Genomic DNA, 54754 nt, shown 5'->3' on the forward strand with positions numbered 1-54754 from the left:
GCTTTCTTCGATCGGGCCGCAGGACGACGAATATCGCGCGCTGAAGCGCCTGCTCGCCGAGTACCGCGCCATTGCGGCGGCCGGCGGCTGGCCCATGGTCGAAGTCGGCGGTCCCAAGATCACCCCCGGTGCCGTGGATTCGCGGATCGTCGCCATTCGCGCCCGTCTTGCCGTGACCGACGGGGCCGCGGCCGAAGCCTCGCGCCCGACCCATTACGATCCCGCCCTGCTCGATGCGGTGAAGCACTTCCAGCTCCGTCATGGCCTGAAGCCGGACGGCGTCATCGGTAAGGAGACCCTGGCCGACATGGCGACCTCGGTGGAAACCCGGATCGGCCAGATCCTGGTCAACATGGAACGCCGGCGCCAGCAGCTCGACGACCTGGGCCCGACCCGGATCGTCGTCAACATCCCGGAATTCACGCTTCGCTATTTCGAGGACGGCACGCTCGCCTTCACGACGCCGGTGGTGATCGGCCGGCTCGAGCGCAAGACGCCCCTGCTGCAGAGCAGGGTCTCCAACGTCGTGCTCAATCCGCCCTGGTCGGTGCCTGCGCGGAATGCCGGCGAAGACATCGTGCGCAAGCAGATCAACGACCCGAATTACCTGACCGGGCACGGCTATACCGTCTATGCCAACGGCCAGCCGGTAGATCCCACGACCATCGACTGGTCGCAGATGCCGCGCAGCAGGGCCTTCCCCTACCGCCTGCGGCAGAGTCCGGGGGCCGGCAACTCGCTGGGCCGCCTGAAGATCAATTTCCAGAACGACTACGCCGTCTATATGCACGACACGCCGGAGAAGGAACTCTTCGCGCGCGACATCCGGGCCTATAGCTCGGGCTGCGTCCGCGTGAAGGATCCCTTCACCCTGGGCGCCCATCTGCTGCGCGACGTGCCAGGCTGGGACCGCACCCGGATGGACGCCACGGTGGCCAGCACGACTTCGACCATCTTCATCAACGTCGTGCATTCGATCGGGGTCCGCATCACCTATGTCACCGCCTGGGTCGACGCCGACGGCAATGCCCAGTTCCGCGACGACCTCTATGGCATCGACGCCCGCATCCAGAAGGGGCTGGGCCGCCCGGTGATGCTGGCCGACGGGATCTGATCCTTTCGCTGAAACAGGATTCGCCCGGCAGGTAGTCGCCTGCCGGGCGAATTCTTTTTCGCAATGCAGCGATGGGTGTGACAATTTAGTCCCAGTTGTGAAGGAAATAATCGGCCATTTCGACGCCATCTTGACCGTACCGGGGTTGCAACACCGTCAGCTCTGAGTAATCTCAACCCGTCGCCGGCCAAGCCGGTGATTCGACAGGAAAATCAGGGCATCGCGCGAGATGCCGCAGGGTTTCTGACTGACGCCGTGTTCGGGCAAGGGACACGGTAGGGGCAAGAGGGGTGCAGAGATGGCGTTCGAGCGTCTGTTCAGTCGCGTGAATTCGGTTGCCGTTTCGGATGGCGCCGACCCCCGGCCCTCCGCCGATACTCCCGCTCACAGCCGTCGCCAGCTGCTCGGTTTCGGCGCTGCAGCAGTCGCAGCGGTCGGTCTGGCCAAGCCGGGTTCGGCCCTGGCGGCCACCGGCGGCACCCGCCGCCTCCACCTCGTGAACATGAACACGCAGGAGAGCTTCGACACCGTCTACTGGCGGGACGGCTACTATGTGCCGGAAGCCCTGCAGAAGCTGAACATCGTGCTGCGCGACCACCGCGCCAACGAAGTCCACCGCATCGACCCGCAGCTCTTCGACCTGCTGGTGGCCATGGGCCAGCGCCTCGGCATCGGCGCCCAGGCGGTGCAGATCGTCTCGGCCTATCGCGCCCCCCGCACCAATGCGATCCGCGCCGCCGAAAGCCGGAGCGTGGCCCAGCACTCCTTCCACATCCAGGGCATGGCCCTCGACATCCGCCTGCCGGGCTACGACCTGCGCGGCATCTACAAGACCGCGCTCGACCTCGGTGAAGGCGGCGTCGGTTTCTACCGCCGTTCCGGCTTCGTCCATGTCGACACCGGCCCGGTCCGCACCTGGGGCTGAGGTCATGGGAGGCTGAACTCCCGAACGATCGGTGCTAGCGTGAAACGGGGCTTCGGCCCCGTTTTTCATGGCATCGGGGGATGCTGGGGGGGGCTCATGCGCGTCTTCGGAGGGGCGGCGGCGGTGTTGGCGGCCGTGCTGGCTTGCGGCCCGGCGCGGGCCAATGATTCCAGTGCCGCGATCGGGGCCGGCGGCCTCGAACTGGTCCAGGACCACGACATCACCATGGTCTCGGAGGATCTCCGCATCGCCGCCGACCGGATCGATGTGCATTATCGCTTCCTGAACCAGGGCATGGCCGACGCCGACCGCGTGGTCGCCTTTCCTTTGCCGCCGCTCGATTTCGCCGAACTGGAAAACACCGGCTGGGACATCCCGAACCGGCAGAGCACGAATTTCGTCGATTTCCAGGTCAGCGTCGACGGCAAGCCGGTGACGCCCTCGCTCGAAGCCCGGGCCTTCGTCGGCCAGCGGGACGTTTCCGACCTGCTGCGCCCCTTGGGCCTGCTCGAACCATCAAAGCTGCTGCTCTGGGCCGAGGATGATCCCTTCGCCAAGGCGACGCCCGCGGCGATGGACGAGCTGGAGAAACAGGGCCTGATCACCCGCGACCCGCCGGAGCCGGACGGCACCCGCTACACCCATCCGAAGTGGACGCTGAAGGTCAGCTACTACTGGCACCAGACTTTCCCGGCCGGCAAGCCGGTCGAGGTCGACCACCATTACCGCCCGGTCACCGGCTCCTTCATGCTCTATCCCGAAGTGATCCGCGAGGCGGCAATGGTGCAGCGCTTCTGCATCGACTCCGGCGTCCGAAAGGCGATCGCCCAGCGCTTTGACCTCGAGAACGAGGAGGCGGGCGTCTTCGTGGTCGACTATATCCTGACCACCGGGGCCAATTGGGCGGGGCCGATCGGCCGCTTTCACCTGACCGTGGACAAGGGCGCGCCGGACAATGTCGTCGCCTTCTGCGCCGACGGCGTGAAAAAGACGGGCCCGACCACCTTCGAGGTCGAGAAAAAGGATTTCGTCCCGACCCGCGACCTCTCGATCATGATCGTGCAGAAGGGCGACTGAGGGCGGCGACCGGCGTCTCGCCCAGCACGAAGTCGAGGGCGGTGGCGAAAGTGTCCGGCGGGGCGCGCACATGTTCGCCCGGCACTTCCCGGAACAGGGCCGGGATCCCGTTGGCGTCGAGCAGGCGGCGGGCGGCCGCCATGCCGTCGGCCCGGGCGGAGGCTTCGGAATCGCCCCGGAGCAGGGCGAAGCGATAGCCCCTGAAGGCCAGCACGCCGAGCCCGTCGTCGCTGCGCCAGCCGCAGCGGCTGCCCATCACCACGGCGCCGCAGAAGGCCTGGGGGCTGATCAGCGAAAGCGCCCAAGAGAGGTCGCCGCCCATCGAGAAGCCGGCCAGGGCGACTTGGCTCCTGTCGATCGCGAAACGCTCGCCATTGGCATCCAGGGTCGCCAGCACGCGCGCGTCCCAGGTCTCGACCAGGTCGGCGAAACGCTCGCCCGTGGCATAGTCCGAGGCGGAGTTGGAGCCCGGCGGCAGCACGGCGACATAGGTGCCGCGCCGTGCGTGTTCGGCGGCATAGGAACGGTAGAGATCGGCGGAGGTGCCGCCGGTCGCCGGCAGGAAGACCACGGCGGGCCAGCGCAGGCCGGTATCATGGCCGGGCGGCGGCACGATCCGCGTGCCGTCGGCCATCAGGATGCCGTAGTCCTGGCGCCGGCCGACCGGGCCTGGGGGTGGCTGTGTCCCGCTGCAGGCGGAAGCCAGCAGGGCGAGTGTGCCGGTGATCAGCAGGCGGCGGTCGACGGATGGCATTCTGTCCCCCCAATTCGCCTCCGATTCGCCCGCCGATTCTGCGCCTGTCCGGCGCAAATTTCATCAGCGGGCGGAAAGCACGGTGGTACAGGCGGCGGGCAGGGGTTTCGGCTTGGCCGGCGCCGGTTTCGGCGCGTTGGGATCGGGCGGCGGGGCGGGGCGGAACCAGGCGGCCAGCGTATCGTCGCAGCCGTCGCCGGTCGGCACCGGGTCCTGTTCCTCGCATTTCGGGCTGTCGGTCGGGCAGCGCAGGCGGACGTGGAAATGCTCGTCGTGGCCGAGCCAGGGGCGGAGCTTGCCGATCCAGGCGCGTTCGCCCGGGGCCAGCGTGCCGCAGAGATATTTCTTGATGTGGAAGTTGACGAAGATGCGCGCCACCTGCGGGTCGGCGGCGGCGAGCTTCAGCATGGCGAGCTGGGTCCGGCCGAAGCGCGCGGGATCGACCGCGCCGCCGTCCGCCGTCAGCATCGAGGGCGGATCCTCGAAGGTTTCGCGCGCCTGGGGCGAGAGCGGGCCCGGCGTGAACATGATGTCGGCGTCGATGCCGATCTGGTGGCTGCGGTGGCCGGTCGCCATCGGGCCACCGCGCGGCTGCGACATGTCGCCGATCAGCATGGGCTTCATGCCGGCGGCGATCAGCTTCTTGCCGAGCCGGGTCAGATAGTCGATCAGTTCGGTATGGCCCCAGAAGCGGTTCCGCCAGCGCCGCAGCACTTCGAAGCCGGTGCCGTCCGGTGCCAGCGAATGGGCGCCCAGGATGCAGCCTCGCGCCGGCCCGCCGATCGCCTGCACCGTGCCGGGCGCCGGGGCCGAAATCTTGGCCCAGGGCGTGTCGTAGCGCGTCTCGGCCGCGGCCGATCCGCCGGCCAGCAGCAGGGTGGCGAGCAGCAGGCCGCGCAGCATCAGCGCGCCTGGCGGCGCTGGTCGATGCGGCGCTGGAACGAGCGCAGCACGATCCGGTAGAGCTCGTCCTTCAAGACATTGTCCTCCACACCGAGGTCGATGTTGGGATTGTCGTTGATTTCGATGACGAAGACACCGTGTTCGTTCTGCTTGAGATCGACGCCGTAAAGCCCGTCGCCGATCAGATTGGCGGCCTTGAGCGCGGTCTCGACCACTTCGCGCGGCGCCTCGTCGACCGCCCAGGTACGCCCGGCGCCTTCGGTATAGGTGCCGCCCTGCTCGTGCTTCACGATCTGCCAATGGCCCTTGGACATGAAATATTGGCAGACGAAGAGAGGTTTCCTGTCCAGGATGCCGACCCGCCAGTCGAAATCGGTCGGCATATATTCCTGGGCCAGGACCATCTGGCTCTCCTTGAACATCTCCTTCAGGATCGCGTCCAACTCGTCCCGGTTGGCGGCCTTCTTCACGCCCCGGCTGAAGGAACCGTCGGGGATCTTGAGCACGACGGGCCAGCGGAATTCCTTCTCGATCTCGCCGATCCGGTTCTTGGCGAAGATCATGGTGCGCGGTGCCGGCACGCCGTTGCCGGCCAGCAATTCGGCCAGATAGACCTTGTTGCCGCAGCGAAGGATCGAGGCCGGATCGTCGATCACCGGCATGCCTTCCTCTTCCGCCCGCTTGGCGAAGCGGAAGGTGTAATGCGGCACCGAGGTGGTATCGCGGATGAACAGCGCGTCGAACTGCGGCAGTTTGGCGAAATCCTTCCGCGTGATCAGCTCGACGTCCATGCCGAGTTCGGAGCCGACGCGGACGAAGCGGTGCAGGGCGCGGGCGTCGCTCGGCGGCAGCTTGTCGTCGGGATCGTGCAGGATGGCGATGTCGTAGCGCGGCACCGATTTCATGCGCGGCTTCACCCAGCGCTTCTGGGTGTAGGACTCGAGCGCCGAGAGGAAGAGCGCGTCCAGCTCGGCCGGCACTTCCTTGGGGGCGAGGGCATGCAGCGCGGCGATGTGCCAGGTGCCGTCCTCGCACTCGATGTCGAGTTTCAGGAGGGGGGTGCGGAAGCGGTCGAACACCGCCTCCGCCAAGTTCTCGAAATCGGCATCGTCGGTCTTGCCGAAGAAGACGAAGAGCTCGGCCGGCGCCTTGCCGGCGGCGCAGGATTTGAGGCAGCGCTTCAATTCGCCGTCGAGGTCGGGTAGGGCGCCCTTGTAGAGCGCGCGCTGGTCGAGTTCCAGGATGGTCGAGACCGAGGGGATCACGCGGTCACGCCGGGCTTCCGCCAGCAGCGAGCAATAATAACCGACCGAGAGATAGGCGAAGTCGCGGCAGAGATTCACGACCTTGACGTTGCGCAGCTTCAGCTCTTCGGCATGGTCGAGATAGTCGAGGACGGTGATCACCCGTTGACCCGGGTCGTCCCAGCGGAAGTCGTGGCGTTTCTCGACGACGATGGCATGGGCGGGCATCTGATCTCCAATCAGGACTGGTGACGGCGGCCCTTGATCACCACCGCCGCTTTCTGCTGGCCGCGGCCGAAGCGGGCCATGCGTTCGAATTCGGGGCGCGCGATCGGCATGCGGATCGAATCGCCCTCTGTCCGGTCGTCGTAAACGGTCGGATCATTGACGTAGACGAAGTGCTCGTCCACGTCGGAAACGGCAATCCAATGGGGCTGTTTCTCGCCCGCCATGCGCCAGGTCGAGACGAGAACGAGGGGCACTTCGCCCGCCGTCACCCGCTCGACCAGGGCGGAGAGGCCGAGCACGCCGCGGGTCACCGGAATGCCTGCCGCCTCGACCTGTTCCACCATGTCCTCGTGGACCAGTTGCACGACTTCCTTCTTCTCGGTGCCGCGCACGCTGTTGAGGAGAAGGGCGTTGTCGTCGTTGACGAAGATCTCGACCTCGAAGCCGCGGCGCCAGGCGGCCAGTGCCAGGCCGTGGGCGGAACAGCCACCGTGGCCGGCGGTCATGAAGATCGTGGTCGCCTCGCGCCACAGCCGCAGTTCCTCGCGCCGGTCCAGCGGCGAGGCGGGGTCGAGGGCGCGCATTGCCATCATCAGGGCCGAGGGGCCGCAGGTGAAATCCAGCGTCTGGGCGTAATAGGGCAGGGTGCGGACGGTCGGCCGCGGTGCCTCGGCCAGGGATTTCTCCAGGCGGAGCGCCCGCTCGCCGTCCTCGTAATAGCTCTCGTGCACGCCGAAGCGGCGGAACCCGGCCTTTTCGTAGAGGTGCCGGGCGGCGAGATTGTCTTCCCGGACCTCGAGGCGGAGCACGGCGCAGTCTTCCCCGCGTGCGGCCTCGATCGCGGCGTCGAGCAGGGGGCGGGACAGGCCCTTGCCCCGTGCCTCCGGCGCCACCGCCAGGGAATAGAGCCGGGCGATCCAGGTGCCCTGGTGGAACAGCAGGCTGGTGTAGCCGAGGATCGTCCCCGCGTCGTCTTCGGCGATCAGGGTGCGGGCGTGGGCCTTGGTGAGCAGGTGGCGGAAACTGCGCGAGGACAGGCGGTCGCCGGAAAAGGCGCGCGCCTCGATGTCGAGCAGGGCCGGCAGGTCGGCCTTGGTTGCCGGGCGGATCATCACCTTGTTGGAGCACGGAACCGGGGCCGGCTTCAAGGGTTCGCATGGGATGGCTTGCATGCCGGAAGCGGTGGACGGGGCGGCTTGATGCACGGCCGGCATCGACCCATTATCTCCACCCCGGGGAGGTGGAAATGGTCCGAACGCTGTTGACGGTCGCCGCCGTATTGGTCGGCATCGCCTTTGTTTCGAGCGGTACGGGCCTGCTGGCCACCACCGTCGGCATCCGCCTGGCGCAGCACGACACGGCTTCGGTCATCGTTTCGCTGGTGCTGACCGGCTACCCGCTGGGCTTCCTGCTCGGCTGCCTGCTGGGGCGCCAGGCGATCGCCGCCGTCGGCCCGGTGCGGGCCTTCGCCGCCTTCGGCGGGCTCGCCACCGCTTCGGCCCTGGGGCTCGGCCTGACCGACGATCCTTACGTCTGGACCGCACTGCGCGCCGGCGCCGGCTTCTGCTCCGCCGGGCTCTACATGGTGACGGAGAGCTGGCTCAACGCCCGCGCTACCGCAGGCACGCGGGGCGCCGTGCTCGCCACCTATATGATCTCCGACAAGCTCTCCTATGCCGGCGGCCAGGCCCTGGTCGCGGTGGCCGATCCGGGCGGGGTGGTGCAATTCATGGTCGCCGCCATGCTGTTCGGCCTCTGCCTGGTGCCGGTCTCGCTCTCCCGGGCCGAGGCGCCCTTCGTCGGCGGCGCCAAGAGCTATGGCCTGCTCCGCCTGTTCCGGGTCTCGCCGGTCGCGGTCGCCGCCACGCTCGGCTGCGGGGCGGCCAATAGCGCGGTTTCCATGGCGGGGCCGACCTATGCCTCGGCGATCGGGCTCGACACCGGGCAGATCGCCCTGTTCATGTCGCTGATCTTCATGGGCGGCCTCACCCTGCAATGGCCGATCGGCTGGCTCTCCGACCGTTTCGACCGGCGCAGCGTGCTGTTCGGCGCCTTGTTGGCGACGGCGACCGTGGCTATCGTCACCGCCCTCATGGGCAAGTCGGCGGAAGCGCTCTATGTCGTCGGCTTCCTGTTCGGCGGTGTCGCCTTCGTGATCTATCCGCTCGCGGTCGGCCACGCCAACGACTTCATCGCGCCGGGCGAAGTGGTCGGCGTCTCTGCCGGCCTGCTCATGTCCTGGGCGATCGGCTCGGTCGCCGGGCCGCCGGTGGCCGGCCTCATGATGGGCTGGATCGGGCCTGCCGGCCTGTTCGCCTTCGTTGCCGGGATCTATGTCGTGATCGCCGGCTTCACGCTCTACCGGATGCGCGTGCGTCAGGCCACGCCGACGGCGCAGCAGGGCCGCTTCGTCGCCATGCCGACGGCGCCCGTGGTCTCCTCCCTCAACCCGCGTTCCGACCAGGACGGGGCGCGGCGATTCGGCGATTGAACGAAGGGCCGAAGCCCGCTACCACCATGGGCAGTCAAGCGCCGGCAAGGCGTGAGGGGAGACCATGGAACGATTGAGCGGCCTCGACGCCTCCTTCCTCTATCTGGAGACGTCGACCAACCACATGCATGTGGGCGGGCTTCTGATCCTCGAATTGCCCGAGATGCTGCGCGCCGGCTTCTTCGACCGGGTGAAGGCCCTGGTCGCCAGCCGCCTGCATCTCGCCCGCGCCTATCGCCGCCGGCTCCAGATGGTGCCGCTCGACATCGATCATCCGCTCTGGGTCGAGGACAAGGATTTCGACCTCGACTTCCACATGCGCCATATCGCCGTGCCGCCGCCCGGCACCATGGCGGACCTGATGGAACTGGTCGCCCGCCTGCATTCCCGCCCGCTCGACCGTTCCCGCCCGCTGTGGGAATTCTATGTGATCGAAGGCCTCTCCGAAGGGCGGGCGGCGGTCTATACCAAGATCCACCATTGCTGCATCGACGGGGTGGCGGGTACCGAGCTCATGGTCTCGCTGCTCGATTTCGACGTCGTGCCACGGGAGGTGCCGCCGCCCGAGACGCCCTGGGTGCCGGACCGCGCGCCGAACGAGATCGAGGTCCTGGCCCGCGCCGCCGTGCATGGCGTCGTTCAGCCGCTCTCCATGTTGCGCCGGGTGCCCAAGCTGCTCGGCACTGCGTTCAATGTCGGCCGGCGCGCGCTGGAGCCGGGCGCCCATCTGCCGCCGGCCCCCTTCCAGGCGCCGCGCACCCTGTTCAACCGGGCGCTCACGCCGCACCGGCGCTTCGCCGTGAAGACGATCTCGCTGGCCGAGGTCAAGGCGGCGAAGAACCTGCTCGGCTGCACTGTGAACGACATCGTGTTGGCGATCTGTTCTGGTGCGCTGCGTGCCTATCTCGCCGAAAAGAACGACCTGCCGGACAAGCCGCTGATCGCCATGTGCCCGATCTCGGTGCGCAGCGAGGCGCAGAAGGGCGAGCTGAACAACCGCGTCTCGGCCATGCTGGTCTCGCTCGCGACCGAGGTCGAGGATGTGATCGCGCGCGTGGCGGCGATCAAGGAATCGACCCGCGAAGCCAAGGATTCCTACAAGGCCCTGCCGGCCGACATGCTGCGCGACTGGTCGCTCTTCGCTGCCCCGGCGGTCGCGGCGCGGGCGGCCCGGCTCTATTCCCGCTACAAGATCGCGGATTATCACCGCCCGCCCTTCAACGTGGTGATCTCCAACGTGCCGGGGCCGGGCTTCCCGCTCTATCTCGCCGGCGCCAAGGTGCAGCACATCTTCCCGGTCTCGATCCCGGCCGATACGATCGGCATCAACATCACCGTGCAGTCCTACATGGACCACGTCGAATTCGGCGTCATCGTCGACCGCGAGACGGTGCCCGACGTCGACCATTTCGTCGACCTGCTGCAACCCGCGCTGGACGAACTCCGCCAGGCGGCGGAAGGCCGGGTGGCGGCGGCCGAAGAGGTCGCGGCCAAGGTCGCCGAACGGGCGAGGCCCACCCTGGGTGCGGGCCGGATCAAGGGCACGGTCGAGGAAATCGCGGGGAAGCGGCGCGGCCCCGCGGCCTGAAGCCCAGGCGGCCGCGACGTCTTCCGCGCGGGGCTTGAGTGCAGCCCGGCGGAACAGGCAGACTGGCGTCGAAGACCGCGGCAAGCGCGGCGAGGGGAGGACGGTATGGAGCTTCGCTTCAGCGATGCGGACGAGAAATTCCGCGCCGAAGTGCGTGACTTTCTGACCAAGGATCTGACCGAGGAACTGCGCCAGGCCGGCAAGGCCTCGACCAGCGCCTTTTCCGAGCGGGAATGGAACCTGGGCTGGCTGAAGATCCTGAACGCCCGCGGCTGGGCGGCGCCGGACTGGCCGGTCGAATATGGCGGCACCGGCTGGACGGTGAGCCAGAAATATATCTTCGACACCGAATGTGCCCTGGCCGAGACGCCGCCCCTGAGCCCCATGGGGCTCCGTATGGTGGCGCCCGTGATCATGGCCTTCGGCCGGCCCGACCAGAAGGAATTCTACCTGCCGCGCATCCTGGCCGGCGAGGATTACTGGTGCCAGGGCTATTCCGAGCCGGGCTCGGGCTCCGACCTCGCCTCGCTCAAATGCAGGGCGACCAGCGACGGCGACGATTACATCATCGACGGCACCAAGATCTGGACCACCCAGGCTCATTACGCCAACCGCATGTTCGCCCTGGTGCGCACCGATTTCACCGTGAAGGCGCAGGAGGGCATCACCTTTCTGTTGCTGGACATGAATACGCCCGGCATCACCATCCAGCCGATCATCACGCTGGCCGGCGACCACGAGGTGAATCAGGTCTTCTTCGACGGCGTCCGCGTGCCCAAGGCGAACCGGATCGGGGCGGAGGGCCAGGGTTGGACCATCGCCAAATATCTCCTGGTGCACGAACGCGGCAATTCCTTCGCCGCGCGGATCCGCGTCGGCCTCGAGAAGGTGAAGGCGATCGCGCAGGAGACCGGGGCGGCCGAGGACGGCGATTTCACCCGCCGCCTGGCCGAGGCGGGCGTCGCCCTCGAAGCGCTCACCATGACCGAGCACCGGGTGATGGCGGCGATCAGCCAGGGCGCCATGATGGCGGCCGAATCCTCCATGCTGAAGACGCTCGGCACCGAACTCCTGCAGCGGGTGAACGAACTCGGCATCGAGGCGCTGGGCAATGCCGCGATCCCCTATGCCCACGACTGGACCAGGCCGGGTGCCAACGCAACACCCCTCGGCCCCGCGGCGGCGCCCGTCTTGATGGCGCAATATCTGAACAACCGGGCCGCCTCGATCTATGCCGGCGCCAACGAGATCCAGCGCAACATCATGTCGAAACTCGTGCTCGGACTCTGACGCCATGACCGAAGCCCCGGATCCTCTGCCCCGCGCCTATACGCCCACCAAGGCGACCGAGCTCGGCGTCGCGGCACGCCTGGGGTTTCGAAACCTGCGCCGTCGCCTTACCGGCGGGGCGGCGCCGGCGCCCGATCTCGCCGGCTTCCGGCGCCATTTCCAGACGGTCCTGAAGCGACTGCCGGCCGGCACATTGGTCGACGCCCGGCTGGTGGAACTGCCCTCGACCCAGAAGCCCTGGACCGGCAGCGGCATCAGGCTCGATCCCGGCGACAAGGTCACGGTCTTCTCGATCGGGCGGACCGACCTCGCCAAGCCGCTCGACATCTGGGTGGCGCCGCCCTTCCAGCTCTGGTTCAAGCTCGGTGCCGGGCCGGTCTTCCGGGGCACGAGGGCGAGCCATTCCTTCGTCGCCGACAAGTCGGGCGATTTCTCCCTCGCGTCCTATTTCCCGGGCGAATGGGCGACGCCGGACGGCCGCCTGGGTACCGATCCGGCCGATTACGAGAAGGTTTCCGGCACCATGCTGGCGGCCGTGCTGGTCTGGGCCGTGCCGATCGAGGACGGGCTTCGCGCGCTCGCCGCCCTCGGTGATTTCGAGGGGCTGGTGGCGGGCGAGCTGGATCGCCTGTTCGCCGGGCGGGAGCCGCCGGACGGCTGGAAACACCTGTGGCTCCTGGGCAATTCCGAGACTTTCTTCCGCTGCGAGGTCCCGGGGCACGAACGGGCGATCGGCTGCGATACCAAGCGCGACGTGGCGATCCTGCAATATGACGCCGATATGCCGCTGGAGCCCGGGCTGCGCCTGGAATGGCAATGGCGGGTCGACCGCCTACCGGGCGACCTGCGGGAGGATTCGCTGCCTTCCCACGACTATCTGTCGATCGCGGTCGAATATGACAACGGCCAGGACCTGACCTATTACTGGAGTGCGGCACTGCCGATCGGCACCGTCTACCGCTGCCCCCTGCCGACCTGGAAGACGCGCGAGACCCATGTGGTGCTGCGCAGCGGCACGGCCGAACTCGGCCATTGGCTGGGCGAGACGCGCGACATCCATGCCGATTATGGGGCCGCGATCGGCGGTGCCATCCCTGCGCGCGTGAAACGGGTCTGGCTGATCGCCAACAGCCTGTTCGGCCGCGGCCGGGGCGAAGCCACTTTCGCCGATATCGCCCTGGTCAAGGGCGAGCAGCGCATCCCGGTCGGCTGAAACGAAATGGGGCGGCCGAAGCCGCCCCCGAAACGTCACGACGACTGACGATCAGCCGGTATAGGGGCGGATCAGGATTTCGACGCGGCGGTTCTGCTGGCGGCCGAAATCGGTCGAATTGTCGGCCACCGGCTGGTTCTCGCCCATGCCATAGGCGTTGATGCGCTGGGCGACCACGCCGCGCGACAGCATGTAGGACGCGACCGAGGACGCCCGGCGTTCCGAGAGCTGCTGGTTCATCTGCTGCGAGCCGACATTGTCGGTATGGCCGACGACATCGACCAGCGACTGCGGATATTGCTGCAGCACGCCGGCGATCTGGTCCAGCGGCTGATAGAACTGCGGCTGGATCTCGGACGAGCCGGTGCGGAAGGTGATGCCGCCGGGCAGGATCAACTTGATGTTGTCGCCGACGCGCTGCACCTCGACGCCGGTGCCGGCCATCTTCTGGCGCAGCTGGCGTTCCTGTTCGTCCATGTAATAGCCGACGGCACCGCCCGCCAGCGCACCGATGCCGGCGCCGATCAGGGCGCCCTGGCCGCGGTTGCCGGCCACCGCGGCGCCGACCCCGGCGCCGAGCAGCGCACCGATGCCGGCACCGGCTCCGGTGTTGGAGATGCGGCCGTCCTGGGTGCAGGCGCCCGCGAGGCCGCCGACCAGGGCGAATACCACCACCTTCTTGAACATCGTTGCTTCCTCTTGCTTCCGTTCCGCCCAGCGCCCCGTGAACGCCGCATATTATGCGCGCGGCGGCCATGGTGCCAGCCCGCACCTGTGATCCGGATCACAGACCCCCGCCTTTGATTGCTGAACCCCGCCGCATGGCCTGCGGTTCCGCGCTTCCCGGCGGCTATTTCCGCCCGAGAATGGGGCCGAGCTTCATCGCGACGGCCATGTTGCCCTCGACCTTCAGCTTGCCCATCATGAAGGCGGTGGTGCCGTCCAGCTTGCCGTCCGCCATGGCTTTGAAGTCGGCCAGGCTCACCTTGATGGTGCAATCGGCCGGCAGGTCGTCGTTGGTGACCGTGTTGGGTGTCGCCTTGCCGTCGACCAGCACCACGCCCCGGTCGCCGAAGACGAATTTGAGGCTGGCACCCAGCCCGCAGTTCTCGCCGACCCGAGTTCTGATGTCCTCGGTGATCTGGTGAATCGCTTCCCCGTCCATGCCGCATTCCCCCCGTCTTGCTGCCGCCCCAGGATAGGGAATCGGGCGGCGCCGGCCAATCCTCCATTGCTTGCGGCGCTCCGTCGCCCCCGATAGGGTGCCAAAAAAACATGTGAGGAGAGCCGAGCGTGACGATCGAATTGACCGCCGAAGGGCCGGGGCCGGAACGGCTGTGGCGTGATGCCCTGGCGGCGGGGCGTTTCACCCTGCCCCATTGCGCCGCCTGCGGGCGCCATCACTTCTTCCCCCGCGTGCTGTGCCCGCATTGCGGCGCGCGGACCACGTCGCTCCGCCCCGCCAGCGGCCGCGGCACCGTGCATTCGACCACCGTGCTGCGCCGCCGGCCGGAAGAGGGGGGCGATCTCAACATCGCCCTGATCGATCTCGCCGAAGGGGCGCGCATGATGTCCCGGGTCGACGGCATGGCGCCCACGGCCGTGACTATCGGCCTCGCGGTCGAAGCCCGCATCGTGACCGAGGACGGTGCCCCCGTGGTGGTCTTCGTGGCCGGGGAGGGGGCGTGATGGCACATACCCTTCGCGGTTCCGCCGCCATCGTGGGCGCAGGCCAAGCCGGCATCGGCGAGGCGCCGGGCCGCAGCCATTTCGACCTGATCGCCGACGCGACCCATGCCGCCCTGGCCGAGGCCGGGTTGAAACTCTCCGACGTCGACGGCGTCTTTTCCGCGACCATGGTGAATTCCATGCCGGCGGTCTCGGTCGCCGAATATCTGGGCCTCCGCCCCAAGGTGACCGAGGGCACCAATACCGGCGGCTCGTCCTTCCTCGCCCATATGCAATGGGCGGCGCTGGCGCTCCAGGCCGGGCTCTGCGAGGTCGCCCTGATCACCTATGGCTCCAACCAGAAGACCGGCGCCGGCAAATTCGTCACGACCAGCGAGGTGGTTCCCTTCGAGGCGCCTTACAAGCCGCGCTATCCCGTTTCCGCCTATGCCCTGGCGGCGGCCCGCCACATGCACGAATTCGGCACCACGCGGGAACAGCTCGCCGAAGTCGCGGTCGCGGCCCGGACCTGGGCCAATCTCAACCCCGAAGCCTATGCCCGGGGGCCGCTCACCATCGAGGACGTGCTGAAGTCACGCATGCTGTCCGACCCGCTCACGGTGCGCGACTGCTGCCTGGTGACCGACGGCGCCGGTGCCATCGTCATGGTGCGGGCCGAACGGGCCAAGGATTTCCCCAAGGCGCCGGTCTATCTGCTCGGGGTCGCGGCGGAGAATTGGCACCGCTGGGTTTCCTCCATGCCGGACCTGACCACCTCCTCGGCCAGCCGATCCGGCCCGCGGGCGATGGAAATGGCCGGCGTCGGCCACGCCGACCTCGACCTCGTCATGCTCTATGACGCCTTCACCATCACGCCGATCATGTTCCTCGAAGACCTGGGCTTCTGTCCCAAGGGCGAGGGCGGGCGTTTCGTCGGCGACGGCAAGCTCCGCCACGGCGGCGGTTTCCCGCTCAACACCAATGGCGGCGGGCTCTCCTGCGTGCATCCCGGAATGTACGGGCTGTTCCTGCTGATCGAGGCGGTGCGCCAGCTCCGCGGCGAATGCGGGGCGCGCCAGCTGGATGCGCCGAAACTCGCCCTCTGTCACGGCAACGGCGGCCACTGGTCGTCCCAGGTGACCGCGGTTCTCGGCCTCGAAGAGACGCTCTGACGAAGCCGTCCAGCCTTGGCCGTCATCGCCGGGCTCGACCCGGCGATCGACGTCTCTCGGTCCGGCGCGCTGTTCTCGTGGATGCCCGGGACGAGCCCGGGCATGACGATTGGAGGGATTTGACCGATTACAGCCCGTCGAACAGCGCGGTCGAGAGATAGCGTTCGGCGAAGCTCGGGATGATGGCGACGACCGTCTTGCCTTCCATCCCGGGCCGGGCCGCCACTTCGAGGGCGGCGGAAATCGCCGCACCCGAAGAGATGCCGCAGGCGATGCCCTCGAGGCGGGCCGCCTTGCGGGCGGTTTCGAAGGCGGTCTCGTTGCCGATCGTGATGATTTCGTCGATCAGGCTGCGGTCGAGCACGGGGGGCACGAAGCCGGCGCCGATGCCCTGGATCTTGTGCGGGCCGGGCTGGCCGCCGGAGAGCACCGGGCTGTCCTCGGGCTCGACCGCGACCATCCTGACACTCGGCTTCAGCGACTTCAGGACCGAGCCGATGCCGGTGATGGTGCCGCCGGTGCCGACGCCGGAAATCACCACGTCGACCGCACCCGCGGTGTCGTTCCAGATCTCCAGCGCGGTGGTGGCGCGGTGGATCGCCGGATTGGCCGGATTGGCGAATTGCTGCGGGATGACCGCGCCGGGGATGTCCTTCACCAGTTCCTCGGCCCGGTTGATCGCGCCGCGCATGCCCTTTTCGGGCGGCGTCAGTTCGAGCTGGGCGCCCAGGATCAGCAGCATCTTGCGCCGTTCCATCGACATCGATTCCGGCATGCACAGGATCAGCTTGTAACCCTTGGCGGCCGCGACGAAGGCGAGCGCGATACCGGTGTTGCCCGAGGTCGGCTCGACCAGGGTGGCGCCCGGCTTGATCTTGCCCTCGGCTTCGAGGGCTTCGATCATGGCGACGCCGATGCGGTCCTTGACGCTGGAGAGCGGGTTGAAGAATTCGAGCTTGGCGAGCACGTCGGCCTTGGCGCCCGCCTGTTCGGCCAGGCGGTGCAGGCGGACGAGGGGGGTGTCGCCGATCGTCTCGGTGATGCTGTCGTAGACGCGGCCGCGACCCGGCTTCTTGTCCGTGGTGGTCATCTTGGTCTCCCTGGGAATGCCGTCAGATCGAGAAATCCATGCGTTCGCGGCCCTCGGAATGGACACCGGCCGTTTCCGCCCGGCGGCACAGGTCCTCGACCGTGATCGAGTCGAGCTTGGCCATGATCGTCTCGTGCAGCTCGTTCCAGAGCGGCTGGACGACCTTGCGGCCGAGGTCTGAAGTCATCACGCCGCCCTCGCCGTCTTCCTCCTCCTCGCCGGCCTCGACCGCGCCGACCACGCGGATGATCTCGCCGACCGTGATGCGGCGCCTCTCCCGGGCCAGGCGGTAGCCGCCCTTGGGGCCGCGCACGCCCTTCAGCACGCCGGCATGGACGAGCTGCTGCATCACCTGCTCGAGGTAACGCTGGGGGATCCCCTGGCGCCGGGTGATCTCCTTCGACTGTACCGGTTCGGGCCGGGCGTTATAGGCGATGTCGACCACGGCCTCGAGGGCGAAGAGCATCTTGCGCGATAGGCGTAGCATCAGATGTTCCGTTCCTTCACGGTCTCGGCGATCCGCGCGGCGAGGCGCGCGGCCACTTCTGTCTTGGGCAGGCGGGGCCAGCTCTCGACCCCGTCCGCCGTCACGATGTGCACGGCATTGTCCCGTGCCCCCATCACGCCACCCTCGGGACCGCTGCCGACATCGTTGGCGACGATCCAGTCACAGCCCTTGCGGGCGAGCTTGGCCTTGGCGTGATCGATTACATGCTCGGTCTCGGCGGCGAAGCCGACGACCAGCGGCGGACGCTTCTCGCCCGCCTTGGAAAGGCTGGCGAGAATGTCCGGGTTCTCGACGAAGGAGAGCGCCGGCACCTGGCCCGAGCCGTCCTTCTTGATCTTCTGATCGGCTTCGCCGGCGACCCGCCAGTCGGCCACTGCGGCCGCGCAGACTGCGACATCGGCGGGCAGTGCCGCCTCGACCGCCGCCGCCATCTGGCGCGCGGTCTCGACATGGAGGGTCTCGACGCCGGCAGGATCAGGCAGGGTGACCGGGCCGGAGACCAGGGTGACCTTGGCGCCGAGCGCCGCCAGGGCGCCCGCGATGGCATGGCCCTGCTGGCCGGAGGAGCGGTTGGCGATGTAACGGACCGGATCGATCGGCTCGTGGGTCGGGCCAGAGGTGACCACGATCCGCTTGCCGGCGAGGGGCTTCGGCGCCGCCTGTTCGGCATAGAATGCCTCGATCCGGGCCAGGATCTCGTGGGGTTCCGCCAGGCGGCCGGGGCCATATTCGCCGCAGGCCATGTCGCCGTCGTTCGGCCCGACCACCAGGACGCCGTCGGCCCGGAGACGGGCCAGGTTCCGCCGCGTCGCCGGATGGTTCCACATGCGGACATTCATGGCAGGCGCGATCAGCACCGGCTTGTCGGTGGCGAGCAGGGCGGTCGAGGCGAGATCGTCGGCATGGCCGTTGGCCATCTTGGCCATCAGATCGGCGGTGGCCGGACAGACCACGAGAAGATCGGCCGCGCGGCTGAGCTGGATATGCCCCATTTCCGCTTCGTCCGTGAGCGAGAACAGCTCGCCGTAGACCTTGTCGCCAGTCAGCGCCGAGACGGACAGGGGGGTGACGAATTCGCGCGCCGCCGCGGTCATGATGGCGCGCACAGCGATGCCGCGTTCACGCAGGCGGCGAATCAGCTCCAGCGCCTTATAGGCGGCGATGCCGCCGCCGATGACCAGAAGAACACGCTTTTCGGCCATTCCGCTTGCCCCGCGCAATGGAGGTGAGGAATCAAGTTTTATACGTAATGTTGGTGGAATTCAATGGAAATGCCGTTTCACGTTCGGGATAGGGGCCGTTGACGGCGCCGTGCCGCCGTGACCTTCTCTCCGCTGGAGAATTCGGGGGACTATATGCGTGCCGCCATGATCGTTGCCGCCCTGGGCGCGGCGGGGCTTCTTCTCGCCGGCTGCGAGACCGCGCCGCCGACCTCGGCCTCGGCCGAGCAGCCGGGGGCGGTGGCCGTGCTGGCCGGCGGCTGGCAGGTCGGTGCCGGCAAGCTGCATGATTCGAGCGGGCGGGATTATGCCGTCTGTACCCTGCAACAGACCGGCGAGGGGACGCGGCGCTTCTGGCTGGCGGCGACACCGCCCGCGGTCTCGAAGGATGTTTTCATCGGGCTCCGCTCACCCGACCTGCCCGCGGTCGAGGGCAAGGTCGAACGCAAGGCGGCGCTCAGCATCGACGGCAAGGATTTCGCACCGGCGCGGGTCCAGCAGGCGGGGGACGCGCTGTCGATGGCGATCCCGGGTGACGCCGCGGCCGCCTTCCTGGATGCCTTCGCCAAGGGCGCCGATCTTCGTGTGAGCGCGGTCGACCTGCCGGGCTTCGCCTATCCGGTCTCGCTCAAGGGCAGTGCCGCCGGCCGCAAGGCCTGGGCCGAGTGTATCGCGACCAGGCTCAGCGAGTGAGGGCGAGGACGACCACGGCGGCGGCCAGCGCGATCACTGCCCACCACAGCCGGCGCTGCGTCTTGGCCTGACCTTCTGCGATGGCGCGTGCCGTCTCCGGATGGAGGCGGAGGCCGCTCTCGGTCACCTGGGAGCCGAAGCGTTCCAGCTTGTCGAGCAGGGAGGGCAGGCGCCGCGCCAGGCCGGCCGCCCCTTCGGCCGCGTCGAGCAGGCGATGCTCGGGCGAGAAGGTCGAGACCAGCCATTTCTCCACGACGGGACGCGATACTTCCCAGATGTTCATGTCGGGATCGAGGCTGCCGCACACGCCCTCGACCACCACCATGGTCTTCTGCAGCATGAGCAGATTGGGCTGGGTCTCCATGGCGAAAGTCTCGGTCACCATGAAGAGCTGCTGCAGCAGGCGGGCGATCGAAATCTCCCGCGTCGGCCGGCCCAGGATCGGCTCGCCGATCGAGCGGAGCGCCTGGGCGAAGAGTTCGACCGATTTCGAAGCGGGCAGGATCCCCGCCTCGGCGTGGACGCGGGCGACCCGCTTGTAATCCGCCGTGATGAAGCCGATCAGGGTCTCCGCCATGAAGCGGCGCATCGCCCGGTCGAGCCGGCCCATGATGCCGAAATCGATCACCACGATGGTGCCGTCGTCGGCGACGAAGAGATTGCCCTGGTGCAGGTCGGCATGGAAGAAGCCGTGGCCGAGCGCCTGGTCCAGGAAACTCTGCATCAGCCGCTTGGCGAGGTCGCGCGGGTCGTGGCCGGCGGCGACCAGGCGGTTCCGGTCGCCGATCGGGATGCCGCGCACCCGGTCGACGGTCAGCACGCGCCGCGCCGTCCGGCTCCAGTCGACAGCAGGCGCCTTCACCCGCCCGTCGGGGCTGAGCGAGAGCGCCAGTTCCGAGGCGGCGGCGGCTTCGAGGCGGAGGTCCATCTCGAGGAAAGAGACTTCGGCCAGCGTCCGCACCACTTCGCGCGGGCGGAGCCGTTTCAGGGGCAGCATCCAGCGTTCGGCGATTTCCGCCGCCCAGGCGAGCGCTTCGAGGTCGAGGCGGAAGGCGGCCTCAATGCCGGGACGCAGGACCTTGACCGCGACCTCGCGCCCTTCGCGCGTCGTCGCGAAATGGACCTGGGCGATCGAGGCGGCGGCCACCGGCTGCTCGTCGAGCGCGCTGAAGATCTGGTCGAGCGGATGCATCAGCTCGTGCTCGATGATCCGCTTCGCCTCCGCCGTCGGGAAGGGCGGCACCCGGTCCTGGAGCTGCGAGAGCGCGCGGGCGACCTGCTCGCCGACGAGGTCCGGGCGGGCCGCCAGGCTCTGCCCCAGCTTGATATAGGTGGGGCCCAGGCTGCCCAGGGCGACGGCCAGGCGCTCGCCCGCCGACTTGCCTTCGAGGTGCAGCCGCCGCGGCATGAGCTGGATCGACAGCAGGCGCCGGGCCAGCCGCGCCGAGAGCGGCAATTCCTCGACCAGTTCGGCCGGGAACAGGGCGTCGTGCACGGCGAGCCGCCGGGCCACCCGGAACAGCCGCCAGGAATGGCGCAGGGCCGCCAGCACCGGCCGCGTCCTAGAGGCGCCAGCCGCTGTGCAGGGCCGCGACGCCGCCGGTCAGATTGCGCACCTGGACCTGCTCGAAGCCGGCGTCGCGCAGCATGCCGGCGAAAGTCTCCTGGTCCGGGAAACGGCGGATGCTCTCGACCAGGTAACGGTAGGCATCGGCATTGCCGGCCACCATGCGGCCGATCTGCGGGATCAGGCGGAAGGAATATTCCTCGTAGATCTTGTCGAGCCCGGGCACCACGACCTTGGAGAATTCGAGGCACAGGAAGCGCCCGCCGGGTTTCAGCACGCGGCGCATGTCCTTCAGCGCCTCGGCGATATGGGTGACGTTGCGGATGCCGAAGGCGATCGTCACATAGTCGACCGAACGGTCGCGCAGCGGCAGTTTCTCGGCGTCGCCCACCACCCAGTCGAGGCCGAAACGGCCCTGGTCCAGCGCGCGGTCGCGCCCGACCAGGATCATCTCGGCATTGATGTCGAGCACGGTGACGCGCGACTTCGGCCCGGCCCGGTCCTGGAAGCGGAAGGCGATGTCGCCGGTGCCGCCCGCGACGTCGAGCAGATGGCTGCCCGGGGCGGGGTTCAGCCAATCGATCATCGCCGTCTTCCACAGGCGGTGCACCCCGCCCGACATCAAGTCGTTCATGATGTCGTAGCGCTTGGCGACCGCATCGAAGACGCTGCGCACGCGGCGGGCCTTGTCGGCCTCGGGGACGGTCTCGAAACCGAAGTGGGTGACCTTGTCGGTCGCGTTTGGTTCGGTCGCGTTCGGCGCTTGGGCGTGATCGGTCATGGCGCGACACCATAGCGCCCCGGCGCATCTGCCGCTAGGCTCCGCGCATGCCTGAACTGCCCGAAGTCGAAACCGTCCGCCGTGGCCTGGCGATCGCCCTGGAAGGCCGGAAACTGGCCCGTGTCCAGGTGCGGCGGCCCGATCTGCGCGTACCGTTCCCGCCCCGATTCGCGGAAGTCCTGACGGGGCGGCGGATCGTCGCAATCCGGCGCCGGGCCAAATATCTGCTGATCGAACTCGACGACGGCGCCGTGGTGATCGCCCATCTTGGCATGTCCGGGCGGATGACCGTCGGCGACGGCCCGATGCCCGACGAGAAGCCGCACGACCATGTGGTGTTCGAGACGGAAGAGGGGCCCTGGGCGATCTTCAACGACCATCGCCGCTTCGGCCTCATGGTCCTCGGCCATGTCGATACGCTGGAAGCCCATCCCCTGCTGGCGGGGATCGGGCCGGAACCGCTCGGCAATTCCTTCGATGCGGAGACCCTGTCGGCCGCCCTCGCGGGCAAAAGATCGCCGATCAAGGCGGCGCTGCTCGACCAGACCGTGGTCGCCGGCCTTGGCAATATCTATGTTTCGGAAGCCCTGTTCCGCGCCCGCATTGCACCGACGCGGGAGGCCGCCAGCGTCGCCGGCAAGCGGGCGGAGCGCCTGGTGCCGGCGATCCGCGACGTGCTGACCGAAGCGATCGCGGCCGGCGGCTCGACGCTGCGCGACTATGTGCAGGCGGACGGCGAACTCGGCTATTTCCAGCACGCCTTCAAGGTCTACGACCGCGAGGGCGAGGTCTGCCCGGCTTGCGGTGCCGTCGCCATCCGGCGCATCGTGCAGAGCAACCGATCGACCTATTTCTGCCCGCGTTGCCAGAGGTGAGGGGGGAATGCGACCTGCTCACCTCGGTCCGCTGTCGCGGGGCAGTGCGGAACTCGCCTATCGTCGGGCTTCGGCGATGCCGGCGATCGTTATATTGCCGCAGGCGGCGGGGCTGCTCGCCGTCCGCCTCGAGCTGCGGCCCCATTCCCTCTGACTGAAAGGTAGCGGAGCGCGTCATGGCCTATGAGACCATCCTGACTGAAACCCGCGGGGCGGTGGCCCTGATCACCCTGAACCGGCCGCAGGCGCTGAACGCGCTGAACGCCCAGCTCCTGGGCGAGCTCTGCACCGCGCTCGAAGCCTTCGACGCGGACGAGGGCGTCGGCTGCATCGTGCTGACCGGCAGCGCCAAGGCTTTCGCGGCCGGCGCCGACATCAAGGAAATGGCGCCCCAGTCCTATATGGACATGTTCAAGAGCGACTTCTTCGCCAAGGAACACGACCGCATCTGCGCGATCAAGAAGCCGATCATCGCCGCGGTCGCCGGCTACGCGCTGGGCGGCGGCTGCGAGTTGTCCATGCTGTGCGACTTCATCCTGGCGGGCGACAACGCCAAATTCGGCCAGCCTGAAATCAACCTGGGCACGATTCCCGGCATCGGCGGTTCGCAGCGCCTGACCCGCTTCGTCGGCAAGTCCAAGGCGATGGAAATGTGCCTGACCGGTCGCATGATGGATGCTGCGGAAGCCGAGCGCGCCGGTCTCGTCTCGCGCGTCGTGCCGGCCGCCGATCTGGTCGACGAAGCGGTGAAGGTTGCGACCGTGATCGCCGAAAAATCCCAGCCGATCGTGCGCATGGCCAAGCAGGCGGTGAATCGCGCCTACGAGACCACGTTGCTGGAAGGCGTGCTGTTCGAACGCCGCCTGTTCCACTCCACCTTCGCGACCGAAGACCAGAAGGAAGGCATGTCCGCCTTCGTCGAGAAGCGCAAGCCGGTCTTCAAGCAGCGCTGATCGGCCGGCAAAGAAAAACCCTCTCCCCGGGCGGGGAGAGGGTTTCCACTGCGGGGCCGCCCGATCAGAAGTCGAGGGCCTGGGCCTGTTTCACCTGCGGGATGGCGCGCACCTTGGCGACCACTTCGGCGGGGATCGCCTCGTCGACGGCAACGAGGCAGATCGCTTCGTCGCCCTGGGTGCGGCGGCCCAGGTTGAAGGTCGCGATGTTGAGGCCCGCTTCGCCCAGGATGGTGCCGAGGGCGCCGATGAAGCCCGGCTTGTCCTCGTTCGTCACATAGAGCATGTGCGGGGTCAGTTCGGCCTCGACCGTGATGCCCTTGATCGAGACGATGCGGGGCTGGCTGTCGGCAAACAGCGTGCCGGCGACCGAGCGGGTCTTGCCGTCCATCTCGACCGTGACGCGCATCAGGGTCGGATAGTCCGAAGCCGCCTCGATCTTGGTGTCGGCCACGGAGATGTTGCGCTCCTTGGCCACCACGGGCGCGTTCACCATGTTGACCGACGGCATCAGGGGCCCGAGCAGGCCCTGGAGCGCGATCGCGGTGAGCGGGCGGGTGTTCAGCTTGGCGGCGGCGCCCTCGTATTCGATCGTCACCTTGCGGATGCCCACTTCGGCCGAGAGCTTGCCGGCGAAGCCGCCGAGCTGGGCCGCCAGCTTCATGTAGGGACGCAGCCGCGGCGCTTCCTCGGCCGTGACGGACGGCATGTTCAGCGCGTTGGAAACCGCACCGTCGACCAGATAGGCCGACATCTGCTCGGCCACCTGCAGCGCCACATTCTCCTGCGCTTCGGTCGTCGAGGCGCCGAGGTGCGGGGTGCAGACCACATGGGGATGGCCGAACAGGATGTTCTCCTTGGCCGGCTCGACCGCGAAGACGTCCAGCGCCGCACGGGCGACCTTGCCCGAGTTGAGCGCGGCGAGCAGGTCTTCCTCGACGATCAGGCCGCCGCGGGCGCAGTTGATGATGCGCACCCCGTCCTTCATCTTGGCGATCGTCTCGGCCCGGATGATGTTGCGGGTGCTGTCGGTCAGCGGCGTGTGCAGGGTGATGAAGTCGGCGCGGGCGAAGAGCTCGTCCAGCTCGACCTTGGTGACGCCGATCTCGAGCGCGCGTTCCGGGGTCAGGAACGGGTCATAGGCGATGACCTGCATCTTCAGGCCCTGGGCGCGGTCGGCGACGATCGAGCCGATGTTGCCGGCGCCGATCAGGCCGAGGGTCTTGGCGTAGAGCTCGACACCCATGAAGCGGTTCTTCTCCCACTTGCCGGCGTGGGTCGAGGCGCTGGCGGCGGGGATGTCGCGGGCGATCGAGAACATCATGGCGATCGCATGTTCGGCCGTGGTGATCGAATTGCCGAAGGGCGTGTTCATCACCACGATGCCGCGGGCGGTGGCGGCCGGAATGTCGACATTGTCGACGCCGATGCCGGCACGGCCGACGACCTTCAGGTTGGTCGCGGCGGCGATGACATCCGCCGTCACCTTGGTGGCGGAGCGGATGGCGAGGCCGTCGTACTGGCCGATGATGGCGATCAGCTCGTCCTTCTTGAGGCCGGTCTTGATGTCGACCTCGACACCGCGGTCACGGAAGATCTGGGCGGCGGCGGGGCTCAGTTCGTCGGAAATCAGAACCTTGGGCATGGGGGCACCTTAAGGTTGGAAGGGGGCGGTTTCGAACCGGGAATAGCGCGTAAGGCGTGGCGCGGCCCCCGCTCTCGCGGGGGCGACGCATCAGGCGATCAGGCAGCAGTGGCGAGCTGGGCCTTCACTTCGGCATAGGCCCAGTCGAGCCAGGGCAGCAGGGCTTCGAGGTCGGCCGCTTCGACGGTCGCCCCGGCCCAGATGCGCAGGCCCGGAGGGGCGTCGCGATAGGCGCCGATGTCATAGGCGACGCCTTCCTTGTCCAGCATGTCGGCCAGTTTCTTGGCGACCGCCGCCTTGCCCTCGTCGTTCAGGGTATCGACCCAGGGGTCGGTGACCTTGAGGCAGACCGAGGTGCAGGAACGGATCGCCTTGTCCTCGGCCAGGAAGCCGGCCCAGGCGGATTTGGCGACCCAGGCTTCGAGCACGGCCAGATTGGCTTCGGAGCGGGCGATCAGCCCGTCGAGCCCGCCGACCGTTTCGGCCCAGGCGAGGGCATCGAGATAGTCTTCGACGCAGATCATCGAAGGCGTGTTGATCGTCTCGCCCTTGAAGATGCCTTCCGAGAGCTTGCCGCCGGAGGTCATGCGGAAAATCTTCGGCATCGGCCAGGGCGGGGAATAGGTGGTCAGCCGCTCGACCGCGCGGGGCGACAGGATGATCATGCCGTGGGCCGCTTCGCCGCCCAGGACCTTCTGCCAGGAGAAAGTGGTGCCGTCGAGCTTGGACCAGGGCAGGTCCATCGCAAAGGCGGCCGAAGTCGCGTCGCAGATGGTCAGGCCTTCGCGGTCGTCGGCGATCCAGTCGCCGTTCGGCACGCGGACACCCGAAGTGGTGCCGTTCCAGGTGAAGACCACGTCATGGGTCTTGTCGACGGCGGCGAGGTCGGAGATCGCGCCATAGCCGGCTTCGAGCTTGCGCACGTCCTTCAGCTTGAGCTGCTTGACGACGTCGGCGACCCAGCCCGAACCGAAGCTCTCCCAGGCCAGCATGTCGATCGGGCGGGGCCCAAGCAGCGACCACAGCGCCATCTCGACCGCGCCGGTATCGGACGCGGGCACGATGCCGATCTTGTAGTCGGCAGGAACCTTCAGGATCTTGCGGGTGTCCTCGATCGCCTTGAGGAGCTTGGCCTTGCCGGGTTTCGAGCGGTGCGAGCGGCCGACCAGCGCGTCGTCGAGGGCTGCCGTGGTCCAGCCGGGGCGCTTGGCGCAGGGGCCGGACGAAAACATCGGGGTGACAGGGCGAACAACAGGCTTCGTCATATTGACTTATCCTTCCAGATAAGCTGCGTCCCGGTGGGGGGACGTGACCCGCCGGCGAACATACTCATGGCGCTTGCCAAGTCAACGCGGCTTTCGTCGCGTCCGGCAATTTCGCTTGTTCACCCTGTTTTGCCGGATCAAGATTGCCGAAATAAGACGAACGAGGACGAGGCGGCATGGAGCAGGGCGTAATCGCGTGGTTGCCGGGCAAGACTGCCAGTGATTCCCCGGCCGCGAGTGCCGCCGCTCCCCGCAGGGTCTTCTTCACCCGTCGCGAACTCGATCTGATTCTGGGCCTCTATGGCCGCATGGTGGCGGCCGGCGAATGGCGCGACTACGCCATGGCCGACGGTGCGGAAGTGGCGGTCTTCGCCGTCCACCGGCGGAGCTCGGAACAGCCGCTCTACCGGATCGAGAAGCGGCCGGCGCTGGCCCGGAAACAGGGCGCCTTCGCCGTGATCGCGGCGGGCGGACGGATTCTCAAGCGGGGCGCAGACCTCGCCAATGTGCTGGCGGTGCTGGAGCGCAAGCTCCTGAAGATCGTCGAAGGGGAGTGAGACGGATGGGCCTCTACGAGCGGCACGTGGTGCCGCGCCTGATCAATTTCGCCTGCGGTACCAAGCCGATCCGCTACCAGCGGAAGAAGGTGGTGCCCCAGGCCTCGGGCGTCGTGCTGGAAATCGGCATTGGCACCGGGCTCAACCTGCCGTTCTACGATCCCGCCAAGGTGACCCGGGTGATCGGCCTCGATCCTTCGGAAGAGTCTTGGAAGATCGCCGGGCGGCGAGCCAAGTCGGTGTCTTTTCCGGTCGACTTCATCGGCCTGCCGGGCGAGCGCATCCCGCTCGACGACGCCTCGGTCGATACCGTGGTGATGACCTACAGCCTGTGCACGATTCCCGATCCGGTGGCCGCCCTCGACGGCATACGCCGCGTGCTGAAGCCCGGCGGCCAGTTGCTGTTCTGCGAGCACGGCGAGGCGCCGGACCATGGCGTGCGGCGCTGGCAGGGCCGGGTCAACCCGGTCTGGAAGCGCTGCTTCGGCGGCTGCAACCTGCACCGCCCGATCCCGGATCTTTTGCGGGCCGCGGGCTTCCGGCTGGACAAGCTGGAGAGCATGTATCTGCCCGGCACGCCCAAGATCGCCGGCTTCAACTATTGGGGCAGCGCCACCGCGGCGTGAGCGGCCCGCCGGTTCAGGTCCATACGCCCGTCATGGCCGGGGGCGTCCCACGGGCGTCCGGTCGAGCTGAAAATCACCGGGTCAGGCCAGGAAGCGGGCGTGATCTGTATCAGCGCATCGAGGGGTGAACATTCATCTGTCGTCATCGCCGGGCTTGACCCGGCGATGACGATCAGAGGCTGCCGTTCCCGACGACGCCACGACGATGGGGGAGGGGTTACCCCTCCGCCCGGCGCAGCAGCCGTTCGGGCGCTTCGCCTTCGCCGAATTGGAGCGAGGCGAGGCGGGCGTAGAGGCCGCCCTTGGCGACCAGCTCCGCATGGGTGCCGGTCTCGACGATGCGGCCTTCGTCCATCACCAGGATGCGGTCGGCATTGACCACGGTGGCGAGCCGGTGGGCGATCACCAGGGTGGTGCGGTCCTTCATCAGGCGGTCGAGCGCCGCCTGGACCTGAACCTCCGATTCGGCGTCGAGCGCGCTGGTCGCCTCGTCGAGGAGCAGGATCTTGGGATCGCGCAGCACGGCGCGGGCGATCGCGATGCGCTGCTTCTGCCCGCCCGAGAGGCGGACGCCCCGTTCGCCGAGCTGGGCCGCGAAGCCTCCCGGCAGTTGCTCGACGAAGCCCCGGGCCGAGGCCGCCTCGGCCGCAGCCAGCACCTCGGCGTCGCTCGCCTCGGGCCGGCCGTAGCGAATATTGGCGGCGGCATCGGTCGCGAAGATCGTGGTCTCTTGCGGGACCAGGGCGAAGAGGCTGCGCAGCGCCACCGGATCGACCGTCTTCACGTCGATGCCGTCGACCGTGACGACGCCCGAGTCGGGGTCGTGGAAGCGGAGCAGGAGCTGGAACACGGTCGACTTGCCGGCGCCCGAAGGTCCGACCAGGGCGACCGTCTCGCCCGGCGCCACGCTGAAGGACAGGTGCTCGATCGCAGGGAGGTCCGGCCGCGACTGATAGTGGAAGGTGACGTCGTCGAAGCGGATAGCACCTTCTGCCGGGCTCGGCAGCGCCACGGGCCGTTCCGGCGCCTTGATCTTGGGTACCACGGCGAGGAGTTCGAGCAGGCGCTCGGCCGCACCGGCGGCGCGCTGCAGGTCGCCCCAGACTTCCGAGAGAGCGCCGAGGGCGCCGGCGGCGACGATCGCATAGAAGACGAAGGCCGCCAGTTCGCCGCCCGTCATGTCGCCATGGTGCACGTCCTTGGCGCCGATCCACAGGATCAGGTCGATCGCGCCGAAAACCAGGGTGATCACCAGGGCGGTGAGCCAGGCGCGGGTGCGGATCCGCTGCCGTGCCGTCGCGAAGGAGGATTCGATGGTGGCGCCATAGCGCCGGGCCTCGCCCGCTTCCTGGGCGAAGGCCTGGACCGTGTGCACGGCATTCAAGGTCTCGTTGGCGACGGCCGCCGAATCGGCCAGCTTGTCCTGGCTGGCGCGCGACAAGCGCCGTACCCGCCGCCCGAAGATCAGGATCGGCAGCAGCACCAGCGGAACGACCAGCAGCAGCATGGCCGACAGCTTGGCCGAGGTGATGACCAGCAGCGCCGTGCCGCCGATGAACATGAGCAGATTGCGCAGCGCGACCGAGGCGGAGGAACCGACCACGGCCTCGATCACCATGGTGTCGGAATTCAGCCGCGACAGGATTTCACCTGTCTTGGTCGTCTCGAAGAAGGTGGCGTCGAGCGAGATGACATGGCCGTAGATGGTGCGCCGAAGGTCGGCGATCACCCGCTCGCCCAGCCAGGAGACCAGGTAGAAGCGCCCGAAGGTGGCCAGCGCCAGCACCAGCACGACACCGAGCAGGGCGACGAAATAGATGTCGATATAGTCGGCGCTGCCGGTGGCGAAGCCCTTGTCGATCAGCCGGCGCAGCGCCTGGCCGATGGTCAGCGTGGCCCCCGCCGCGACGGTCAGGGCGACCAGGGCGAGGGCGACACGGCGGCGGTAGGGGCGGATGAAGGGCCAGAGCTGGCGCAGCTTGCCGAAGGGATTGCCGCGCCGCTTGCCGTCGGCGGCGACGGCGTCAGACATGCGTGTCGACCTCGATGCCGAGGGACTTCAGGTCGGCCACCAGGCGGTCGTCCAGCTTTTCGCCGCCGCGGGTCGAGCGCCATTCGGCCGAACCCTCGTCCCAGGCGTAGTGATGGGCGCCCGACACGGGCGAGGACAGCCAGATCTGCTTCAGAGGCACGTGACGGTTCAGGATGAAGGTCTTGCCGTCGGCCGTGACAGCCTGCAGGACGCCGTCGGCCAAGCCCACTTCGTCGAGCCCCTCGGCGTCCTCGAGCCGGTCGAGCCAGCGCCCCAGGGTCTGTTCGACCATCGCGTGAAACAGATTCTCGTCCATTGCCATCGAGCTTCTCCCGCTACTAGCAAAACGGCCGGGTCGACCGGGATGGGTATTCGCGCCGTCAGGCGCGACTGACTGTTACGACGATTGGGATGGAGAGGGAAGGGGCCGCGGCATCCGACTTTGGGTATTGGCGCGGATCAGGGCGACCAGGGCCCGCAGGCCGGCCGGCGCATGGCGGTGGCCGGGGTAATAGAGGCGGTTGCCGGGAAAGGCGGGAGTCCAGTCGTCGAGCACGGCGACCAGGCGGCCGTCGGCCAGGACATCTTCGACCGCCGATTGATTCACCATGGCGAAACCGACCCCGGCCAGGGCGGCGTCGACCATCAGGCGACCCTCGTCGAGCGTCAGGTTGCCGCGCACGTCGAGCGCCAACTGGAGGCCCCGCTTCTCGAATTCCCAGCGGTAGAGCGAGCCCGACGGCATGCGTCGGCGGATGCAATTGTGCCGCAGCAGGTCTTCCGGCGCCTCGGGCGGGCGGACCGTGGCGAGGAAGTCGGGCGAGCAGACCACCACCAGGCGCTGGTCGCCGCTCAGCGGCACGGCGATCATGTCCTGCGGCACCGCTTCGGCCAGGCGCACGCCGGCGTCGAACCCCTGGGCCACGATGTCGACGAAGCGCCCCTCGGTCACCACGTCGACCTGCATCTCGGGATAGAGGCGCAGGAAATCCAGGATATGGGGCATCAGGTGGTACTGGGCGGCCATGGACGAGGCGTTGATGCGCAGCGTGCCCCTGGGCCGGTCGCGGAATTCGTTCACCGCCTCCATCGCCGCCGCGATCTCGCCCAGCGCCGGGCGCAGCCGGGCCAGGAAACCCTCTCCTGCCTCGGAGAGGGCGACGCTGCGGGTGGTCCGGTTGAACAGGCGAACCCCCATCCGCTGCTCGAGCGCCGCGATGGCATGGCTGACCGCCGAGGGCGACAGGCCGAGTTCGAGGGCGGCGGCCCGGAAGCTGCGCCGATTGGCGACGGCCACCACGGCATTCAATTCGAGAAGCCCGGTCCGGTCCATTGTGCAAAATCCTGCATCAAGTCATGTCAGAATAGTCGGATTGTTTCAGCAATGTCACGGCTCTACCTATCGACCGTCCCCATCGGCAAGGCAAGGAACGCGACCATGAAGACCATTCTCGTCACCGGGGTCAGCACGGGGCTCGGCCGTGCCCTGGCGGTGGCCGCCCTGGCCGCCGGCCACCGCGTCGTCGGCACCCTGCGCCGGGCGGAAGACCTGGCGGCCTTCGAGGCGCTGGCTCCCGGGCGGGCGATCGGCCGCCTGCTCGACGTCACCGATTTCGCCGCCGTCCGGCCCCTGGTCGATGCCGTCGAGGCCGAGGCCGGCCCGATCGACGCCCTGGTCAACAATGCGGGCTTCGGCCTCGAAGGCACGATCGAGGAGACCGCCCTCGAAGACGTCCGCCGCCAGTTCGACGTCAACGTGTTCGGCGCGATCGCCGTGATCCAAGCCGTGCTGCCTCATATGCGGGCGCGCCGTGCCGGGCATATCCTCAATGTGACGTCGATGGGCGGCTTCATCACCATGCCCGGGATCGGCTTCTACCACGGCACCAAATTCGCCCTCGAAGCGATCTCCGAAACCCTGGGCAAGGAAGTGAAGCACCTCGGCATCAAGGTGACGGCGATCGAGCCGGGCAGTTTCCGCACCGACTGGGCGGGCCGTTCCATGGTGCGGGCGGAAGCGAGGATCGCCGATTACGACGAAGTCTTCGCCCCGCGCCGTCAGACCCGGCTCGAGATGAGCGGGCACCAGCCCGGCGACCCGGCCAAGGCGGCCGCCGCCATGCTGGCGGTGATCGCCATGGACGAGCCGCCGGCCCATCTTCTGCTGGGGCGCGACGCGACCCGCCTGGTGGGCGAGAAACTCGCCGCCCTGGGGCAGGAATTCGCGGCCTATCGCGATCTTTCCCATTCGACCGATTTCGCCGCCTGAACCGAAAGGACGCGATCATGAGCACGATTTCCGCCAGTGCCGCCGGGACGTTTCGCATCGGCGGCACCACGCCCGTCACCCGCCTCGGCTTCGGGGCGATGCGCATCGTCGGTCCCGGCATCTGGGGGCCGCCGGCCGACAAGGCGGCCGTCCTCGCTGTCTTGAAGCGTCTGCCCGAACTGGGGGTCGATTTCATCGATACCGCGGATTCCTATGGCCCCGATTTCTCGGAAGCGCTGATCCGCGAGGCCCTGCATCCCTATGGCCGGACCCTGGTCGCCACCAAGGGCGGCTTGACTCGCCCGGGGCCGGGCGTCTGGGTCCCGCTCGGCCGGCCCGACTATCTGATCCAGCAGGCGAAGAAAAGCGCCTGGCGCCTGGGCGTCGAACGGATCGGCCTGTGGCAGCTCCACCGGATCGACCCGACCGTACCGCGCGACGAACAATTCGGCGCCATCCGCCAGCTCCTGGACGAAGGCGTGATCGCCCATGCCGGCCTCTCCGAGGTGACGATCGCCGAAATCGAGGCGGCGTCGAAAATCTTCCCCGTGGCGACGGTGCAGAACCGCTACAACCTGGTCGACCGCGGTTCGGAAGCGGTGCTGGACTATTGTACCGGGAAGGGCATCGGCTTCATTCCGTGGTTCCCGCTGGCGGCCGGCGACCTGGCCAAGCCGGGCGGCAAGCTCGATGCGATCGCCAAGAAGCTCGGCGCCACGCCCGGCCAGGTGGCGCTCGCCTGGGTCCTGAAGCGGAGCCCGGTCACGCTGCCGATTCCGGGCACCGGGCGTGTCGCCCATCTCGAAGAGAATGTCGCGGCCGCTTCGATCCGCCTGAGCGACGAGGATTTCGCCGCCCTCGACGCCGCGGGGCGGGGCGCATGAGTGCCACCGTCCTGATCACCGGCTGTTCGTCCGGCATCGGCCGGGCGGCGGCCCGGCTCTTCGCCGAGCGGGGCTGGAACGTGGTCGCCACCATGCGCCGGCCGGTCGGGGAGGGCGATGCGCGAACCCTGATCACCCATCTCGACGTCACCGATCCGGCCTCGGTCACCACGGCGGTGGAAGCCGGGATCGCGCGCTTCGGGGCGATCGACCTCCTGGTCAACAACGCGGGCCGCGGCCATTTCGGCCTGTTCGAGGCGACGGCCGAGGAAGAGGTCAAAGCCCTCTTCGATGTCGACCTGTTCGGCGTGATGGCGGTGACGCGCGCCCTGCTGCCCCATTTCCGGGCGCGCAGGGCGGGCATGGTGGTCAATGTCTCGTCCGGCGCCGGGCTCTTCACCCTGCCGATGTCGTCGCTCTATTGCGCGGCGAAATTCGCCCTCGAGGGCTTTTCCGAGGCGCTGTCCTATGAGCTCGCGGCGGTCGGTGTCGGGGTCAAGCTGGTGATTCCCCACGGCGGCGTCACGGGGACCGACTTCGGCCGCAACCAGGCCCTCGCGGTCGAAGGAGCGCCGCCCGACTATGCGGATTTCGTCGCCGGGACCGCGGCCGCCTTCGGGCGCATGGTGGCGGCGCGCAGCCTTTCGGCGGAAGAGGTGGCTTCAGCGATCTTCGAGGCCGCGACCGACGGCACCACGCGGCTCCGCTATCTGGTCGGCGACGATGCGCGGGGCTTCGTGAAGGCCCGGCAGACCCTGGCCGACCAGGATTACGTCGACTTCATGCGGGCGAAATTCCGCCCGTGAGATCAGCCTTCGGCGGAGTCCTTCAGATAGGGCTCCACCGGGCCTTTCAGCAGGATGGTGAGGGGATTGCCGTGGCGGTCGCGGGCAGTGCCGGCGGCGACACGGATCCAGCCTTCCGAGACGCAATATTCGTCGACATTGGTTTTTTCCTGGCCCTTGAAGCGGATGCCGACGCCGCGCTTCAGCAGTTCTTCGTCGTAATAGGGGCTGTTCGGGTTGGAGGACAGCCGGTCGGGCAGAGGAGTGCTCATCACAGGGACCATTCGGAAATCGGGCCGCCAGTAATAGCGGGCCGGGCGGCTCTTGCCAACCGGCGGACCCGATCCCGGGTGACAGCGGAGTCAGGCGACCTCGTCGATCAGCTTGCCGACGCCGGGCGCGAGGTTGCCGCGGGACGGTGCCGCGGCGGCGATCTTGGCACGGTCGTCGCTGTCGCCGTCGTTCTCGATCTCGCCCGGGCGTTCGGTGCTCACCCGGGTGACGGGGGCGGTGCTGGGTGGGAGGGCGCCGGTGCCGATGCTGCCGATGTTCACGATGGAGGGGCCTCCAGAAGGGATGTCTCCATCTCGGCGACAATCCCTTACTGTGTCCTGACAGCGGCAAAAAATGACTTCGGCGGCCTGTTCGCTCGCGTTTCGCGCTGAAATCGGGCAGGGTGGCGGCAATTCCTCCCCCCCAAGGACATCCCATGCGACAGCTATCCCCCGCCGGCCAGCAGGCGGTCAACGATATAGCGGCGCGCCACGGCTTCAGCCCGGATGCGGTCGCCTCGATGCTGGAGGCCGTGATCGCCGGCAACGGTACAATGGCCCAGTTCAATCATCCGGAATTCGCCGGTTCGGGCCAATGGATGCGCGGTGGCATGACCATGGTCTCGGACATGTTCAACAATTACCTGAAGGGCCGGGTCGACGGCCTGTGCAGCGAATTGTCCAACCTGGTGGCGAACCAGCCCGGCCTGCTCCAGACCGGCAGCTTCCAGTCGCAGTCGCAGAGCGGCGGCGGCCAGAACGTGCAGAACCAGTCCGGCTTCGGCGGCGGGATGCAGCAGCAGGACAGCGGCGGCACTTTTTCGGGTGTCAGCTTGTTCGTGCCGCCGGCCCCGGGCCAGGGCACCCACTGGTGGCCCGCGGACCTGGGGATGCCCAACAGCACTGGCGCCCAGAACAACGTCCGCTATGCTTATTTCGCCCAGGCCCGGCGCCTGGCGATCGACGTCGGTGGCCGTGTCACGGTCTATGACACGCTCGACCATCAGATCGGCGGCTTCTCGCAGCAGCAGTCCTTCGGCGGCAGTCTCGGCTTCTCCAGCCAATACGGCCTGATCGACGTCGCCAGCCTGCCGGTCGTCTCGATCGACGGCCAGGCGCCCCAGCCGGTGTTTCAACCGGCGCCGCAGCCGGTACCGCCGCCCGAACCGGTGTTCCAGGCGCCGTCCCCGGCCCAGGTGCCGCCCCAGGCTGCGCCGCCGGCGAGCGAGGGCGACATCTTCGCCACCATCGAGAAATTGGCGGGGCTTCGCGCCAAGGGCATCCTGAGCGACGAGGAATTCGCGGCGAAGAAGGCGGAATTGCTGGCCCGGCTCTGAGCGGGCCTGCAATTCCCGTTGCCTTCGCCGGCCATTTCCGTTACCAACGCGGCTTCCCGACGCGAAGTCGAACATATTTCACCCATGGCCGGCGGCTGGCGCCGTGGTCAAGGAGCAGAGCGATGAAGGACGGTATCCACCCCAACTACCATGTCATCACGGTCGAAATGACCGATGGCACGGTGTTCAAGACCCGCTCCACCTGGGGCAAGGAAGGCGATGTCCTGAAGCTCGACATCGACAAGAGCTCGCATCCCGCCTGGACCGGCGGCAGCCAGCGCATTGTCGATACCGGCGGCATGGTCGCCCGCTTCAACAAGCGCTTCGCCAAGTTCGGCATCAAGTGATCCGCGCGCCTCAGGCGCTGCGATCGAGAAGGCGGCCTCCGGGCCGCCTTTTTCGTTTTGGCGCCGGGGGCAGGCCCCTTGCAGGGCGCGCCGTCGCTTCCTACCTGAAGTCATGCCGGATGCCCGAACGGGGTCCGGCCGCCGGGCCCGGCCGATGACGGGGGGCCCGCCGCACGATGATCATTCGCCATTGCTCGACGGAGAATTGCGATGCGCACTGCTTTCGATTTCTCGCCCCTCATGCGTTCCACCATCGGCTTCGACCGGGTTTCGCGCCTGCTCGACGCGGCCGCCCGCACCGATGAAGCCACCGGCGGCTATCCGCCCTACAACATCGAAAAATCCGGCAACGACCGTTACCGCATCACCATGGCGGTGGCCGGCTTCGCCCCTGAACAGCTCGACGTCACCGTGAAGGAGAATGTCCTGGTGATCGCCGGCAAGGCGCGCGAAGAGAAGGAAGGTGTGGAATATCTGCACCGCGGCATCGCCGCCCGTGCCTTCGAGCGCCGCTTCGAACTCGCCGATACCATCAAGGTGGTGAATGCCGCCTTCGAGAACGGCTTGCTGCACGTCGAACTCGTGCGCGAGGTGCCGGAAGCCAAGAAGCCGCGCCAGATTTCGATCGAGACCCGCGCCCAGGCCCAGGCCCCGCAGATCGAACACGCCGCCTGAGCGATGAGCGCCCCGGAAATCTGAGCGGTTCGCTACCCCAGAAATGGCGACGGGCTGCCCAGTGGGCAGCCCGTTCTTTTGTGAAGTCCGTCCCTGCAAGACTTGCGGGAGGGATCTTGCAAGCGTGGCGCGCCTGCGTCAACCCGCCACAGGGTCGGGCGCCTAATTTTCTTATCGCTCGGGGCGCCTCATCGCTTGAAGAATGCGTCCGCGGCGTTGCGATGCGCATGTTTCTTCGCGATCTCCGCCTCGCAGCGGGCGATCTCCTCCCGGCAGGAAGCGATGCGCGCCTCCAGGTCTTCGACCGAGAGGGGATCGAGCGGGACCGCCTCGACCGTCAGGGCGGTCTTGGGCCGCGGCCTGTCTTCGGTGTCGAACATCGTCTTGCCTCTGGCTCCATCCTCGCCTAACCAACGGGAATATATCATGGAGCACGCGATGGGCCCGCTTCCCGAAACGATGACCGCGATCGCCGTCACCACCCCCGGTGGTCCGGAGGTCTTGCAGCCGGTGAGCCTGCCGGTGCCGAAGCCCGGCCCCGGCGAGGTGCTGATCCGGCTGGAGGCGGCGGGCGTCAACCGGCCGGACGTGCTACAGCGCCAGGGCCTCTATCCGCCGCCGCCGGGGGCACCCGAGACCCCGGGCCTCGAAGGCGCGGGCACGATCGTGGCGCTGGGGGGCGGGGTCGACCGTTGGCAGTTGGGCGACCGGGTCTGCGCCCTGCTCGCGGGCCGCGGCTATGCCCAATATGCGGTGGCGCCCGGGGCGCAATGCCTGCCGGTGCCGGACGGCGTCTCCATGGTCGAGGCGGCGGCGATCCCGGAGACTTTCTTCACCGTCTGGACCAATGTCTTCGACCGCGGCGCCCTCAAGCCGGGCGAGAGTTTCCTGGTCCATGGCGGCGCCAGCGGCATCGGCACGACGGCGATCCAGATGGCGGCGGCGCTGGGTGCCAAGGTCTTCGCCACCGTCGGCGGCTCGGCCAAGGTGGAGCCTCTGAAGGCCCTCGGCGCCACCCGCGTGATCGACTACAACGCGGAAGATTTCGTCGAGGTGATCCGGGCCGGGACGGGGAAGAAGGGCGTCGACGTGATCCTGGACATGGTCGGCGGCGACTATGTCCAGCGCAACCTGTCCTGCATGGCGACGGGCGGAAGGCTCGTCTACATCGCCTTCCTGAAAGGCCCGCAGGTCGAACTGAACCTCCTGCCGCTCATGTTGAAGCGCCTGACCATCACCGGCTCCACCCTTCGCATCCGCGCGCTCGAGGACAAGGCGGCGATCGCCGCGGCGCTGGAGCAGAAGGTCTGGCCCCTGCTGGCCGCCGGCAAGATCCGCCCGGTGATCGACCGGACCTTCCCCCTGGAAGACGCCGCGGGGGCGCACATCCGGATGGACGAACGCGATCATCTCGGCAAGATCGTGCTGATCATCCGGTGAGTACGGCAATGCTACGGGCTGATCCAGACCTCGAGGGTTCCAGTGGAGATCGATTTTGTGGCGGCGATACTGACGACCTCCTTGACCCGGCCGTCGTCATTCAGGATGCGGGCGAGTTCACGCGCCGCCGCGCGATCCTGCGGCGCGCCGTAGCGGACCTCGTGCGTGCCGACGGCGGCCGACGTCCGCTCGCCGCCGAGGTCCGGCCGCTCGACCTTCCAGCCAAGAGCCAGAAGCTTGAATGCCAAGACAGTGACATCGGCGCGAGGGAAACCGGCGAACTGAATGAAGACGGTATAGTTGGCTGGGGCGACCGGCTTCAGATCGATCAGCTGGCCGTATATATTTTTGAAAACCTCGGGATCTACCTGTAGCCGGAGCAGCTTCAAGACGGCGGAATAGTCGTCCTTGCCGATCAGATTCCGGATATCGGATAGATGGTCCGTGGTGTAGGTGAGGACCCAGCTGATCCCGCGGGTGAAGGCAGCGTCGTCGAGCTTGGTGAACCAATCGGTTGCCGCAAGTTCCGCGGCTAGGACGAGCGCCCAAGTATCGAAATCACTGACGTGAGCGCCATCGAGTGCTGCCGCGACAGGGATGAAGCGTTCGGCGACGGCCGGCTTGGCGGCCTCGGGAGCGAGCCGCATCAGCATGAACGAAGTGATCGGCTGAGCGGCGCCTTGGCCGTTGGAGGGCGGCACGGAGGCAGCCGGCGGCTGGGCTGAGGGACGATCGGGTTCCTGGGTTACTTCGGCAGCGAGGGCGAGGACCGCTGATCCCCGCTCTTTGATCTCACGCAGGCTGCGGGTGGCATCTTCGAGCTGGCTTTTGAGGGGGCCGATCTTCTCAGGGTCACTTGTCGAATGAAGTTGAATGTTGATTCGATCGATCTCACCTTCGAGGCGTGTCTCTTCACGTTTCTGGGTGTCGACGATCAGTGCGGCCTGCGCCGAGCGGATAGTGGCGTCCAGAAGCTGGCGCCGTTCCGTGTCGCGGCGCTCGTATTCCTTGGCTGCCCAAGCGCGTAGGGGGTGGTCATCGAGTTCCGCGATGGCATTGAGCAAGGTGAGTTGACTGTCGGGGCTGATGTCGTGGCCAGTCAGCATGCCGAGTATGTCCTTGGCCATGTTGCTGTTGGCCTGGATCCTCGAAAGCTGCTCTTCGCTCACCGCCTTGTAGTGTCCGTCGATCAGGGCGACCAGGGCCTGCCCGGCCGATATGATGGCTGCGATGCCGGCGGTCCATTTCGTGATCTGTACAACGAGGTCGGCCGTCTGGCGTTGCCTGGGCACGCCGACAGCAGCGTATTCATCTTGTAATGGCTCCATGACGAAGCATCTCGTGTTAGGGATGAGCTTCGCATGATTTTTGCACCTTAAATTATTTTTTGATAGAAGGTTTCTCCTGAAGGATGTGGGGAAGGGGCGCGGCAGGGGGCCTTCGGCCGTCGCATTCTGAGTTGCCCAAGACTTGAGCAAAGTTTGACGGCATCATTGCGCACGTCTATATAGCCCTTATCTCTCAATGCCATGAACATGGCGGCGGCAGGCCGGAAGGCCGGTCGCAACGGTGGAGGATTGACATGTCCCTTCCCTTGATGCCCAAGGCGACGGCCGTCTGGCTGGTCGAAAACACGGCGCTGAGCTTCGATCAGATCGCCAAATTCTGCGGTCTGCACCCGCTCGAGGTGAAGGGGATCGCCGACGGCGAAGTGTTCCAGGGCATCGTCGGCCTCGACCCCGTGGCCCACGGCCAGCTCGCCCAGATCGAGATCGACCGCGCCCAGGCCGATCCGCGCTACGAGATGAAGCTCAGCGCCTCGACCAACCCGCCGCCGCGCGTGCGCTCCAAGGGCCCGCGCTACACCCCGGTGTCGCGCCGTCAGGACCGGCCGGACGCCATCGCCTGGCTGCTGCGCCATCATCCGGAACTGTCGGATGCTCAGATCTGCCGCCTGATCGGCACCACCAAGCCGACCATCAAGGCGGTGCGCGACCGCAGCCACTGGAACAGCCAGAACATCAAGCCGGTCGATCCCGTGACGCTCGGCCTGTGCACCCAGATCGAGCTCGATATGGCGGTCCAGAAGGCGGCCGATCGCACCAAGTCGGGCGAGGGCGAAGAGGACGAGGATTACGACGAGGCCAGCGCCCCCGAGACCCTGGAGGCCCTGGCCGAAGTCGAGGTCGAGGAGGAAGAGCCGGCCGAAGACTGGCCGCGCTGATCCCCGACTGACGGGCGCCGGCCGGTCCCGCCCGGACCGGCGCACCGAACAACAATAAGAAGGCGGGGACAAGAAGGCGGGAATCGCGGGGGAGAGTGATGAACAAATGGGGCCGGCGCCTGGTGATTTCGGGCGCGATCTTCTTTGCCGTCTGCGCGGGCGCCGTCGCCTATGTCTACGTCAAGGCGGGGCAGTTCCGCGGCATCGAGAATGCCGGTCAGGTCACCTGCCGTGCCATCGGCGGCGTGGTCGGGGCCGAGGACATCGCGATCGATCCCGCCCATAAGCGCGCCTTCGTCTCGGTCGACGACCGGCGGGCGACCATGGCCGGCCGGGCCGTGCGCGGCCGGATCGCCCTGCTCGACCTGACGGCCGAACCGCCGGTCGCGGTCGAGGTGAGCCCGGCCCAGCCGGAAACTCTGCATCCCCATGGCATCAGCCTGTGGACCGATCCGGCGAGCGGCGAGCAGACCCTCTTCGTCGTCAACCATCTCGATTCAGGGATCAGCCGGGTCGAGCTGTTCACTGTCGGCGCCGACGGCAAGCTCGCCCACAAGGGCGGCATCATCGGGGCCGAGCTGCTCTCGCCCAACGACATCGTCGGCGTCGGTCCGAACCGCTTTTATGCGACCAACGACCACGGCTCGACCACCGGCCTCGGCCGCCTGGCCGAGGACTATCTCCAGCTGCCCCGGGCCGATATCGTCTATTTCGACGGCACCCGCTTCCGCCGCGTCGCCGAGGGCCTGCAATATGCCAACGGCATCAATGTCTCGGCGGACGGCAAGCGCCTCTACGCGACCGAGACGACGGGCTTCGACGTGGTCGCCTATGCCCGTGATCCCGACAGTGGCGGGCTCTCCCTGCTGGGCCGCACCAGCCTGCCGAACGGGCCGGACAATATCGACATGGGGGCGGACGGCAGCCTTTGGATCGCCGGTCATCCCCATCTGCTCGATTTCGTCGAACACGCGGGCGATCCGGCCAAGCCTTCGCCCTCCGAAGTGCTGCGCCTGATCCCGGCCGCCGACGGCACCCTGGCGATCGAGACCGTGCTGACCGACAAGGGCGAGATGCTGTCCGGCAGTTCGGTCGCGGCCGATGCCGGCGGCGGGCGCTTCCTGGTCGGCTCGGTCTTCGAGGAAAAGATCCTGGACTGCCGGCGTCGCTGAGACAGCAGAGAAGTGGGCGGCGCAAATGCCTTGGTTTCGCCTGAATTCGGCCCTTCGTCGGCCCCATTGGGCGGCGATCTTCCAATCGTTGGTCCTCAACAATGGCCCGACCGGATGTCAGGAAGACCCCCTAGCCCCCAGCCCCCTTCCTGATGTTCGGTCGGGCCAGCCTCTCCCCGAGGCGGCCCACCTCCCCGATACACCCCGCACCGCCCGGCACCGCGTTCAGCCTTCGCGCTTGATCCGTCGGGGCGCGCCTCTTAGCGTGGCGCACCCAGGGCGCCGGTCGGCCCCCAGAACGACAGGGATTAGGCGACGCCCATGATCGAAATCGTGGATCTGGTGAAACGTTTCGGCCCCTTCACGGCGGTCGACGGCGTCGGCTTCAAGGTGGCGAGGGGCGAGGTTCTGGGCTTCCTCGGCCCGAACGGCGCCGGCAAGTCGACCACGATGAAGATGGCGGCCGGCTTCCTCACGCCGACCCGGGGACATGTCTCGATCTGCGGCCATGATGTCGAGAGCGACGCGATCGCCGCCCGCAAGGCGCTCGGCTATCTGCCCGAAGGCGCGCCCGCTTACGGCGACATGACACCGCGCACATTCCTCGACTTCCTGGGCCGGATCCGGCGTATGGATTCGGCGCGCCTGCACAAGCGCCTGGTCCAGGTGGTCGAGGAGATCCAGCTCGAAGGCGTGCTGGATCAGCCGATCGAGACCCTGTCCAAGGGCTTCAAGCGCCGCGTCGGCCTGGCCGGTGCCATCCTGCACGATCCGCCCTGCCTGATCCTGGACGAGCCGACCGACGGCCTCGACCCCAACCAGAAGCACGAAGTGCGCAACCTGATCCGTCGCATGGCGCCGGACAAGGCGATCGTCGTCTCGACCCATATCCTGGAAGAGGTCGAGGCGGTATGCAGCCGCGCCGTGATCATCGATCGCGGCCGCGTGGTGGCCGACGGCACGCCGGCCGACCTCGTCTCGCGCTCGCCCCTCCACAACGCGATCCGCCTCGCGCTCGGCGCCGTGGTGCCCGATTTCGCGGCCCGCCTGGCCGACGTCCCCGGTGTTACCCGCGTGATCACGCCCGAAGGCGGCCGGCCCGGACGCGACTTCCTGGTCGTGCCGCGCGACGGTTCCGCGATCATCGAGGGCGTCGCCGCCCGGCTGCGCCAGCTCGGCCTCGCGGTCGAGACCCTGACGGTCGAGACCGGCAAGCTCGACGACGTGTTCCGCACGCTCACCACCAGCGACGCTTCGAGGATCAAGGCATGAGCAGTGCCCTCACCATCGCCCGGCGCGAACTGGCGGGTTACTTCGCCACGCCGCTCGCCTATGTCTTCATCATCGTCTACCTGTTCCTGACCGGCATCTTCACCTTCTATGTCGGCAATTTCTTCGAGCGGGGCGAAGCGGACCTGGTGCCCTTCTTCGACTTCCTGCCCTGGCTCTATCTGTTCCTGATCCCGGCCATCGCCATGCGGCTCTGGGCCGAGGAACGCAAGGCCGGCACGATCGAGCTGCTGCTCACCCTGCCGGTGCCGCTGTGGGCGGCGATCGTCGGCAAGTTCATGGCCGCCTGGGCCTTCACCGCGATCGCGCTGGCGCTGACCTTCCCCTTGTGGATCACGGTCAACTACCTGGGCGAGCCGGACAACGGCGTGATCCTGGCCGGTTACATCGGCGCCCTGCTGATGGCCGGCGCCTATCTCGCCATCGGCTCCTGCCTCTCGGCGGCGACGCGAAACCAGGTGGTCGCCTTCGTGCTGACCGTGGTGGTCTGCTTCCTGTTCACGGCGTCCGGCGCGCCCATGGTGCTCGACGCCGTCGCCTGGGCGCCGCAGGCGGTGGTCGACACCGTCGCCTCCTTCAGCTTTCTCACCCATTTCAACGGCATCGTCGCCGGCGTGATCGAGATGAAGGACATCGTCTTCTTCGCCACCTTGATCGTCGCGGCGCTGGCGGCCAATGCGATCGTCATCGACATGAAGAAGGCGAGCTGACATGGCGCCCGCACGCACTCGCATCGCCGGCGGCCTCGCCCTCGCGCTGATCGCCGCCCTCTTCCTGGTGGTCAACCTGATCGCCCAGGTGGGCACCGGAGGCTGGCGCCTGGACCTGACCGAGAACCGGCTCTATACGCTCTCCGACGGCACCCAGGCGGTGCTGGCCAAGCTGGACGAGCCGGTCACCCTGCGCCTCTATTATTCGGTCTCGCTGTCGAACCAGTTCCCCGCGATCAAGACTTTCGCGACCCGGGTGACCGAACTCCTCGACGCCTTCAAGCGCGCCGGCCACGGCAATGTCCGGGTCGAGATCATCGATCCCATTTCCTATACCCAGGCCGAGGACGAGGCGAGCGCCGCCGGCATCCAGGGCAACGACACGCCGTCGGGCGAAGCCTTCTATTTCGGCCTGGTCGGCACCGGGCCGATCGGCGGGCGCGAAGTGATCCCGGTGATCACGCCCGACCGCGAGAGCTTCCTCGAATACGACCTCACCCGTCTCATCGTCTCGCTGACGGCGGAACACAAGCCGGTGCTGGGCGTCATCTCGGCCCTGCCGCTCGACGTCGGCTTCGGCGGCGCGATGGCGGCGCTGCGCGGCCAGTCCCATCCCTTCACCGTCTATTCCGAACTCTCGGAACTCTACGACGTGCGCATGTTCGCGCCCGATTTCGTCGAGATCGGCAGCCATATCGACGCCCTGCTGATCGCCCATCCGCCCAAGCTCAACGACCAGCAGCTCTATGCGATCGACCAGTTCGTCCTGTCGGGCGGCCGGGCCGTGGTGCTGGTCGATCCCAATGCCGAAGTGGCGAGCCAGGGGGCAGGCCAGGGCGCGCCGCCGCCCCAGATGGCCTCCAACCTCGATCCCCTGTTCGCCAAATGGGGCGTCAAGGTCGCCGACGACGCGGTGATCGGCGATGCCGACCTCGCCACCAAGGTGACCGTGCCGGGCAGCCGGCGGCCGATGGATTACCTCGTCTGGCTGCGCGTGCCGCATGCCCAGATGAACCCGAAGGATGTCGTCACGGCCGACCTGAACCAGGTCCTCTTCGCGACGACCGGCGCCATCCAGACGCTGGACGGGGCGACCACAAAGGTCGAGCCGCTGATCACCACGACGGCGGATTCAGGGCCGCTCAATCCGCTCGCCGTGCGCATGACCGGCAATCCGGACGACCTCCGCCAGATGTTCAAGCCGGGCGGCAAGCCCTTCACGCTCGCCGCCCGCATCACCGGCACGGTTTCGAGCGCCTTCCCCGACGGTCCGCCCAAGGTGGCCGACGCGCAGGCGCCGAACCCGACCAAGCCGGGCGACACCCCGGCTTACGGCGCCAAGGAACGGGCGCCGCTGAAACAGTCGGAAAAGCCGGTCAACCTGATCGTGATCGCCGATGCCGACGTGCTGGACGACCGCCTCTGGGTCCAGGACACGGGGCAGGGCGGGCAGCGCAGCGCGGTCCCCGTGGCCGACAACGGCAATCTGATCCTGAACGCGGTCGAGAACCTGGCCGGTTCCAGCGACCTGATCGCGGTGCGCGGGCGCGGTCCGGCCAGCCGGCCCTTCACCGTGATCGCCGACATGAAGCGCGCCGCCGAACAGAAGTTCCAGGCCCGCGCCCAGGAACTCCAGGCCAAGCTGCAGGCGACCGAGGCCAAGATCCAGGAACTGCGCAGTCAGCGCGGCGGCGCCAATGGCGCCATCGTCTCGGCCGAGACGGAAAAGGCGATCGCCGACGCCCGGGCCGAGGTGGGCGCCACGCGGCGCGAGCTGCGCGACGTCCAGCGCAACCTCGACGTCGACATCGACCGGCTGGAGAGCCGGCTCCGCTTCGTCAATATCGGGCTGGTGCCGATCATCGTCGCCCTCGTCGCCCTCGTGCTGTCCATGGTGCGGATGCGCGCCCGCCGCGCCCGCCGCGGCATCAACTAGGACCCGCCGCCATGCGCCGTTCGACCCTCGCCATCCTCCTCGGCCTCACCGTCGTGCTCGCCCTGCTCGGCGCCTATCTGGTGCTGGACCGGGTGCGCGAGACCAGTGCGGATCTCTCGGGCCGCCCCATGCTGCCCAGCCTGAAGACGGTGCTGAACGACGTCAGCGAAATCGACGTCGGCGGGGCCGAGGGCGGCTTCACCCTGAAGCGCCAGGCGGGCGACCATTGGGTGATGCCGGAGCGCAGCCTCTATCCGGTCGATTTCGGCAAGGTCCAGCGCCTGTTGATCGCGCTCGCCGAACTGAAGGCGATCGAGCCCAAGACCAAGCATCCCGAACGCCACCATTTCCTCGAGGTCGAGGACATCGCTGCCGGCGCCAAGGGCCTCCGCCTCACCGTGAAGACCGGCGACACCGTGGTCGCCGACCTGATCGTGGGCAAGCCGGTCGACGTCATGGGGGCGGACCGGGTGCCGCGCTTCTATGTCCGCATGGCGGGCGACCCCCAGGCCTGGGAAGGCGAAGCCGACCTGAAGCTGGAACGCGATCCCGCCTCCTGGCTGAACCAGGACCTGCTGGTGATCTCGCCCGAGCGCTTCCGCGCCGCCGCGGTGACGATCGGCGAGCAGAATGCGCGCATTTCCCGCGACAAGCCGGAAGCAAGTTTCGCCCTCGACGGCATGACCGACAAGGAAACGCTGAAGTCCGCCCGGGCGGGGGCGCTCGCCGTCGCGGCGACCTATCTCACCCTGCAGGACGTCCGCCCGGCGGCCGATGCCGCCAAGGGCAAGCCCATGGCCAAGGTCGTGTTCGAAACCTTCGACGGCATCGTCATCACCCTCGACATGGTGACCATCGACGGCCAGGGCTGGACCACGATCGGCGCCGCCTTCGATCCCGCCATCGCCGAGGCCGGCAAGGCGGTGCAGGGGCCGCCGGGACCGGACGGCGCCTCCCAGTTCAAGGATGCCGAAGCGGCCAAGGCCGAAGCCGGCGCCATCGCCGCCCGCACCAAGGGCTGGCTCTACCGCCTGGACGGCACCCGTGTGATCGATCTGACGCCGACCCGCGCCGATCTGGTCGACGCCAAGCCGGATGGGGCGGCACCGGCCCCCGCGATGCCGCCCGGCATGCCGGCCATGCCCGGGATGCCCGGCATGCCGATGCCCGATATTCCGCCCGCCCCGTCAGGGAATCCTTGAAGCCCCGGGGTCCGATCCTATATCGACGGCGCGAACGACATTTCGTCGAGGCATTGAGAGATGACGGAAGCAATCGAGACCCGCGGCTTCGAGGCGGAGGTGGCCCGCCTCCTGCACCTGATGGTGCATTCGGTCTATTCGGAGAAGGAGATCTTCCTCCGCGAGCTGATCTCCAATGCGTCCGACGCCTGCGACAAGCTCCGCTACGAAGCCCTGACCGAGCCGTCGCTGACCGCTGACGACCCGGGCTTCCGGGTCGAAATCGCGATCGACCCCGAGGCGCGCACGCTCACCATCGCCGACAACGGCATCGGCATGAGCCATGACGATCTGGTCGAGAACCTCGGTACCATCGCCCGTTCCGGCACTTCCGCCTTCGTCGAGCAGCTCTCGGGCGATGCCGCCTCTGACATGAGCCTGATCGGCCGTTTCGGCGTCGGCTTCTATTCGGTCTTCATGGTCGCGGAATCGGTCGAAGTCGTCTCGCGCCGGGCCGGAGTCACGGAAGCCTGGGCCTGGGAATCGGACGGCGCCGGGACCTATCGCCTGCGCCCCGCGACACGCGCCGGCCGCGGCACCACGATCACCCTGAAGCTCCGCGAGGGCGAGGATGAATTCCTCGATCCCTGGCGCCTGAAGCGGATCGTGAAGACTTATTCCGACCATATCGCCCTGCCCGTGATCCTGAAGGCGGGCAAGGAAGAGGGCGCCGAGGACGAGACGCTGAATGCCGCCTCCGCGCTCTGGACCCGGCCCAAGGCGGAGATCACGGCGGAGCAATACGCCGAATTCTACCGCCACGTCGGCCATGCCGCCGACGAGCCCTGGGCCACCCTGCATTGGAAGGCGGAAGGCACGATCGAATATACCGGCCTTCTCTTCGTGCCCACGCAGCGCCCCTTCGACCTGTTCGATCCGAAGCGCGAGAGTCGCCTGAAGCTCTATGTCCGCCGGGTCTTCATCACCGATGCCTGCGAGGCGCTGCTGCCCGGCTATCTGCGCTTCGTGCGCGGCATCGTCGATTCGGCCGACCTGCCGCTCAACATCTCGCGCGAGATGCTGCAGGAGAGCGCGCTGACCGCCAAGATCCGCGCCGGTCTCGTGAAGAAGATCCTGGCCGAGCTGGAAAAGCGCGCGGCCGACGCGGCCGATTACGCCAAATTCTGGGACGCCTTCGGCCCCGTGCTGAAGGAAGGTCTCTACGAGGATTTCGAGCGGCGCGACCAGCTCCTGAAGCTCGCCCGCTTCAAGACCACCAAATCGGGCGACGAACTGGTCTCCCTGGCCGATTACGTCGCCCGTATGCGGCCCAACCAGACGGCGATCCATTTCATCACCGGCGATGCCGCGACCGTGGCCCGCTCGCCCCAGCTCGAAGCCTTCAAGGCGCGCGACGTCGAAGTCCTGCTGCTGTCCGATCCGATCGACGATTTCTGGACCGGCGCCGGCAGCGATTTCGAGGGCAAGCCCTTCCAGTCGGCCACCCGGGGTGACGTCGACCTCTCCCTGATTCCCGAAGCCGAAGGCGCCGAGAAATCCGAGGAAGCGCCGGAAGCCGCCATCGCCACCCTGATCGCGGCGACCAAGCAGGCGCTCGGCGACGCCGTGAAGGACGTTCGCGTCTCCAAGCGGCTGACCGACAGTGCGGTCTGCCTGGTCGCCGACGCGGGTGACATGGACATGCACCTGGCCCGCCTGCTGCGCGCCCACAAGGGCTCGGAAGCGGCCGGCGCCCATGCCACGCGCATCCTGGAGATCAACCCGCGCCACCCGCTGGTGAAGGCACTGGCCGCCCGCGCCACCGCCGCCGGGGCGATGGAGGCACTCGAAGACGCCGCCCATCTGCTGCTCGACCAGGCGCGCATCGTCGAAGGCGAAAGTCCGGCCGATCCCGCCGCCTTCGCCCGCCGCCTGTCCGATGTCATGGTGCGCGCCGTCGCCTGACGGCGCGCCCTTATTATTATCAGATTTCCGCGTATTATTTGGTGCCGGGGCTGCCGCGACTGAAAGGGTTCGGCAGCCCCGCGTCCTTTACGACTTCTTTGCTGTTTTCCCCTTTATCTGGAAAGGGGCGGCCGGGAGGAAGACGGACGAGGACATGCAACACGTGGAACAAACCACGGTGGGACGCACCTTTGGGGAGGGCGAGATCGTCGCCCGCATCGCCTCCGAGGTCGGACGCCTCAGCGTCGACATCGCCGATGTGACCGGCGGCATCGAAGCCCTGAGCGGGCTCGCCGGCGATCAGGCCCGCCGTTTCGACGATATCGCCGCCGGCACCCGGGAAACCGCCGCCAGCAACCGCCATATCGCCGATGTGGCGGTCGAGACCCAGGCCGTGGTGGGCCGCGCCCAGGACAGCGTGGCGGCGGCCAGCGCCGAGATCGGCGCCTCGCTCGAGGCCGTGCAGTCGCTGGTCGGGGCGGTCGACAGTATCGGTGGCCGGCTGGCCGGCGTGAACGAGACGATGCAGCAGGTCGCCGCCATCACCGGCACGATCGAGCGGATCGCCAAGCAAACCAATCTCCTCGCCCTGAACGCCAGCATCGAGGCGGCGCGCAGCGGCGAGGCCGGCCGCGGCTTCGCGGTCGTCGCCGGCGAGGTGAAGGGGCTGGCGCGCGAGACGTCGCAGGCGACCGCCCGCATCGCCGCCGTGATCGGCGACCTGGCCGAGCGCATCCGGGAACTGGTCGCGGTCAGTGCCGACGGTTCGCGCCAGGCCGAACAGGTCGGCAAGCGGACGCAGACCATCGGCACCGTCATGTCCGGCGTCGGCGATGCCGTCGCCAAGGTCGACCGGAACGCCCGGCAGATCGCTGCCGAGACCGAGGAGATCGCGCGCCGTTGCGGCGATCTCGAAGGGGCGGTGGGCGCCATGACTGAGACGGTGACGAAATCGACCACCGCCCTCGTCGCGGCGGCGGAGCGGAGCCAGCGCGTGCTCGGCAGCAGCGAGGCGATCCTGCAGATGACGGCGGATTCGGGCTTCCGCACGGAGGACAGCAGATTCATCGATGCCGTGGTCGAAGCCGCGCGTGCGGTCGAAGCCCGGATCGAAACCGCTGTGGCCGCGGGCGAGATCGCCTTGGCCGACCTTTTCGACAAGCAATTGACGCCGATCCAGGGCACCGATCCCGTGCAATATATGACGCGCTACATCCCCTTCCTCGACCGTGCGGTCCAACCCTTGCTCGACCGCCTGCTCCAATTCGATGGGCGGGTGGTGTTCTGCGCGCCGACCGATCACAACAGGCTGATCCCCAGCCATAATCCGCAGTTCAGCAAGCCCCAGGGCCGCGATCCGGTCTGGAACGCCGCGAACAGCCGGAACCGGCGGCAGTACCGCGACAAGACGGCGGCGGCCATCGCCGCCAGCACCAAGCCCTTCCTGTTGCAGACCTATCGCCGCGACATGGGCGGCGGCGTCTTCGTCCTGATGAAGGATGTCTCGGCGCCCATCACCGTGCGCGGCCAGCATTGGGGCGGCGTCCGCCTCTGCTACCGGGCCTGAGACGACTGGCGTAACTCAGAGCGGTCGCCCGGCGAACCTCTCCACGTGCAGTGTTCGCGGAGGACGGGATGGCGGGGAATGGAATGGCCGGCGCTGGCGGTATCGATCGGCGCAAGGTCTTGGCGGGGGCCGCCGGTGTCCTCGCGGCAGCGGCTTCAGCCGGTCCGGCCCGAGCCGCCACGGGCCTGAAGGCGCTCGCCTTCGATGGTTTCGCCCTGTTCGACCTCCGTCCCGTCTTCGCCCGGGCGGAACGGGTCTTCCCCGGCCATGGCGAAGCCCTCGCCGTCGCCTGGCGCACGCGCATCTTCGACTATACTTGGCTGCGCACGGCGGCCGGGCGCTATGCCGAATTTCCCGCCTGCATCGACGGCGCGCTCCGCTTCGCCGCCGCCTCGTTGGGGCTCGTCCTCGACGAGCAATCGCGCCTCGACCTGCTCGCGGGCTTTGCCGAGGTCAAGGCCTTTGCCGATGTGGCGCCGGCCCTGACGGCCTTGAAGGCGGCGGGCCTCCGCCTCGTCGTCCTGGCCAATCCGACCGAGGCGATGCTGGCCCGTGCGGTCGCCAATTCGGGGCTGGACGGCGTCTTCGAGGCCCTGCTCTCGACCGATAAGGCCAAGACCTACAAGCCCGATCCCCGCGCCTATGCCCTGGGCACGGCGGCACTCGATCTAGCTCCCGCCCAGATCGGCTTCGTCGCCTCCGCCGGCTGGGATGCCACCGGCGCCGCCTGGTACGGCTACCGCAGCTTCTGGGTCAACCGCGGCAATGCCCCGGCGGAAGGATTGGACGCGGGGGCCGAAACCGTGGTGGCCGACCTGGTGGCGCTGGCCGGCCGGCTCACGGCCTGAACGGAACCCGGCGCAGAAGACCGGGTTGATCCCGCGGGCACGCCAGGGGGGCGAGGCTCGAGGGGGATCCGCACCATGTTCCGGCGTCTGTTGCCGTTCGTTCTGCTTTGCCTGCCGCTCGGCGGCTGCGTCACCTGGGAAAAACCGGGGGCGACCGATCTCGACCGTCAGGTCGACACCAGCGCCTGCAATGTCGAGGGTTACAACCGCTATCCGCCCTTCCTGCAGGACTATCTGGCCGAACCCGCCCATTGGGAACCGACGGTCGAGACCTGCTCAGAGGACAAGAAGCACAAGACCCGCACCTGCACGACCAGTGGCGGCTATTGGGTGCCCGACCGCTACGAGACCCGCGACCTGAACGACGGCCCGCGCGAAGCGATCTTCAACGCCTGCATGTTCCGCAAGGGCTGGCACCAGGAACAGCACTGACGGCCATGGCCTGCCTGGGCCCACGGCGCCGGCGGCTCGCGGCCCGGATGCCGCTCACTTGCTCGGCGGGGTGATCTTCAGGCCGTCGGGGCCGACATCGATCTGCAGCGTCTCCCGGTCCTTCTCATAGGCCCGATAGGCGATGGCGCCGCCGCCGACCAGCAGGACGACGATGACGGCGACGAGAAACTGGCGTGAAAACATGATGGGCTTTCCTTCGGCTGGCTGGGGCTCGTCTCACCGCCTTCGGCCTATCCGCAGGAAGCCGGGTCGACATCGCCCGAATATCGAAGTCGGGCCTGTCTGAGCATTTGTCACCCTACAGGAAATGGATGCCCACGGCCCCTTTAATCGCCTGTCGAACCGACAATAAAATGGCCGGACCTTTCAGTCCGGCCATTTCCTGTTTCACGCCTGAATTCGGCGTTACTTCATGGTCGGGATGGCGAATTCGGCGCCCGAGCGGATGCCGGTCGGCCAGCGGCTCGTGACCGTCTTGATCTTGGTATAGAACTTCACGCCCTCGGTGCCGTGCTGGTTGGTGTCGCCGAAGGCCGAGCGCTTCCAGCCGCCGAAGGAGTGATAGGCCAGCGGCACCGGGATCGGCACGTTGATGCCGACCATGCCGACCTGGACCCGGCTGGCGAATTCGCGCGCCGAGTCGCCGTCGCGGGTATAGATCGCGACGCCGTTGCCATAGGTGTGCTTCGACGGCAGGTCGATCGCCTCGTCGAAGGAATTGGCGCGGCAGATCTGCAGCACGGGGCCGAAGATCTCGTCCTTGTAGGTGCGCATGTCCGGCGTCACATGGTCGAACAGGCTGCCGCCCAGGAAATAGCCCTTCTCATAGCCCTGGAGCTTGAAGTTGCGGCCGTCGACCAGCAGCTTGGCGCCTTCCTGGACGCCCAGGTCGATATAGCCCTTCACCTTGGCCATGTGCTCGGCGGAAACCACCGGGCCGTAGTCCGAGGTCGGGTCGAAGCTGGGGCCGACCTTCAGCGCCTCGACGCGCGGCACCAGCTTCTCGACCAGGGCGTCGGCGGTCTTCTGGCCCACCGGCACGGCGACCGAGATCGCCATGCAGCGCTCGCCCGCCGAACCATAGCCGGCACCGATCAGGGCGTCCGCCACCTGGTCCAGGTCGGCGTCGGGCATGATGATCATGTGGTTCTTGGCGCCGCCCATGGCCTGCACGCGCTTGCCGTTGGCGGTGCCGGTGGCATAGACGTAAGAGGCGATATTGGTCGAGCCGACGAAGGACACGGCCTGGATGCGCGGGTCGGTCAGGATGGTGTCGACCGCGACCTTGTCGCCGATCACGACGTTCAGCACGCCCGGAGGCCCGCCCGCCTCGAGGAACAGCTCGGCGAGGCGCAGGGGCACCGACGGGTCCTTCTCGGAGGGCTTGCAGACGAAGGTGTTGCCGCAGGCGATGGCCACGCCGAACATCCACATCGGGATCATGGCGGGGAAGTTGAACGGCGTGATGCCGGCCACGACGCCGAGCGGCTGGCGCATCGAATACATGTCGATGCCGGGGCCGGCGCCTTCGGTGAACTCGCCCTTCATCAGGTGCGGGATGCCGCAGGCGAATTCGATCACTTCGAGGCCGCGCTGGATGTCGCCCTTGGCGTCGGAGATGACCTTGCCGTGCTCTTCCGAGAGCAGGCGGGCCAGGTTCTCCATCTCGCGTTCGACCAGTTCCTTGAACTTGAACATCACGCGGGCGCGCTTCTGCGGGTTCTGCGACGACCAGGCGGGGAAGGCGGCCTGGGCGGAGGCGATCGCGCTCTCGACTTCTTCCTTGGTCGCCAGCGGGGCCTTGCGGATGGCCTCGCCCAGCGTCGGGTTGTAGACGTCGAGGAAACGGCCGCTCTGTCCTTCGACATGCTGGCCGTTGATGAAATGGGTGAGATGGGTCATGGCGTTCCCCGCTGATTTTCCGGCCCTATGCTCGTCGCACGCGCCTGGTGGCAGGGAAACTGGCACAGGCCGCTTTGATCTTCCACAGGCGATGACGCAGGATCGTTGTGCGGAAACGCAGAGGGGGCACCACCACATCATGCAGCATTGCCCATGACCGGCCGGTTGGACTGGGACGACCTCCGCTTCCTTCTCGCCGTGGCGCGAGCGGGCCGGGTCTCGCTGGCGGCGAAACGGCTCGGCGTCGATCATTCGACCGTGATCCGGCGCATCGGCGTGCTGGAGGAGGCGCTGGGCGCCCGCCTGGTCGATCGCGGGCCGACCGGCTACGAGCTGACCGACCGCGGCGTCACCCTGGTTGCCGCGGCGGAACAGATGGAAAGCTTGGCGCTGACGGCCCTCGACGAGATCGAGGGGGTGGACACGCGGATTTCCGGCGCGGTCCGCATCGGCGCGCCGGACGGTTTCGGCACGCTCTTCCTGGCCCCCCGTGTCGGCCAGCTCGCCATGCAGCACCCGGGGCTCGAAATCCAGCTCGTCGCCATGCCGCGGGTGTTCAGCCTGTCGCGGCGCGAGGCGGACATGGCGATCAGCCTGTCGCCGCCACGCTCCGGCCGGTTGGTCACGGCCAAGCTGACCGACTATCGCCTGGGCCTCTATGGTGCCGCGTCCTATCTGGACCGCATGGGCAGTCCGGCGCGGGTCGACGACCTGCCGGGTCACCGCTTCATCGGCTATATCGACGATCTTCTCTATACGCCCGAACTCGACTATCTGGCCGAGATCCATCCAGGTATCCGCGCGGGCCTCCGTAGTGCCGGCCTGGTCGCCCAATTGCAGGTGGTGAAGGCGGGCTACGGGCTCTGCGTGCTGCCCCATTTCGTCGCCGCGGGGGAGGTCGGCCTCGTGCCGGTACTGCCGGCCGAAGTCTCGCTCACCCGCTCCTTCTATCTGCTGACCCACGGGGATCTCAAAGACTTGCCGCGGATCCGCGCCGTCGGCCGTTTCGTGACAGAGGAGACCCGGGCGGCGCGGGACCTGTTCCTGCCCTGAGGCGGCGGCGAAATTTCCGGCTCGACGGTATCTATGCCCCGGGGCGAGCCGCTACACTGAGGCTCGCGCAGTGGAACGGACATGAGTCTCACCTATCAGATCATCCTCATCGGGGCCCTGCTGGGCGTTTTCGCGATCGTCGCCGGGCGGGTTTCCTCACGCCTCGGGGCGCCTGTCCTGCTGGTCTTCCTGGGCCTCGGCATGGTGGCGGGGGAAGATGGCCTGGGCATTCACTACGACGATGTCTTCGGGGCCTATTTCGTCTGCTCGGTGGCGCTCGCCGTGATCCTGTTCGACGGTGGCTTGCGCACCCAGCGGAGCACGATCGCGCTGGCTGGCCGACCGGCCCTGGTGCTGGCCACTGTGGGCGTCGCGATCACCGCCGGCATCGTCGCGGTCGCCGCCTGGGCGGTGTTCGGTACGCCGCCTGCGGGTGCCCTGCTGATCGGCGCCACAGTGGCATCGACCGACGCGGCCGCGGTGTTCTTCCTGCTCCGCCTGCAACGTCTCGACATCGCGCGGCGCGTCGCCTCCACCCTCGAAGTCGAATCGGGGCTGAACGACCCGATGGCGATTTTCCTCACCCTGCTCGCGATCGAGATGGTGCAGGCCGGGCAATTCTCCATCGGCCACGGCATCGCCGTCTTCGCGCTGCAGATCGGCGGGGGCCTGTTGTTCGGCCTCGCCGGGGGCAGGGCCCTGGTCGCCCTGGTGAACCGGCTGGAGATCGCGGCCGGCCTCTATCCGATCCTGGTGGTGATGTCGGTGCTCACCCTCTTCGCCGGGGCGCAGTTGGTCGGCGCTTCGGGTTTCCTCGCCGTCTATGTCGCCGGCTTCGTGCTGGGCAACGAGCGGCACCGGGCGAGCCAACTCATCCTGCGTTTCCACGACGGTATCGCCTGGCTCGCCCAGATCGCCATGCTGCTCACCCTGGGCCTCCTGGTGACGCCGACCAAGCTGCTGCC

At 67.7% G+C, this 54754-nt stretch carries 56 protein-coding genes (1 of these 56 cut by a window edge); 34 read left to right on the forward strand and 22 right to left on the reverse strand.

All coding sequences use genetic code 11. The annotated features are described in order from the left end of the window. The 3 genes from WC493_RS00005 to WC493_RS00015 form a co-directional block, all read left to right on the forward strand. On the forward strand, positions 1–1114 hold a 1114-nt coding region (locus tag WC493_RS00005), incomplete at its 5' end, for a murein L,D-transpeptidase (RefSeq protein ID WP_373061186.1). Positions 1115–1412: 298 nt separating this feature from the next. Beyond that, positions 1413–2039 carry a DUF882 domain-containing protein gene (locus WC493_RS00010; protein WP_373061188.1) on the forward strand — a complete coding sequence of 209 codons (627 nt, stop codon included), beginning with the start codon at positions 1413–1415 and terminating at the stop codon, positions 2037–2039. Positions 2040–2135: 96 nt separating this feature from the next. After that, positions 2136–3116 (forward strand): DUF4424 family protein, encoded by a 981-nt coding sequence (locus tag WC493_RS00015; protein WP_373061190.1) that lies wholly within the window; start codon positions 2136–2138, stop codon positions 3114–3116. Here the strand turns inward: WC493_RS00015 and WC493_RS00020 are convergent. The 4 genes from WC493_RS00020 to WC493_RS00035 form a co-directional block, all read right to left on the reverse strand. Continuing rightward, positions 3091–3870 carry an alpha/beta hydrolase gene (locus WC493_RS00020; RefSeq protein ID WP_373061192.1) on the reverse strand — a complete coding sequence of 260 codons (780 nt, stop codon included), beginning with the start codon at positions 3868–3870 and terminating at the stop codon, positions 3091–3093. The two genes, WC493_RS00015 and WC493_RS00020, sit on opposite strands and share 26 nt — an antisense overlap. 63 nt (positions 3871–3933) lie before the next feature. Continuing rightward, complete coding sequence (mepA, locus tag WC493_RS00025) at positions 3934–4773, reverse strand: penicillin-insensitive murein endopeptidase (RefSeq protein WP_373061194.1); 840 nt, start codon at positions 4771–4773, stop codon at positions 3934–3936. Beyond that, positions 4773–6245 carry a RimK family protein gene (locus WC493_RS00030; RefSeq protein WP_373061196.1) on the reverse strand — a complete coding sequence of 491 codons (1473 nt, stop codon included), beginning with the start codon at positions 6243–6245 and terminating at the stop codon, positions 4773–4775. The genes mepA and WC493_RS00030 overlap by 1 nt, the downstream gene beginning before the upstream one ends. Before the next feature lie 11 nt (positions 6246–6256). Beyond that, a complete protein-coding gene (locus WC493_RS00035) occupies positions 6257–7357 on the reverse strand; it encodes a peptidase C39 family protein (protein ID WP_373061198.1) in 1101 nt (366 codons plus the stop codon). Positions 7358–7491: 134 nt separating this feature from the next. On the opposite strand from WC493_RS00035, the gene WC493_RS00040 reads away from it, so the two are divergent. From WC493_RS00040 to WC493_RS00055, 4 genes are all read left to right on the forward strand, one after another. After that, entirely contained in the window at positions 7492–8736 is a 1245-nt protein-coding gene (locus tag WC493_RS00040) for an MFS transporter (RefSeq protein ID WP_373061200.1), read from the forward strand. 64 nt (positions 8737–8800) lie between these two features. After that, positions 8801–10324 (forward strand): wax ester/triacylglycerol synthase family O-acyltransferase, encoded by a 1524-nt coding sequence (locus WC493_RS00045; protein ID WP_373061202.1) that lies wholly within the window; start codon positions 8801–8803, stop codon positions 10322–10324. 105 nt (positions 10325–10429) lie between these two features. Next, positions 10430–11614, forward strand: coding sequence for an acyl-CoA dehydrogenase family protein (locus WC493_RS00050; RefSeq protein WP_373061204.1), 1185 nt, complete (start codon positions 10430–10432; stop codon positions 11612–11614). A 4-nt stretch (positions 11615–11618) separates the two neighbouring features. Then, on the forward strand, positions 11619–12827 hold the full coding sequence (locus WC493_RS00055; protein WP_373061206.1) for a DUF3047 domain-containing protein: 1209 nt from the start codon (positions 11619–11621) through the stop codon (positions 12825–12827). Positions 12828–12878: 51 nt separating this feature from the next. On the opposite strand, the gene WC493_RS00060 is transcribed toward WC493_RS00055, so the two are convergent. Further along, a complete protein-coding gene (locus WC493_RS00060; protein ID WP_373061208.1) occupies positions 12879–13514 on the reverse strand; it encodes an OmpA family protein in 636 nt (211 codons plus the stop codon). Between the two features lie 163 nt (positions 13515–13677). Continuing rightward, positions 13678–13992 (reverse strand): SCP2 sterol-binding domain-containing protein, encoded by a 315-nt coding sequence (locus WC493_RS00065; protein WP_373061210.1) that lies wholly within the window; start codon positions 13990–13992, stop codon positions 13678–13680. A gap of 128 nt (positions 13993–14120) precedes the next feature. Between WC493_RS00065 and WC493_RS00070 the strand changes: the two genes are divergently transcribed. Together WC493_RS00070 and WC493_RS00075 are read left to right on the forward strand one after the other, a co-directional pair. After that, entirely contained in the window at positions 14121–14516 is a 396-nt protein-coding gene (locus WC493_RS00070; RefSeq protein ID WP_373061212.1) for a Zn-ribbon domain-containing OB-fold protein, read from the forward strand. Continuing rightward, on the forward strand, positions 14516–15667 hold the full coding sequence (locus WC493_RS00075) for a thiolase (protein WP_373061214.1): 1152 nt from the start codon (positions 14516–14518) through the stop codon (positions 15665–15667). The genes WC493_RS00070 and WC493_RS00075 overlap by 1 nt, the downstream gene beginning before the upstream one ends. A gap of 127 nt (positions 15668–15794) precedes the next feature. On the opposite strand, the gene cysK is transcribed toward WC493_RS00075, so the two are convergent. The 3 genes from cysK to coaBC are packed head-to-tail and all read right to left on the reverse strand — an operon-like array spanning position 15795 to position 18467. Beyond that, entirely contained in the window at positions 15795–16757 is a 963-nt protein-coding gene (cysK, locus tag WC493_RS00080; RefSeq protein WP_373061216.1) for a cysteine synthase A, read from the reverse strand. Positions 16758–16779: 22 nt separating this feature from the next. Beyond that, positions 16780–17244, reverse strand: a complete 465-nt coding sequence (locus WC493_RS00085) for an Rrf2 family transcriptional regulator (RefSeq protein WP_373061218.1) — start codon at positions 17242–17244, stop codon at positions 16780–16782. After that, the gene (gene coaBC, locus WC493_RS00090) at positions 17244–18467 is read right to left on the reverse strand and encodes a bifunctional phosphopantothenoylcysteine decarboxylase/phosphopantothenate--cysteine ligase CoaBC (protein ID WP_373061220.1); all 1224 of its coding nucleotides are present in this window, start codon (positions 18465–18467) and stop codon (positions 17244–17246) included. The genes WC493_RS00085 and coaBC overlap by 1 nt, the downstream gene beginning before the upstream one ends. Before the next feature lie 117 nt (positions 18468–18584). Here coaBC and WC493_RS00095 point away from each other — a divergent pair, with 117 nt between their 5' ends. After that, complete coding sequence (locus WC493_RS00095) at positions 18585–19178, forward strand: hypothetical protein (protein ID WP_373061222.1); 594 nt, start codon at positions 18585–18587, stop codon at positions 19176–19178. Here the strand turns inward: WC493_RS00095 and ubiB are convergent. Continuing rightward, a complete protein-coding gene (gene ubiB, locus WC493_RS00100) occupies positions 19168–20730 on the reverse strand; it encodes a 2-polyprenylphenol 6-hydroxylase (RefSeq protein WP_373061224.1) in 1563 nt (520 codons plus the stop codon). The two genes, WC493_RS00095 and ubiB, sit on opposite strands and share 11 nt — an antisense overlap. A gap of 10 nt (positions 20731–20740) precedes the next feature. After that, entirely contained in the window at positions 20741–21526 is a 786-nt protein-coding gene (ubiE, locus tag WC493_RS00105; protein WP_373061226.1) for a bifunctional demethylmenaquinone methyltransferase/2-methoxy-6-polyprenyl-1,4-benzoquinol methylase UbiE, read from the reverse strand. 47 nt (positions 21527–21573) lie between these two features. Between ubiE and mutM the strand changes: the two genes are divergently transcribed. The 3 genes from mutM to WC493_RS00120 are packed head-to-tail and all read left to right on the forward strand — an operon-like array spanning position 21574 to position 23354. Beyond that, on the forward strand, positions 21574–22401 hold the full coding sequence (gene mutM, locus WC493_RS00110; RefSeq protein ID WP_373061228.1) for a bifunctional DNA-formamidopyrimidine glycosylase/DNA-(apurinic or apyrimidinic site) lyase: 828 nt from the start codon (positions 21574–21576) through the stop codon (positions 22399–22401). A 7-nt stretch (positions 22402–22408) separates the two neighbouring features. After that, positions 22409–22555 carry a hypothetical protein gene (locus tag WC493_RS00115; protein WP_373061230.1) on the forward strand — a complete coding sequence of 49 codons (147 nt, stop codon included), beginning with the start codon at positions 22409–22411 and terminating at the stop codon, positions 22553–22555. 22 nt (positions 22556–22577) lie between these two features. Further along, positions 22578–23354 (forward strand): enoyl-CoA hydratase, encoded by a 777-nt coding sequence (locus WC493_RS00120; RefSeq protein ID WP_373061232.1) that lies wholly within the window; start codon positions 22578–22580, stop codon positions 23352–23354. A gap of 64 nt (positions 23355–23418) precedes the next feature. Here the strand turns inward: WC493_RS00120 and serA are convergent, their stop codons facing one another. Beyond that, entirely contained in the window at positions 23419–24999 is a 1581-nt protein-coding gene (gene serA, locus WC493_RS00125) for a phosphoglycerate dehydrogenase (RefSeq protein ID WP_373061234.1), read from the reverse strand. Between the two features lie 98 nt (positions 25000–25097). Then, positions 25098–26264: a phosphoserine transaminase gene (locus WC493_RS00130; RefSeq protein ID WP_373061236.1), complete on the reverse strand. Its 1167-nt coding sequence runs from the start codon at positions 26262–26264 to the stop codon at positions 25098–25100. A 176-nt stretch (positions 26265–26440) separates the two neighbouring features. On the opposite strand from WC493_RS00130, the gene WC493_RS00135 reads away from it, so the two are divergent. Both WC493_RS00135 and WC493_RS00140 read left to right on the forward strand, forming a co-directional pair. After that, positions 26441–26821 (forward strand): DUF2794 domain-containing protein, encoded by a 381-nt coding sequence (locus WC493_RS00135; protein WP_373061238.1) that lies wholly within the window; start codon positions 26441–26443, stop codon positions 26819–26821. 5 nt (positions 26822–26826) lie between these two features. Beyond that, a complete protein-coding gene (locus WC493_RS00140; protein ID WP_373061240.1) occupies positions 26827–27447 on the forward strand; it encodes a class I SAM-dependent methyltransferase in 621 nt (206 codons plus the stop codon). Positions 27448–27664: 217 nt separating this feature from the next. On the opposite strand, the gene WC493_RS00145 is transcribed toward WC493_RS00140, so the two are convergent. The 3 genes from WC493_RS00145 to WC493_RS00155 form a co-directional block, all read right to left on the reverse strand. Beyond that, positions 27665–29479 (reverse strand): ABC transporter transmembrane domain-containing protein, encoded by a 1815-nt coding sequence (locus WC493_RS00145; protein ID WP_373061242.1) that lies wholly within the window; start codon positions 29477–29479, stop codon positions 27665–27667. After that, entirely contained in the window at positions 29472–29801 is a 330-nt protein-coding gene (gene cyaY, locus WC493_RS00150) for an iron donor protein CyaY (protein ID WP_373061244.1), read from the reverse strand. Before cyaY ends, WC493_RS00145 begins: the two co-directional genes overlap by 8 nt. A gap of 75 nt (positions 29802–29876) precedes the next feature. Next, positions 29877–30812, reverse strand: a complete 936-nt coding sequence (locus tag WC493_RS00155; protein ID WP_373061246.1) for a LysR family transcriptional regulator — start codon at positions 30810–30812, stop codon at positions 29877–29879. A 105-nt stretch (positions 30813–30917) separates the two neighbouring features. Between WC493_RS00155 and WC493_RS00160 the strand changes: the two genes are divergently transcribed. The 3 genes from WC493_RS00160 to WC493_RS00170 are packed head-to-tail and all read left to right on the forward strand — an operon-like array spanning position 30918 to position 33438. Continuing rightward, entirely contained in the window at positions 30918–31748 is an 831-nt protein-coding gene (locus tag WC493_RS00160; RefSeq protein ID WP_373061249.1) for an oxidoreductase, read from the forward strand. Between the two features lie 17 nt (positions 31749–31765). Then, positions 31766–32632: an aldo/keto reductase gene (locus WC493_RS00165; RefSeq protein WP_373061251.1), complete on the forward strand. Its 867-nt coding sequence runs from the start codon at positions 31766–31768 to the stop codon at positions 32630–32632. Next, entirely contained in the window at positions 32629–33438 is an 810-nt protein-coding gene (locus WC493_RS00170; protein ID WP_373061253.1) for an SDR family oxidoreductase, read from the forward strand. The genes WC493_RS00165 and WC493_RS00170 overlap by 4 nt, the downstream gene beginning before the upstream one ends. Positions 33439–33440: 2 nt before the next feature. Here the strand turns inward: WC493_RS00170 and WC493_RS00175 are convergent, their stop codons facing one another. Then, positions 33441–33689: a DUF3297 family protein gene (locus tag WC493_RS00175; RefSeq protein WP_373061255.1), complete on the reverse strand. Its 249-nt coding sequence runs from the start codon at positions 33687–33689 to the stop codon at positions 33441–33443. A gap of 90 nt (positions 33690–33779) precedes the next feature. Beyond that, positions 33780–33971: a hypothetical protein gene (locus WC493_RS00180; RefSeq protein ID WP_373061257.1), complete on the reverse strand. Its 192-nt coding sequence runs from the start codon at positions 33969–33971 to the stop codon at positions 33780–33782. A gap of 155 nt (positions 33972–34126) precedes the next feature. Between WC493_RS00180 and WC493_RS00185 the strand changes: the two genes are divergently transcribed. The 3 genes from WC493_RS00185 to WC493_RS00195 all read left to right on the forward strand — a co-directional run bounded on the left by WC493_RS00185 (position 34127) and on the right by WC493_RS00195 (position 36048). Further along, the gene (locus WC493_RS00185) at positions 34127–35026 is read left to right on the forward strand and encodes an SHOCT domain-containing protein (RefSeq protein ID WP_373061259.1); all 900 of its coding nucleotides are present in this window, start codon (positions 34127–34129) and stop codon (positions 35024–35026) included. A gap of 122 nt (positions 35027–35148) precedes the next feature. After that, the gene (gene rpmE, locus WC493_RS00190; protein WP_373061261.1) at positions 35149–35373 is read left to right on the forward strand and encodes a 50S ribosomal protein L31; all 225 of its coding nucleotides are present in this window, start codon (positions 35149–35151) and stop codon (positions 35371–35373) included. Between the two features lie 210 nt (positions 35374–35583). After that, a complete protein-coding gene (locus WC493_RS00195; RefSeq protein ID WP_373061263.1) occupies positions 35584–36048 on the forward strand; it encodes an Hsp20 family protein in 465 nt (154 codons plus the stop codon). Between the two features lie 188 nt (positions 36049–36236). On the opposite strand, the gene WC493_RS00200 is transcribed toward WC493_RS00195, so the two are convergent. Then, positions 36237–36428 (reverse strand): DUF1192 domain-containing protein, encoded by a 192-nt coding sequence (locus WC493_RS00200; protein ID WP_373061265.1) that lies wholly within the window; start codon positions 36426–36428, stop codon positions 36237–36239. A gap of 58 nt (positions 36429–36486) precedes the next feature. Between WC493_RS00200 and WC493_RS00205 the strand changes: the two genes are divergently transcribed. Beyond that, the gene (locus tag WC493_RS00205) at positions 36487–37488 is read left to right on the forward strand and encodes an NAD(P)H-quinone oxidoreductase (RefSeq protein ID WP_373061267.1); all 1002 of its coding nucleotides are present in this window, start codon (positions 36487–36489) and stop codon (positions 37486–37488) included. An 11-nt stretch (positions 37489–37499) separates the two neighbouring features. Here WC493_RS00205 and WC493_RS00210 read toward each other — a convergent pair whose 3' ends face one another. Then, positions 37500–38816 carry a hypothetical protein gene (locus WC493_RS00210; RefSeq protein WP_373061269.1) on the reverse strand — a complete coding sequence of 439 codons (1317 nt, stop codon included), beginning with the start codon at positions 38814–38816 and terminating at the stop codon, positions 37500–37502. 254 nt (positions 38817–39070) lie between these two features. Between WC493_RS00210 and WC493_RS00215 the strand changes: the two genes are divergently transcribed. From WC493_RS00215 to WC493_RS00260, 10 genes are all read left to right on the forward strand, one after another. Continuing rightward, entirely contained in the window at positions 39071–39712 is a 642-nt protein-coding gene (locus WC493_RS00215) for a DUF1013 domain-containing protein (RefSeq protein WP_373061271.1), read from the forward strand. A gap of 98 nt (positions 39713–39810) precedes the next feature. Then, on the forward strand, positions 39811–40884 hold the full coding sequence (locus WC493_RS00220; RefSeq protein ID WP_373061273.1) for an SMP-30/gluconolactonase/LRE family protein: 1074 nt from the start codon (positions 39811–39813) through the stop codon (positions 40882–40884). 321 nt (positions 40885–41205) lie between these two features. Further along, positions 41206–42156, forward strand: a complete 951-nt coding sequence (locus tag WC493_RS00225; protein ID WP_373061275.1) for an ABC transporter ATP-binding protein — start codon at positions 41206–41208, stop codon at positions 42154–42156. Beyond that, entirely contained in the window at positions 42153–42884 is a 732-nt protein-coding gene (locus WC493_RS00230) for an ABC transporter permease subunit (RefSeq protein WP_373061277.1), read from the forward strand. Before WC493_RS00225 ends, WC493_RS00230 begins: the two co-directional genes overlap by 4 nt. Before the next feature lies 1 nt (position 42885). Beyond that, the gene (locus WC493_RS00235; protein WP_373061279.1) at positions 42886–44820 is read left to right on the forward strand and encodes a Gldg family protein; all 1935 of its coding nucleotides are present in this window, start codon (positions 42886–42888) and stop codon (positions 44818–44820) included. A gap of 11 nt (positions 44821–44831) precedes the next feature. Continuing rightward, positions 44832–46022 carry a DUF4340 domain-containing protein gene (locus tag WC493_RS00240; RefSeq protein WP_373061281.1) on the forward strand — a complete coding sequence of 397 codons (1191 nt, stop codon included), beginning with the start codon at positions 44832–44834 and terminating at the stop codon, positions 46020–46022. 60 nt (positions 46023–46082) lie between these two features. Then, positions 46083–47966 (forward strand): molecular chaperone HtpG, encoded by a 1884-nt coding sequence (gene htpG, locus WC493_RS00245; RefSeq protein ID WP_373061283.1) that lies wholly within the window; start codon positions 46083–46085, stop codon positions 47964–47966. 178 nt (positions 47967–48144) lie between these two features. Continuing rightward, positions 48145–49533, forward strand: a complete 1389-nt coding sequence (locus WC493_RS00250) for a methyl-accepting chemotaxis protein (RefSeq protein ID WP_373061285.1) — start codon at positions 48145–48147, stop codon at positions 49531–49533. A 68-nt stretch (positions 49534–49601) separates the two neighbouring features. After that, positions 49602–50381, forward strand: coding sequence for a haloacid dehalogenase type II (locus tag WC493_RS00255; protein ID WP_373061287.1), 780 nt, complete (start codon positions 49602–49604; stop codon positions 50379–50381). A 75-nt stretch (positions 50382–50456) separates the two neighbouring features. Next, a complete protein-coding gene (locus WC493_RS00260; RefSeq protein ID WP_373061289.1) occupies positions 50457–50813 on the forward strand; it encodes a hypothetical protein in 357 nt (118 codons plus the stop codon). 54 nt (positions 50814–50867) lie between these two features. Here the strand turns inward: WC493_RS00260 and WC493_RS00265 are convergent, their stop codons facing one another. Both WC493_RS00265 and WC493_RS00270 read right to left on the reverse strand, forming a co-directional pair. Further along, the gene (locus tag WC493_RS00265) at positions 50868–51017 is read right to left on the reverse strand and encodes a hypothetical protein (protein WP_373061291.1); all 150 of its coding nucleotides are present in this window, start codon (positions 51015–51017) and stop codon (positions 50868–50870) included. A 222-nt stretch (positions 51018–51239) separates the two neighbouring features. After that, positions 51240–52736, reverse strand: a complete 1497-nt coding sequence (locus WC493_RS00270; RefSeq protein ID WP_373061293.1) for a CoA-acylating methylmalonate-semialdehyde dehydrogenase — start codon at positions 52734–52736, stop codon at positions 51240–51242. A gap of 153 nt (positions 52737–52889) precedes the next feature. Between WC493_RS00270 and WC493_RS00275 the strand changes: the two genes are divergently transcribed. Then, positions 52890–53789 carry a LysR family transcriptional regulator gene (locus WC493_RS00275; RefSeq protein WP_373061295.1) on the forward strand — a complete coding sequence of 300 codons (900 nt, stop codon included), beginning with the start codon at positions 52890–52892 and terminating at the stop codon, positions 53787–53789. Positions 53790–53870: 81 nt separating this feature from the next. After that, positions 53871–54754, forward strand: the 5' portion of a protein-coding gene (locus WC493_RS00280) for a potassium/proton antiporter (protein WP_373061297.1). It continues 922 nt past the right edge of the window; 884 of the gene's 1806 nt are visible here — the first part of the coding sequence; its start codon is at positions 53871–53873; its stop codon lies beyond the right edge, outside the window.

It is taken from the genome of Zavarzinia sp. (genome assembly GCF_041650655.1).
Taxonomy (GTDB): Bacteria; Pseudomonadota; Alphaproteobacteria; order Zavarziniales; family Zavarziniaceae; genus Zavarzinia.

What these genes read in the sequence shown, in the direction of transcription:
- WC493_RS00260 (WP_373061289.1), top strand. Translation starts at nt 50,457, where the DNA reads ATGTTCCGGCGTCTGTTGCCGTTCGTTCTGCTTTGCCTGCCGCTCGGC.
- WC493_RS00165 (WP_373061251.1), top strand. Translation starts at nt 31,766, where the DNA reads ATGAGCACGATTTCCGCCAGTGCCGCCGGGACGTTTCGCATCGGCGGC.
- WC493_RS00160 (WP_373061249.1), top strand. Translation starts at nt 30,918, where the DNA reads ATGAAGACCATTCTCGTCACCGGGGTCAGCACGGGGCTCGGCCGTGCC.
- WC493_RS00020 (WP_373061192.1), bottom strand. Translation starts at nt 3,870, where the DNA reads ATGCCATCCGTCGACCGCCGCCTGCTGATCACCGGCACACTCGCCCTG.
- WC493_RS00195 (WP_373061263.1), top strand. Translation starts at nt 35,584, where the DNA reads ATGCGCACTGCTTTCGATTTCTCGCCCCTCATGCGTTCCACCATCGGC.
- WC493_RS00235 (WP_373061279.1), top strand. Translation starts at nt 42,886, where the DNA reads ATGGCGCCCGCACGCACTCGCATCGCCGGCGGCCTCGCCCTCGCGCTG.
- WC493_RS00275 (WP_373061295.1), top strand. Translation starts at nt 52,890, where the DNA reads ATGACCGGCCGGTTGGACTGGGACGACCTCCGCTTCCTTCTCGCCGTG.
- WC493_RS00030 (WP_373061196.1), bottom strand. Translation starts at nt 6,245, where the DNA reads ATGCCCGCCCATGCCATCGTCGTCGAGAAACGCCACGACTTCCGCTGG.
- WC493_RS00175 (WP_373061255.1), bottom strand. Translation starts at nt 33,689, where the DNA reads ATGAGCACTCCTCTGCCCGACCGGCTGTCCTCCAACCCGAACAGCCCC.
- WC493_RS00230 (WP_373061277.1), top strand. Translation starts at nt 42,153, where the DNA reads ATGAGCAGTGCCCTCACCATCGCCCGGCGCGAACTGGCGGGTTACTTC.
- WC493_RS00155 (WP_373061246.1), bottom strand. Translation starts at nt 30,812, where the DNA reads ATGGACCGGACCGGGCTTCTCGAATTGAATGCCGTGGTGGCCGTCGCC.
- WC493_RS00255 (WP_373061287.1), top strand. Translation starts at nt 49,602, where the DNA reads ATGGCGGGGAATGGAATGGCCGGCGCTGGCGGTATCGATCGGCGCAAG.
- WC493_RS00205 (WP_373061267.1), top strand. Translation starts at nt 36,487, where the DNA reads ATGGGCCCGCTTCCCGAAACGATGACCGCGATCGCCGTCACCACCCCC.
- cysK (WP_373061216.1), bottom strand. Translation starts at nt 16,757, where the DNA reads ATGACCACCACGGACAAGAAGCCGGGTCGCGGCCGCGTCTACGACAGC.
- WC493_RS00145 (WP_373061242.1), bottom strand. Translation starts at nt 29,479, where the DNA reads ATGTCTGACGCCGTCGCCGCCGACGGCAAGCGGCGCGGCAATCCCTTC.
- WC493_RS00010 (WP_373061188.1), top strand. Translation starts at nt 1,413, where the DNA reads ATGGCGTTCGAGCGTCTGTTCAGTCGCGTGAATTCGGTTGCCGTTTCG.
- rpmE (WP_373061261.1), top strand. Translation starts at nt 35,149, where the DNA reads ATGAAGGACGGTATCCACCCCAACTACCATGTCATCACGGTCGAAATG.
- WC493_RS00185 (WP_373061259.1), top strand. Translation starts at nt 34,127, where the DNA reads ATGCGACAGCTATCCCCCGCCGGCCAGCAGGCGGTCAACGATATAGCG.
- WC493_RS00035 (WP_373061198.1), bottom strand. Translation starts at nt 7,357, where the DNA reads ATGATCCGCCCGGCAACCAAGGCCGACCTGCCGGCCCTGCTCGACATC.
- htpG (WP_373061283.1), top strand. Translation starts at nt 46,083, where the DNA reads ATGACGGAAGCAATCGAGACCCGCGGCTTCGAGGCGGAGGTGGCCCGC.
- mutM (WP_373061228.1), top strand. Translation starts at nt 21,574, where the DNA reads ATGCCTGAACTGCCCGAAGTCGAAACCGTCCGCCGTGGCCTGGCGATC.
- WC493_RS00210 (WP_373061269.1), bottom strand. Translation starts at nt 38,816, where the DNA reads ATGGAGCCATTACAAGATGAATACGCTGCTGTCGGCGTGCCCAGGCAA.
- WC493_RS00220 (WP_373061273.1), top strand. Translation starts at nt 39,811, where the DNA reads ATGAACAAATGGGGCCGGCGCCTGGTGATTTCGGGCGCGATCTTCTTT.
- serA (WP_373061234.1), bottom strand. Translation starts at nt 24,999, where the DNA reads ATGCCCAAGGTTCTGATTTCCGACGAACTGAGCCCCGCCGCCGCCCAG.
- WC493_RS00130 (WP_373061236.1), bottom strand. Translation starts at nt 26,264, where the DNA reads ATGACGAAGCCTGTTGTTCGCCCTGTCACCCCGATGTTTTCGTCCGGC.
- mepA (WP_373061194.1), bottom strand. Translation starts at nt 4,773, where the DNA reads ATGCTGCGCGGCCTGCTGCTCGCCACCCTGCTGCTGGCCGGCGGATCG.
- cyaY (WP_373061244.1), bottom strand. Translation starts at nt 29,801, where the DNA reads ATGGCAATGGACGAGAATCTGTTTCACGCGATGGTCGAACAGACCCTG.
- WC493_RS00045 (WP_373061202.1), top strand. Translation starts at nt 8,801, where the DNA reads ATGGAACGATTGAGCGGCCTCGACGCCTCCTTCCTCTATCTGGAGACG.
- WC493_RS00055 (WP_373061206.1), top strand. Translation starts at nt 11,619, where the DNA reads ATGACCGAAGCCCCGGATCCTCTGCCCCGCGCCTATACGCCCACCAAG.
- WC493_RS00040 (WP_373061200.1), top strand. Translation starts at nt 7,492, where the DNA reads ATGGTCCGAACGCTGTTGACGGTCGCCGCCGTATTGGTCGGCATCGCC.
- WC493_RS00085 (WP_373061218.1), bottom strand. Translation starts at nt 17,244, where the DNA reads ATGCTACGCCTATCGCGCAAGATGCTCTTCGCCCTCGAGGCCGTGGTC.
- WC493_RS00200 (WP_373061265.1), bottom strand. Translation starts at nt 36,428, where the DNA reads ATGTTCGACACCGAAGACAGGCCGCGGCCCAAGACCGCCCTGACGGTC.
- coaBC (WP_373061220.1), bottom strand. Translation starts at nt 18,467, where the DNA reads ATGGCCGAAAAGCGTGTTCTTCTGGTCATCGGCGGCGGCATCGCCGCC.
- WC493_RS00240 (WP_373061281.1), top strand. Translation starts at nt 44,832, where the DNA reads ATGCGCCGTTCGACCCTCGCCATCCTCCTCGGCCTCACCGTCGTGCTC.
- WC493_RS00140 (WP_373061240.1), top strand. Translation starts at nt 26,827, where the DNA reads ATGGGCCTCTACGAGCGGCACGTGGTGCCGCGCCTGATCAATTTCGCC.
- WC493_RS00170 (WP_373061253.1), top strand. Translation starts at nt 32,629, where the DNA reads ATGAGTGCCACCGTCCTGATCACCGGCTGTTCGTCCGGCATCGGCCGG.
- WC493_RS00215 (WP_373061271.1), top strand. Translation starts at nt 39,071, where the DNA reads ATGTCCCTTCCCTTGATGCCCAAGGCGACGGCCGTCTGGCTGGTCGAA.
- WC493_RS00135 (WP_373061238.1), top strand. Translation starts at nt 26,441, where the DNA reads ATGGAGCAGGGCGTAATCGCGTGGTTGCCGGGCAAGACTGCCAGTGAT.
- WC493_RS00115 (WP_373061230.1), top strand. Translation starts at nt 22,409, where the DNA reads ATGCGACCTGCTCACCTCGGTCCGCTGTCGCGGGGCAGTGCGGAACTC.
- WC493_RS00065 (WP_373061210.1), bottom strand. Translation starts at nt 13,992, where the DNA reads ATGGACGGGGAAGCGATTCACCAGATCACCGAGGACATCAGAACTCGG.
- WC493_RS00225 (WP_373061275.1), top strand. Translation starts at nt 41,206, where the DNA reads ATGATCGAAATCGTGGATCTGGTGAAACGTTTCGGCCCCTTCACGGCG.
- WC493_RS00120 (WP_373061232.1), top strand. Translation starts at nt 22,578, where the DNA reads ATGGCCTATGAGACCATCCTGACTGAAACCCGCGGGGCGGTGGCCCTG.
- WC493_RS00060 (WP_373061208.1), bottom strand. Translation starts at nt 13,514, where the DNA reads ATGTTCAAGAAGGTGGTGGTATTCGCCCTGGTCGGCGGCCTCGCGGGC.
- WC493_RS00015 (WP_373061190.1), top strand. Translation starts at nt 2,136, where the DNA reads ATGCGCGTCTTCGGAGGGGCGGCGGCGGTGTTGGCGGCCGTGCTGGCT.
- WC493_RS00050 (WP_373061204.1), top strand. Translation starts at nt 10,430, where the DNA reads ATGGAGCTTCGCTTCAGCGATGCGGACGAGAAATTCCGCGCCGAAGTG.
- WC493_RS00265 (WP_373061291.1), bottom strand. Translation starts at nt 51,017, where the DNA reads ATGTTTTCACGCCAGTTTCTCGTCGCCGTCATCGTCGTCCTGCTGGTC.
- WC493_RS00075 (WP_373061214.1), top strand. Translation starts at nt 14,516, where the DNA reads ATGGCACATACCCTTCGCGGTTCCGCCGCCATCGTGGGCGCAGGCCAA.
- ubiE (WP_373061226.1), bottom strand. Translation starts at nt 21,526, where the DNA reads ATGACCGATCACGCCCAAGCGCCGAACGCGACCGAACCAAACGCGACC.
- WC493_RS00270 (WP_373061293.1), bottom strand. Translation starts at nt 52,736, where the DNA reads ATGACCCATCTCACCCATTTCATCAACGGCCAGCATGTCGAAGGACAG.